Source organism: Streptomyces sp. NPDC007189, assembly GCF_040703635.1.
In the GTDB taxonomy this organism is placed as follows: Bacteria; Actinomycetota; Actinomycetes; order Streptomycetales; family Streptomycetaceae; genus Streptomyces.
Window position 1 is genome coordinate 1 of record NZ_JBEYEY010000005.1, and the last position, 56,800, is coordinate 56,800.

Annotated in this window: 50 protein-coding genes, 1 tRNA gene and 1 rRNA gene (1 of these 52 cut by a window edge); 32 read left to right on the forward strand and 20 right to left on the reverse strand. The window is 71.8% G+C overall.

What is annotated here, in order from left to right; translation table 11 throughout:
- The 3 genes from rrf to AB0950_RS12060 form a co-directional block, all read left to right on the forward strand.
- Window positions 1–95, forward strand: a 5S ribosomal RNA gene (rrf, locus tag AB0950_RS12050); the annotation flags it as partial.
- A gap of 116 nt (window positions 96–211) precedes the next feature.
- Window positions 212–874 carry a DegT/DnrJ/EryC1/StrS family aminotransferase gene (locus tag AB0950_RS12055; RefSeq protein WP_360570650.1) on the forward strand — a complete coding sequence of 221 codons (663 nt, stop codon included), beginning with the start codon at window positions 212–214 and terminating at the stop codon, window positions 872–874.
- Between the two features lie 84 nt (window positions 875–958).
- Window positions 959–1,031 (forward strand) — tRNA-Thr (locus tag AB0950_RS12060).
- Window positions 1,032–1,085: 54 nt separating this feature from the next.
- Here the strand turns inward: AB0950_RS12060 and AB0950_RS12065 are convergent.
- Complete coding sequence (locus AB0950_RS12065) at window positions 1,086–3,842, reverse strand: SpoIIE family protein phosphatase (protein WP_360148497.1); 2,757 nt, start codon at window positions 3,840–3,842, stop codon at window positions 1,086–1,088.
- 408 nt (window positions 3,843–4,250) lie between these two features.
- Here AB0950_RS12065 and AB0950_RS12070 point away from each other — a divergent pair, with 408 nt between their 5' ends.
- From AB0950_RS12070 to AB0950_RS12115, 10 genes are all read left to right on the forward strand, one after another.
- A complete protein-coding gene (locus AB0950_RS12070) occupies window positions 4,251–9,707 on the forward strand; it encodes a HAMP domain-containing protein (protein WP_360148494.1) in 5,457 nt (1,818 codons plus the stop codon).
- Window positions 9,708–10,006: 299 nt separating this feature from the next.
- A complete protein-coding gene (locus AB0950_RS12075; RefSeq protein ID WP_360148491.1) occupies window positions 10,007–10,687 on the forward strand; it encodes a response regulator in 681 nt (226 codons plus the stop codon).
- A gap of 123 nt (window positions 10,688–10,810) precedes the next feature.
- Window positions 10,811–13,573: a DNA translocase FtsK gene (locus AB0950_RS12080; RefSeq protein WP_360570038.1), complete on the forward strand. Its 2,763-nt coding sequence runs from the start codon at window positions 10,811–10,813 to the stop codon at window positions 13,571–13,573.
- Window positions 13,574–13,851: 278 nt separating this feature from the next.
- A complete protein-coding gene (locus tag AB0950_RS12085) occupies window positions 13,852–14,697 on the forward strand; it encodes a RodZ domain-containing protein (protein ID WP_360148485.1) in 846 nt (281 codons plus the stop codon).
- A gap of 86 nt (window positions 14,698–14,783) precedes the next feature.
- Window positions 14,784–16,256 (forward strand): 30S ribosomal protein S12 methylthiotransferase RimO, encoded by a 1,473-nt coding sequence (gene rimO / locus AB0950_RS12090; protein ID WP_360148482.1) that lies wholly within the window; start codon window positions 14,784–14,786, stop codon window positions 16,254–16,256.
- Complete coding sequence (pgsA, locus tag AB0950_RS12095; protein ID WP_360148479.1) at window positions 16,253–17,008, forward strand: CDP-diacylglycerol--glycerol-3-phosphate 3-phosphatidyltransferase; 756 nt, start codon at window positions 16,253–16,255, stop codon at window positions 17,006–17,008. Before rimO ends, pgsA begins: the two co-directional genes overlap by 4 nt.
- The gene (locus tag AB0950_RS12100) at window positions 17,005–17,550 is read left to right on the forward strand and encodes a CinA family protein (protein ID WP_366778444.1); all 546 of its coding nucleotides are present in this window, start codon (window positions 17,005–17,007) and stop codon (window positions 17,548–17,550) included. Before pgsA ends, AB0950_RS12100 begins: the two co-directional genes overlap by 4 nt.
- A gap of 109 nt (window positions 17,551–17,659) precedes the next feature.
- On the forward strand, window positions 17,660–18,034 hold the full coding sequence (locus tag AB0950_RS12105) for a helix-turn-helix transcriptional regulator (RefSeq protein ID WP_330337446.1): 375 nt from the start codon (window positions 17,660–17,662) through the stop codon (window positions 18,032–18,034).
- Window positions 18,035–18,235: 201 nt separating this feature from the next.
- A complete protein-coding gene (locus tag AB0950_RS12110; RefSeq protein ID WP_366778593.1) occupies window positions 18,236–18,706 on the forward strand; it encodes a DNA starvation/stationary phase protection protein in 471 nt (156 codons plus the stop codon).
- 103 nt (window positions 18,707–18,809) lie between these two features.
- Window positions 18,810–19,085, forward strand: a complete 276-nt coding sequence (locus tag AB0950_RS12115) for a hypothetical protein (RefSeq protein WP_360148472.1) — start codon at window positions 18,810–18,812, stop codon at window positions 19,083–19,085.
- Window positions 19,086–19,172: 87 nt separating this feature from the next.
- On the opposite strand, the gene AB0950_RS12120 is transcribed toward AB0950_RS12115, so the two are convergent.
- Complete coding sequence (locus AB0950_RS12120; RefSeq protein WP_366778445.1) at window positions 19,173–20,018, reverse strand: DNA-formamidopyrimidine glycosylase family protein; 846 nt, start codon at window positions 20,016–20,018, stop codon at window positions 19,173–19,175.
- 276 nt (window positions 20,019–20,294) lie between these two features.
- A complete protein-coding gene (locus AB0950_RS12125; RefSeq protein WP_366778446.1) occupies window positions 20,295–25,277 on the reverse strand; it encodes an ATP-dependent helicase in 4,983 nt (1,660 codons plus the stop codon).
- A gap of 395 nt (window positions 25,278–25,672) precedes the next feature.
- Between AB0950_RS12125 and AB0950_RS12130 the strand changes: the two genes are divergently transcribed.
- The 3 genes from AB0950_RS12130 to AB0950_RS12140 are packed head-to-tail and all read left to right on the forward strand — an operon-like array spanning window position 25,673 to window position 27,788.
- Window positions 25,673–26,542, forward strand: coding sequence for an AraC family transcriptional regulator (locus tag AB0950_RS12130; RefSeq protein WP_366778447.1), 870 nt, complete (start codon window positions 25,673–25,675; stop codon window positions 26,540–26,542).
- Window positions 26,543–26,592: 50 nt separating this feature from the next.
- On the forward strand, window positions 26,593–27,483 hold the full coding sequence (locus AB0950_RS12135) for an AzlC family ABC transporter permease (protein WP_366778594.1): 891 nt from the start codon (window positions 26,593–26,595) through the stop codon (window positions 27,481–27,483).
- Window positions 27,480–27,788, forward strand: a complete 309-nt coding sequence (locus AB0950_RS12140; protein WP_361988626.1) for an AzlD domain-containing protein — start codon at window positions 27,480–27,482, stop codon at window positions 27,786–27,788. The genes AB0950_RS12135 and AB0950_RS12140 overlap by 4 nt, the downstream gene beginning before the upstream one ends.
- Before the next feature lie 105 nt (window positions 27,789–27,893).
- Here the strand turns inward: AB0950_RS12140 and AB0950_RS12145 are convergent, their stop codons facing one another.
- Window positions 27,894–28,838, reverse strand: a complete 945-nt coding sequence (locus AB0950_RS12145) for a hypothetical protein (RefSeq protein WP_366778448.1) — start codon at window positions 28,836–28,838, stop codon at window positions 27,894–27,896.
- 80 nt (window positions 28,839–28,918) lie between these two features.
- Between AB0950_RS12145 and AB0950_RS12150 the strand changes: the two genes are divergently transcribed.
- Window positions 28,919–29,113 (forward strand): DUF3046 domain-containing protein, encoded by a 195-nt coding sequence (locus tag AB0950_RS12150; RefSeq protein ID WP_330337439.1) that lies wholly within the window; start codon window positions 28,919–28,921, stop codon window positions 29,111–29,113.
- 246 nt (window positions 29,114–29,359) lie between these two features.
- Entirely contained in the window at window positions 29,360–30,493 is a 1,134-nt protein-coding gene (locus AB0950_RS12155) for an AI-2E family transporter (RefSeq protein ID WP_366778595.1), read from the forward strand.
- A gap of 119 nt (window positions 30,494–30,612) precedes the next feature.
- On the opposite strand, the gene AB0950_RS12160 is transcribed toward AB0950_RS12155, so the two are convergent.
- Window positions 30,613–31,377: a hypothetical protein gene (locus AB0950_RS12160; RefSeq protein ID WP_366778449.1), complete on the reverse strand. Its 765-nt coding sequence runs from the start codon at window positions 31,375–31,377 to the stop codon at window positions 30,613–30,615.
- 311 nt (window positions 31,378–31,688) lie between these two features.
- Between AB0950_RS12160 and recA the strand changes: the two genes are divergently transcribed.
- A complete protein-coding gene (gene recA, locus AB0950_RS12165) occupies window positions 31,689–32,816 on the forward strand; it encodes a recombinase RecA (RefSeq protein ID WP_360148448.1) in 1,128 nt (375 codons plus the stop codon).
- A gap of 3 nt (window positions 32,817–32,819) precedes the next feature.
- The gene (recX, locus tag AB0950_RS12170) at window positions 32,820–33,698 is read left to right on the forward strand and encodes a recombination regulator RecX (protein ID WP_366778450.1); all 879 of its coding nucleotides are present in this window, start codon (window positions 32,820–32,822) and stop codon (window positions 33,696–33,698) included.
- An 86-nt stretch (window positions 33,699–33,784) separates the two neighbouring features.
- Here the strand turns inward: recX and AB0950_RS12175 are convergent, their stop codons facing one another.
- The 8 genes from AB0950_RS12175 to AB0950_RS12210 all read right to left on the reverse strand — a co-directional run bounded on the left by AB0950_RS12175 (window position 33,785) and on the right by AB0950_RS12210 (window position 40,059).
- A complete protein-coding gene (locus tag AB0950_RS12175; protein ID WP_366778451.1) occupies window positions 33,785–34,195 on the reverse strand; it encodes a rhodanese-like domain-containing protein in 411 nt (136 codons plus the stop codon).
- A complete protein-coding gene (locus AB0950_RS12180) occupies window positions 34,192–34,725 on the reverse strand; it encodes a cysteine dioxygenase (RefSeq protein WP_360570056.1) in 534 nt (177 codons plus the stop codon). Before AB0950_RS12180 ends, AB0950_RS12175 begins: the two co-directional genes overlap by 4 nt.
- A gap of 78 nt (window positions 34,726–34,803) precedes the next feature.
- Window positions 34,804–34,890, reverse strand: coding sequence for a putative leader peptide (locus AB0950_RS12185; RefSeq protein WP_351482515.1), 87 nt, complete (start codon window positions 34,888–34,890; stop codon window positions 34,804–34,806).
- A gap of 77 nt (window positions 34,891–34,967) precedes the next feature.
- Window positions 34,968–36,572, reverse strand: a complete 1,605-nt coding sequence (locus AB0950_RS12190; RefSeq protein ID WP_366778452.1) for an FAD-dependent monooxygenase — start codon at window positions 36,570–36,572, stop codon at window positions 34,968–34,970.
- A 177-nt stretch (window positions 36,573–36,749) separates the two neighbouring features.
- A complete protein-coding gene (locus AB0950_RS12195; RefSeq protein ID WP_360148433.1) occupies window positions 36,750–37,640 on the reverse strand; it encodes an amino acid ABC transporter permease in 891 nt (296 codons plus the stop codon).
- Complete coding sequence (locus AB0950_RS12200; RefSeq protein WP_360148430.1) at window positions 37,637–38,302, reverse strand: amino acid ABC transporter permease; 666 nt, start codon at window positions 38,300–38,302, stop codon at window positions 37,637–37,639. Before AB0950_RS12200 ends, AB0950_RS12195 begins: the two co-directional genes overlap by 4 nt.
- Before the next feature lie 74 nt (window positions 38,303–38,376).
- Complete coding sequence (locus tag AB0950_RS12205; protein ID WP_366778453.1) at window positions 38,377–39,213, reverse strand: glutamate ABC transporter substrate-binding protein; 837 nt, start codon at window positions 39,211–39,213, stop codon at window positions 38,377–38,379.
- A 66-nt stretch (window positions 39,214–39,279) separates the two neighbouring features.
- The gene (locus AB0950_RS12210) at window positions 39,280–40,059 is read right to left on the reverse strand and encodes an amino acid ABC transporter ATP-binding protein (protein ID WP_360148424.1); all 780 of its coding nucleotides are present in this window, start codon (window positions 40,057–40,059) and stop codon (window positions 39,280–39,282) included.
- A gap of 288 nt (window positions 40,060–40,347) precedes the next feature.
- Between AB0950_RS12210 and AB0950_RS12215 the strand changes: the two genes are divergently transcribed.
- Both AB0950_RS12215 and AB0950_RS12220 read left to right on the forward strand, forming a co-directional pair.
- The gene (locus tag AB0950_RS12215; protein WP_366778454.1) at window positions 40,348–41,034 is read left to right on the forward strand and encodes a response regulator transcription factor; all 687 of its coding nucleotides are present in this window, start codon (window positions 40,348–40,350) and stop codon (window positions 41,032–41,034) included.
- A gap of 9 nt (window positions 41,035–41,043) precedes the next feature.
- Window positions 41,044–42,447: a HAMP domain-containing sensor histidine kinase gene (locus tag AB0950_RS12220; protein WP_360148418.1), complete on the forward strand. Its 1,404-nt coding sequence runs from the start codon at window positions 41,044–41,046 to the stop codon at window positions 42,445–42,447.
- A 289-nt stretch (window positions 42,448–42,736) separates the two neighbouring features.
- On the opposite strand, the gene AB0950_RS12225 is transcribed toward AB0950_RS12220, so the two are convergent.
- Window positions 42,737–43,735 (reverse strand): TAXI family TRAP transporter solute-binding subunit, encoded by a 999-nt coding sequence (locus tag AB0950_RS12225; protein ID WP_360148415.1) that lies wholly within the window; start codon window positions 43,733–43,735, stop codon window positions 42,737–42,739.
- 131 nt (window positions 43,736–43,866) lie between these two features.
- Between AB0950_RS12225 and AB0950_RS12230 the strand changes: the two genes are divergently transcribed.
- The gene (locus AB0950_RS12230) at window positions 43,867–44,337 is read left to right on the forward strand and encodes a MazG nucleotide pyrophosphohydrolase domain-containing protein (RefSeq protein ID WP_360148412.1); all 471 of its coding nucleotides are present in this window, start codon (window positions 43,867–43,869) and stop codon (window positions 44,335–44,337) included.
- A gap of 34 nt (window positions 44,338–44,371) precedes the next feature.
- Here AB0950_RS12230 and AB0950_RS12235 read toward each other — a convergent pair whose 3' ends face one another.
- On the reverse strand, window positions 44,372–44,815 hold the full coding sequence (locus AB0950_RS12235) for a MarR family transcriptional regulator (protein WP_366778455.1): 444 nt from the start codon (window positions 44,813–44,815) through the stop codon (window positions 44,372–44,374).
- A gap of 48 nt (window positions 44,816–44,863) precedes the next feature.
- Entirely contained in the window at window positions 44,864–45,223 is a 360-nt protein-coding gene (locus tag AB0950_RS12240; protein ID WP_360148406.1) for a DUF6204 family protein, read from the reverse strand.
- A 135-nt stretch (window positions 45,224–45,358) separates the two neighbouring features.
- Between AB0950_RS12240 and AB0950_RS12245 the strand changes: the two genes are divergently transcribed.
- Window positions 45,359–46,108 (forward strand): protein phosphatase 2C domain-containing protein, encoded by a 750-nt coding sequence (locus tag AB0950_RS12245; RefSeq protein ID WP_366778456.1) that lies wholly within the window; start codon window positions 45,359–45,361, stop codon window positions 46,106–46,108.
- A gap of 30 nt (window positions 46,109–46,138) precedes the next feature.
- On the opposite strand, the gene AB0950_RS12250 is transcribed toward AB0950_RS12245, so the two are convergent.
- The gene (locus AB0950_RS12250) at window positions 46,139–46,807 is read right to left on the reverse strand and encodes a protein-L-isoaspartate(D-aspartate) O-methyltransferase (protein WP_366778457.1); all 669 of its coding nucleotides are present in this window, start codon (window positions 46,805–46,807) and stop codon (window positions 46,139–46,141) included.
- A gap of 41 nt (window positions 46,808–46,848) precedes the next feature.
- Between AB0950_RS12250 and AB0950_RS12255 the strand changes: the two genes are divergently transcribed.
- Window positions 46,849–47,121: a hypothetical protein gene (locus tag AB0950_RS12255; RefSeq protein WP_366778458.1), complete on the forward strand. Its 273-nt coding sequence runs from the start codon at window positions 46,849–46,851 to the stop codon at window positions 47,119–47,121.
- A 29-nt stretch (window positions 47,122–47,150) separates the two neighbouring features.
- Here AB0950_RS12255 and AB0950_RS12260 read toward each other — a convergent pair whose 3' ends face one another.
- Window positions 47,151–47,576, reverse strand: coding sequence for an SRPBCC family protein (locus AB0950_RS12260; protein WP_360148394.1), 426 nt, complete (start codon window positions 47,574–47,576; stop codon window positions 47,151–47,153).
- Between the two features lie 111 nt (window positions 47,577–47,687).
- Between AB0950_RS12260 and miaB the strand changes: the two genes are divergently transcribed.
- Both miaB and AB0950_RS12270 read left to right on the forward strand, forming a co-directional pair.
- On the forward strand, window positions 47,688–49,217 hold the full coding sequence (miaB, locus tag AB0950_RS12265; protein WP_360570082.1) for a tRNA (N6-isopentenyl adenosine(37)-C2)-methylthiotransferase MiaB: 1,530 nt from the start codon (window positions 47,688–47,690) through the stop codon (window positions 49,215–49,217).
- A gap of 142 nt (window positions 49,218–49,359) precedes the next feature.
- The gene (locus AB0950_RS12270) at window positions 49,360–50,082 is read left to right on the forward strand and encodes a class III extradiol dioxygenase subunit B-like domain-containing protein (protein ID WP_360148388.1); all 723 of its coding nucleotides are present in this window, start codon (window positions 49,360–49,362) and stop codon (window positions 50,080–50,082) included.
- 161 nt (window positions 50,083–50,243) lie between these two features.
- On the opposite strand, the gene AB0950_RS12275 is transcribed toward AB0950_RS12270, so the two are convergent.
- On the reverse strand, window positions 50,244–50,528 hold the full coding sequence (locus AB0950_RS12275) for an antitoxin (protein WP_360148385.1): 285 nt from the start codon (window positions 50,526–50,528) through the stop codon (window positions 50,244–50,246).
- A 24-nt stretch (window positions 50,529–50,552) separates the two neighbouring features.
- Window positions 50,553–50,846, reverse strand: coding sequence for a hypothetical protein (locus AB0950_RS12280; protein WP_360148382.1), 294 nt, complete (start codon window positions 50,844–50,846; stop codon window positions 50,553–50,555).
- 181 nt (window positions 50,847–51,027) lie between these two features.
- Here AB0950_RS12280 and miaA point away from each other — a divergent pair, with 181 nt between their 5' ends.
- The 5 genes from miaA to AB0950_RS12305 form a co-directional block, all read left to right on the forward strand.
- Window positions 51,028–51,966, forward strand: a complete 939-nt coding sequence (gene miaA, locus AB0950_RS12285; protein ID WP_360148379.1) for a tRNA (adenosine(37)-N6)-dimethylallyltransferase MiaA — start codon at window positions 51,028–51,030, stop codon at window positions 51,964–51,966.
- A 500-nt stretch (window positions 51,967–52,466) separates the two neighbouring features.
- Window positions 52,467–52,916 (forward strand): hypothetical protein, encoded by a 450-nt coding sequence (locus AB0950_RS12290; RefSeq protein ID WP_360148555.1) that lies wholly within the window; start codon window positions 52,467–52,469, stop codon window positions 52,914–52,916.
- Between the two features lie 159 nt (window positions 52,917–53,075).
- Window positions 53,076–53,945: a diaminopimelate epimerase gene (dapF, locus tag AB0950_RS12295; RefSeq protein WP_366778459.1), complete on the forward strand. Its 870-nt coding sequence runs from the start codon at window positions 53,076–53,078 to the stop codon at window positions 53,943–53,945.
- Window positions 53,946–54,228: 283 nt separating this feature from the next.
- Window positions 54,229–56,484 carry an HD domain-containing protein gene (locus AB0950_RS12300; protein WP_360570090.1) on the forward strand — a complete coding sequence of 752 codons (2,256 nt, stop codon included), beginning with the start codon at window positions 54,229–54,231 and terminating at the stop codon, window positions 56,482–56,484.
- A gap of 243 nt (window positions 56,485–56,727) precedes the next feature.
- Window positions 56,728–56,800, forward strand: partial view of a M1 family metallopeptidase gene (locus AB0950_RS12305; protein ID WP_366778460.1) — the start only. It continues 1,688 nt past the right edge of the window; the window shows 73 of its 1,761 coding nt (coding positions 1–73); the start codon lies at window positions 56,728–56,730; its stop codon lies off the right edge, out of view.

Sequence of the window (56,800 nt, forward strand, 5' to 3'; positions counted from 1 at the left end):
AAACGCCCGGTTACATTCCGAACCCGGAAGCTAAGCCTTACAGCGCCGATGGTACTGCAGGGGGGACCCTGTGGGAGAGTAGGACACCGCCGAACAATTCTTCCAAAAAGGTCGGATCCTGAACTTCGGTTCGGGGTCCGGCCTTTTTACCGTTTGCTTAACGTGTCGTTCATGTTGCGCCCCCAGCATCCAGCACATGGGAACTGCTGCAATGCTCAGGGCCGCCGGCGTAGGAGTCGGTGACGAGGTCGTCGTACCTGCCTTCGGGAACGCCGAGGTCGCCGAGGCCGTGACCCTGGCCGGCGCGCTCCCGGTGTTCGCCGACATAGATCCCGTGACCTACTGCCTCGACTCCGGCGCCGTCGAGGCGGCCATAACTCCGCGTACCGCAGCGGTCGTTGTGGTGCACCGCTTCGGACGGCGCGCCGACGTACGGCGGTTGCACGCGCTCGGGCAGCGGCACGGCGTGCTCGTGCTGGAGCAGGGCGAGTCCGAGGCGCCGTACGACGAGATAGCCCAGCGCAGGGAGCGAGCCGCTTACCTCGACGCCAAGCTCAGGGGCGTGCGCACGCCGGACGGCGGTGACGGGCACACCTACCAGCAGTACGTCGTGCGGGTGCCGGGGAACGGCCGGCCGGACCGCGACGCCTTCGCACTGGCCTTGCGGGCCAAGGGAGTCGAGTGCCGGGTGCCGGTCAAGACGCCCGTGCACCGGCTGCCGGAATTCCGTCGGTGCGTGTCCCTGCCGGAGACCGAACTGGCCGCCGACGAGACCCTGACGCTGCCCGTGGACGCCTCGCTCACCAAGCGGGAGATGCAGCGGATCGTGTCCGCGTGCAACGCGCTCGGCGGACTGCTGCAGCCCGCCTTCTGAACGGGTCCCGAACGAATTTGGGAACTCGGGCCGGCTCGGGGTACAGTTTCTCCGTCGCCGCGAGGGAAACCTCGAAAACGACAAGCCCCTATAGCTCAGTCGGCAGAGCGTCTCCATGGTAAGGAGAAGGTCAACGGTTCGATTCCGTTTGGGGGCTCCGAAAGAAGGCCCCACCCGAAAGGGTGGGGCCTTTTTCGTGCCCGCCGCGGCCTCACACCTCCGTGTGGACTTCCGGGACGCGCATGGCCAGGATCGCCATGTCGTCCGACGGGGCGTCCGACGCGAAGCGTTCCACCGCGCGCATGATGCGCGCCGCGACCGCGCCCGCCGTCAGGCCCGTGCAGGTCGTGAGGACGTCGGCGAGACCGTCGTCGCCCAGCATGCGCGTGCCCTCGCGGCGCTCGGTGACGCCGTCCGTGACGCACAGCAGGACGTCACCGGGATCGAGGGTGACGGTCTCCTCGTGCAGTTCCAGGTCCTCGATCACGCCCAGCAGCGGCTGCGGTTCGGCGGCCGCCGTCACCGTGCCGTCCTGGCGCAGGCGCAGCGGGAGCGGATGGCCGGCGCACACCACCTTCAGCTCGGCGCTGCCGTCCTCCTGCGGGCGCATCTCGCCGTAGAGCAGGGTCAGGAAGCGGCTGCGGTCGCCCTCGTCGAGGATTGCGGAGTTCAGGCGCTCCAGGACCGCCGGGCCGCTCAGGCCCTCGCGGGCCAGCAGGCGCAGGGCGTGCCGGGCGAGGCCGGTGACCGCCGCGGCGTTCGGGCCGGTGCCGCAGACGTCGCCGATGGCGAAGCCGTACGCGCCGTCGCCGATGGGGAAGAGGTCGTAGAAGTCGCCGCCGACCTCGTTGCCCTCGCCGGCCGCGCGGTAGATGACCTCCACCTCGACGCCGTCGATCTGCGGCAGGCCCGGCGGGAGCAGGCTGCGCTGGAGGGACTGGCTGATGGCCGTGCGCTCCGAGTACAGGCGGGCGTTGTCCAGGGCGAGCGCGGCCCGGCGCGACAGGTCCTCGGCCAGTTCCAGGATTTCCTGGCGGAAGTGCTCGTCCGTGGGCTTGCCGAGCGTCAGCATGCCGATGACGCGGTTGCGGGCGACGAGCGGCAGGACGACCGTCTCCCCGCCGACCGCGGAGGCCGTGGCGAGGGTCGGGCCGATGCCCGAGGAGATCTGCCGCGTGGGCCCGCCGGACAGCCCGAGGCTGCGCATGGAGCTGCGCAGGGCCGCCTGGTGCGCTACCTCGCCGGGAGCCGTCCAGACGCGCGCGCCGGGCGTCGGTACCGGATCCGGCGGGGGCACCTTCGAGAGCAACGACTTGATGCCGTCGATGAGTTCCTCGTCCTCGTGCAGGACGTACGACAGATACGGCTCCGAGGCCTGGTCGGCGATCGTATAGACGGCGCACCAGGTGGCCAGTGTGGGGACGGTCATCTGGGCCATCAGGGCCAGTGTCTGATCGCGGTCCAGGGTGCCGGCCAGCAGGTCGGAGGCCTCGACCAGGAAGCTCAGGGAACCGCGGCGCAGCCGCTCCAGCTCGCCCAGGCGGGCCGACTCGACGGCCAGCGCGATGCGGTCGGCGGCGAACTGCAGGCGCAGCGCCTCCTCGTTGGTGTACCGGCCCGGGGCCTCGGCCGCGACGCCGAGGGAGCCGGTGAGGCGGCCCTCGACCTTCAGCGGGACGGTGACGACCGAGCGCATGCCGGTGCCGGACAGCAGCGGTACGGCTCCGGGGACGGACGTGAGGTCGTCGTGGACGGCCGGCATGCGCGCGGAGCCGTAGCGCCCCGGGCCGGCCTCGACGGGCACGCGCGCGAAGCGCTGGCGCGCGGAGGGCAGGCCGGTGGAGGCGCGCACCTCCAGCTCGGTCTCGTCGTCCGTGGCCAGCAGCAGGAACGCGGAGTCGCCGTCGAGCATGTCGCGGGCGCGCTCCACGGTGCGCTGGAGGAGGCCGTCGAGGTCGTCCGGGGCGGGGGAGCCGATGAAGACCTCGAAGGGGTCGGTGCTCTGGCCGTCGGAGGACTGGGCCTGGTCGCCGGCCGGGACGCGCGACGGCGTCTGCAGGACGGCGCGCTCGTGGTCGCGGACCAGGAGGCAGACGGTGGAGGGCTCGCCGCCGGTGTCGCGGACCCTGAGGTGCGAGGCGTACACCTGGACGACCCGGCCGTCGGCGCCGCGGATGCCGTAGCTGCCCTCCCAGCGGGAGAGCCGGAGGGCCTCGGCGACGCCGGTGCCGGTGCCGGGGGTGTGCGGCCAGGCCGCCAGTTCGGTGAGGGGCTTGCCGGTGACCTCGGCGGCCGGATAGCCGAACAGTTCTTCGGCGTCCTCGTTCCAGGACGTGATGGCGCCCTTGCGGTCGACCTGGAGGACGGCGACGCGGACCCGGCCGTCGGCCAGCGGGAGCAGGTCGGCGGGGAGGGAGGGTCCGGCGGTCCGGGTGCCGGCCAGGCGTTCGGGGAGGTTGAGCTGGAACCAGACGTTCTTGTGGGTGGGCGTGTAGTCGACGCCCCAGCGGGTGGCGAGGGCCGCGCACAGCTGCAGGCCGCGGCCGCCCTCGCGGTCGGGGCTGCCCATCGAGACGGCGCTGTGCTGGAGTGGCACCTCGCGCTCGGGGTAGCGGTCGGAGACCTCGATGCGCACACCGTCCTCGGTGCGCAGGCACAGCACCTCCGCGTGGGTGCCCGCGTGAACGACCGCGTTGGTCACCAGTTCGCTGGTGAGGACCACGGCGTCGTCGACGATGTCGGCGAAGCCCCAGCCCTGGAGGGTGTCGCGGACGAAGGACCGGGCGGTCGCCACCGACCGCCCGACGGGCTCGAAGGTGGCGGCCGCGCGCGCGGTGATCACAGAACTCCTCGGCCGGTTGTCGACGGACGGGGCGTGGCCGGGCGGCTCCTGCCGCTGCTGCGGCATCAGCTCACCCGTCCCCTGTGGCTCCGGGGACTGTCCCCCAGGGATCACTCCGGTGGTCATGGTCTGCGGCCGCCCCTCCGATGCCCGCTCGTACTGGTGCCACCGCCCAGGCCGGTCGGACCGGTGCGGCTGGACAGCCGCATGCAAGGTTACTTACCTTCGCCGTCCGAGCGGATGCCGGTCGCCGGTGTTTACCCCCCAGGGTGTGCGGACGGTGTGCGAAGCTGCCGAACTGTTATGGCCTGGTTCGGCGAGGGTGAAACACTGGGCAGGCTTCTGACGAAGGTCGGGTCAGCCTGCGTGTGTTCCGTGCACGAGGGCAGCAGCCCCTGGTGTGGCCGGATCTCGTCTGGCAGAAATACGCAGCAGTAACCGGTACGCGGAAGTAACCGGTATGCCGAACAGCGGCACGCCGGGCCGAAGCGGCCGAGCACGGCAGTAACGGTCTACCCCTCCGGGAGGGACACAGTGGAGTCTGGCGCGGCGACGCGTGGCACGAAGACGCGCGCGAAAGGCGGACCGTCCCTGGGCAGGCGCGGCGACACCACCACCGTGGACACGGCTGCCCTGAACCGGCTGCTGGCGGCTCTCGTCTCGATGCGCGACGGGAACTTCCGCAAGCGGCTCACCGTCTCCGGGGACGGTGTGATGTCGGAGATCGCGGCCGTCTTCAACGAGGTGGCCGACCGGAACCTGCATCTCACCGGCGAGCTGTCCCGGGTACGGCGGATGGTGGGCCGTGAGGGCAAGCTCACGGAGCGGCTGGAGACGGGGGCCTGCGAGGGCTCCTGGGCGGCGGCGATCGACGCCTCCAACGCCCTGGTCGACGATCTGGTGTGGCCGGTGTCCGAGGTGGGCCGGGTGCTCACGGCGGTCGCCGAGGGCGATCTGTCGCCCCGGATGGAGCTGCGGACGCAGGCTCCGGACGGCGGCACCGGGCACCCGTTGCGGGGTGAGTTCCTGAAGGTCGGCCGTACCGTCAACAACCTGGTCGACCAGCTGTCGACGTTCACGGACGAGGTCACGCGCGTGGCCAGCGAGGTCGGCACCGAGGGCAAGCTCGGCGGTCAGGCCCGGGTGCGCGGTATGTCCGGTTCGTGGAAGGACCTGACCGAGTCCGTCAACACCATGGCGCGGCAGCTCACCGCCCAGGTGCGCGACATCGCGCTGGTGACGACGGCGGTCGCCCGGGGTGATCTGTCCCGCAAGGTCACCGTGCAGGTCGCCGGCGAGATGCTGGAGCTGAAGAACACCGTCAACACGATGGTGGAGCAGCTGTCGTCGTTCTCCGTCGAGGTGACCCGGGTGGCCCGCGAGGTGGGCACCGAGGGCATCCTGGGCGGTCAGGCGCAGGTGCCGGGCGTGGCCGGGGTGTGGAAGGAGCTGACCGACTCCGTCAACACGATGGCCGGCAACCTGACGGCCCAGGTGCGCGGCATCTCGCAGGTCACGACCGCGGTCGCCAGCGGTGATCTGTCGCAGAAGGTGACGGTTCCGGCGCGCGGCGAGGTGGCGCAGCTCGCCGAGACGATCAACCAGATGACCGAGACGCTGCGGATCTTCGCGGACGAGGTCACGCGCGTGGCGAACGAGGTCGGCGCGGAGGGCCGGCTGGGCGGTCAGGCGAACGTGCCGGGGGCCGCCGGCACCTGGAAGGACCTGACGGACTCCGTCAACACGGTCTTCCGGAACCTGACCACGCAGGTGCGCGACATCGCCACCGTGACGACGGCGGTGGCCAACGGTGATCTGTCGCAGAAGGTCACGGTCGACGTGGCCGGCGAGATGCTGGAGCTGAAGAACACCGTCAACGGGATGGTGGACCAGCTGTCGTCGTTCGGCGCCGAGGTGACGCGGGTCGCGCGGGAGATCGGCGTCGAGGGCGAGCTGGGCGGCCAGGCGCAGGTGCCGGGCGCGGCCGGCGCCTGGAAGGACCTGACGGACTCCGTCAACACCGCGTTCCGCAACCTCACCGGGCAGGTGCGCAACATCGCCCAGGTGACGACGGCGGTGGCCAACGGTGATCTGTCGCAGAAGGTCACGGTCGACGTCTCCGGCGAGATGCTGCAGCTGAAGAACACCGTGAACACGATGGTGGACCAGCTGTCGAGCTTCGCCGACCAGGTCACGCGGATGGCCCGGGACGTGGGTACGGAGGGCCGCCTCGGCGGTCAGGCCCGGGTGGACGGCGTGTCGGGCACCTGGAAGGAACTGACGGACTCCGTCAACTTCATGGCCGGGAACCTGACGTCGCAGGTGCGGCAGATCGCCCAGGTGACGACGGCCGTGGCGCGCGGTGACCTGTCGCAGAAGATCGACGTCGACGCGCGCGGCGAGATCCTCGAGCTGAAGAACACGATCAACACGATGGTCGATCAGCTGTCCGCCTTCGCCGACCAGGTGACCCGGGTCGCCCGTGACGTGGGGACCGAGGGCCGTCTCGGCGGGCAGGCGCAGGTGCCCGGTGTCGCTGGTGTGTGGCGGGACCTGACCGACTCCGTGAACGGCATGGCCGGGAACCTGACGGCCCAGGTGCGCAACATCGCGCAGGTCGCCACCGCCGTGGCCCGCGGTGACCTCTCCCAGAAGATCACCGTGGACGCGCGCGGGGAGATCCTGGAGCTGAAGAACACCCTGAACACGATGGTGGACCAGCTGTCGTCGTTCGCCCAGGAGGTCACGCGTGTGGCCCGTGAGGTGGGTACGGAGGGCATCCTCGGCGGTCAGGCCGAGGTGCAGGGTGTCTCCGGCACCTGGAAGGACCTCACGCAGTCCGTGAACTTCATGGCGAACAACCTGACCATCCAGGTGCGCAACATCGCCGAGGTCACGACCGCGGTCGCCAAGGGCGACCTGTCGAAGAAGATCACTGTTGACGCCAAGGGCGAGATCCTCGAGCTCGTCACGACGGTCAACACGATGGTTGATCAGCTGTCCAGCTTCGCCGAGCAGGTGACCCGGGTGGCCCGTGAGGTGGGCACCGAGGGCATCCTTGGCGGCCAGGCGCACGTGCCGGGCGTCACCGGCATCTGGAAGGACCTCAGCAACAACGTCAACCTGATGGCCAACAACCTGACCATGCAGGTGCGCAACATCTCCCAGGTCGCCTCGGCCGTCGCGAACGGCGACCTGACGCGTCAGGTGACGATCGAGGCGCGCGGTGAGGTCGCGCAGCTCGCCGACACCATCAACATCATGGTGAAGACGCTGAGTTCGTTCGCCGACCAGGTCACCAAGGTGGCCCGCGAGGTGGGCACGGACGGCATCCTGGGCGGTCAGGCGCACGTGCCGGGTGTGGCCGGCACCTGGAAGGACCTGACCGAGTCCGTGAACCAGATGGCGTCCAACCTGACCGGTCAGGTGCGCAACATCGCCATGGTGACCACGGCGATCGCCAAGGGCGACCTGACGAAGAAGATCGACATCGACGCCCGCGGCGAGATCCTGGAGCTGAAGACGACGATCAACACGATGGTCGACCAGCTGTCCAGTTTCGCCGAGGAGGTCACGCGCGTGGCCCGCGAGGTGGGTACCGAGGGACAGCTCGGCGGCCAGGCACGCGTGCGTGACGTCGACGGCACCTGGCGGGACCTGACCGAGTCGGTGAACGAGATGGCCGGGAACCTGACCCGGCAGGTGCGTGCCATCGCGCGCGTGGCGACCGCGGTGACCCGCGGCGACCTGAACCTGAAGATCGACGTCGACGCGTCCGGCGAGATCCAGGAACTGCAGGACTACATCAACAAGATGATCGCCAACCTGCGCGACACCACGATCGCCAACAAGGAGCAGGACTGGCTCAAGGGCAACCTGGCCCGTATCTCCGGCCTCATGCAGGGCCGCCGGGACCTGGAGGACGTGGCCTCGCTGATCATGAGCGAGCTGACGCCGGTGGTGTCCGCGCAGCACGGCGCGTTCTTCGTGGCGATGCCGCTCATGGAGGGCAAGGACGCCGGTGACGGCGAGGACAACTACGAGCTGCGGATGCTCGGCTCGTACGGCTACTCGATGGGCTCCATGCCGACGTCGTTCCGGCCCGGTGAGGGGCTGATCGGCACGGCCGCCGAGGAGAAGCGCACGATCCTGGTGGACAAGGCGCCCAGCGGCTATCTGAAGATCTCCTCCGGCCTCGGCGAGGCCCCGCCGTCGCAGGTGATCGTGCTGCCGGTGCTGTTCGAGGGCAATGTGCTCGGCGTGATCGAGCTGGCCTCCTTCACGCCGTTCACGCAGATCCAGAAGGACTTCCTCAACCAGATCGCCGAGATGATCGCGACCAGCGTCAACACCATCTCGGTCAACACCAAGACCGAGCAGCTGCTGAAGCAGTCGCAGGAGCTGACCGAGCAACTCAGGGAGCGGTCGGAGGAGTTGGAGAACCGGCAGAAGGCGCTGCAGGCCTCCAACGCCGAACTGGAGGAGAAGGCCGAACTGCTGGCCCGGCAGAACCGCGACATCGAGGTGAAGAACACCGAGATCGAGGAGGCCCGGCAGGTCCTGGAGGAGCGTGCCGAGCAGCTCGCGGTGTCGATGCGCTACAAGAGCGAGTTCCTCGCCAACATGTCGCACGAGCTGCGTACGCCGCTCAACTCGCTGCTGATTCTGGCCAAGTTGCTCGCCGACAACGCCGAGGGCAACCTCTCGCCGAAGCAGGTGGAGTTCGCCGAGACCATCCACGGCGCCGGCTCCGACCTGCTGCAGCTGATCAACGACATCCTCGACCTGTCGAAGGTCGAGGCGGGCAAGATGGACGTCTCGCCGACGCGTATCGCGCTCGTCCAGCTCGTGGACTACGTGGAGGCCACGTTCCGGCCGCTGACCGCGGAGAAGGGCCTGGACCTGTCCGTACGGGTCTCCCCGGAGCTGCCCGCGACCCTGCACACCGACGAGCAGCGGCTGCTGCAGGTGCTGCGCAACCTGCTGTCGAACGCGGTGAAGTTCACCGACTCCGGGTCGGTGGAGCTGGTGATCCGGCCGGCCGGCGCGGACGTGCCGGCGGGCATCCGGGAGCAGTTGCTGGAGGCCGGCTCGCTGACCGATCCGGACGCGCCGCTGATCGCGTTCTCGGTGACCGACACCGGCATCGGCATCGCGGCCAGCAAGATGCGGGTGATCTTCGAGGCGTTCAAGCAGGCGGACGGCACGACCAGCCGCAAGTACGGCGGTACCGGCCTGGGTCTGTCCATCTCGCGGGAGATCGCGCAGCTGCTCGGCGGCGAGATCCACGCGCAGAGCGAACCGGGCCGCGGCTCGACGTTCACGCTGTACCTGCCGCTGCACATGAGCGAGCTGCCGCCGCAGGGCTACCAGCAGTCCGTGCCCCCGCTGGGGGCCGGCGAGCTGGTCGCCTCGACGACGGAGCAGTCCTCGGAGCTGTCCGCCGTGGAGATCGAGACGCCGGCCGAGGTGAAGTCGTACCGGGAGACCCAGAACGGCCCCGCGGCCCTCTTCCGGCGCCGGCGCCGGGGCCTGCCGCAGGGCGAGCAGCGGGCCGAGCACTGGTCGGCGCCCGAGCAGGAGAGCGCGCCGCAGTCCGCGCACGGGGTGCGGTTCGCCGGCGAGAAGGTGCTGATCGTCGACGACGACATCCGCAACGTGTTCGCGCTGACCAGCGTCCTGGAGCAGCACGGCCTGTCGGTGCTGTACGCCGAGAACGGCCGTGAGGGCATCGAGGTGCTGGAGCAGCACGACGACGTGGCGGTCGTGCTGATGGACATCATGATGCCGGAGATGGACGGCTACGCGACGACCACGGCGATCCGCAGGATGCCGCAGTTCGCCGGGCTGCCGATCATCGCGCTGACCGCGAAGGCGATGAAGGGCGACCGGGAGAAGGCGATCGAGTCCGGCGCCTCCGACTACGTCACCAAGCCGGTCGACCCGGACCATCTGCTGGCGGTGATGCAGCAGTGGATGGGGGACAAGTGACGAGATCGGCGCAGCGGGAGGTGAACGCCGGGAGAACCCTTGGCGAGGGTCGGGAGTTGCCCCCTTGAGCCGAGGGCGCCGGTACGACTTAAGGTGGCCTGCGAACGTAGGGGAATGCGGGATTCCGGGAACCGACCAGGATCCCGCCGCGTTTCCCCTATGTGCACAGTGACATCGCGGTGACAGGGTGTGGCGACAGGCGGGGTGCGGCTACGATGACCGGCACAAGGACGGGCGGCGAAAGGGAGTCGTCCCCTGGGGCGGCGCCCGGTGTACCGCCGGGGCGAGGAGGGCGGGCCATGGTGCAGAAGGCCAAGATCCTCCTGGTCGATGACCGGCCGGAGAATCTGCTGGCGCTGGAGGCGATCCTCTCTGCGCTCGATCAGACGCTGGTGCGGGCATCGTCCGGGGAGGAAGCGCTCAAGGCACTGCTCACGGACGATTTCGCGGTCATTCTGCTGGACGTCCAGATGCCGGGCATGGACGGTTTCGAGACCGCGGCACACATCAAGCGGCGGGAGCGGACCCGGGACATCCCGATCATCTTCCTCACCGCGATCAACCACGGCCCGCACCACACCTTCCGGGGCTATGCGGCGGGCGCGGTGGACTACATCTCCAAGCCCTTCGACCCGTGGGTGCTGCGCGCGAAGGTCTCGGTCTTCGTCGAGCTGTACATGAAGAACTGCCAGCTTCGCGAGCAGGCGGCCCTGCTGCGGCTGCAGTTGGAGGGCGGCGGCAAGGGCGGGGTCGGCGGCAAGGAGTCCGCGGGGCTGCTGGCCGAGCTGTCCGCGCGGCTCGCGGCCGTCGAGGAGCAGGCCGAGGCGCTGTCCAAGCAGCTGGACGACGACTCGGCGGACGCGGCGGCGGTGGCCACGGCGGCCCATCTGGAGCGCAAACTCACCGGGCTGCGGCGCGCGCTGGACGCCCTGGAGCCGGGCGCCGGCACCGGCGGCCCGCCGATGCCGGCGCAGAACTGACGTACGTCCGGTCGGCGGTGACCGTGAGCGTGCGTCAGTTCCGGTCCCCCGCAAGGGCGACACGAACGGGTGAAGCTGTGGGCACACGTGTCCGCTGTCGTCTCCCCCGGTAACCTCACACCCATGGCCTCACGTCCCTCCGCAGCCAAGAAGCAGCCCGCCAAGAAGGCGGCCGCTCCCTCGAAGGCTCCGGCGAGGAAGGCCGCAGCGAAAAAGGCCCCGGCGAAGAAGGCGCCCGCCAAGAAGGCTCCGGCGAAGAAGGCCGCTCCGCCGAAACCGGTGCCCAGCCCCACCGGGGGCGTGTACCGGCTCGTGCGCGCCCTCTGGCTGGGTCTGGCACACGCCGTCGGCGCCGTCTTCCGCGGCATAGGGCAGGGCGCGAAGAACCTCGACCCCGCCCATCGCAAGGACGGCATCGCGCTGCTGCTGTTCGGCATCGCGCTGATCGTCGCCGCCGGCACCTGGGCGGACCTGAAGGGCCCGGTCGGCGATCTCGTGGAGATCCTGGTCACCGGCGCCTTCGGCCGGCTCGACCTGCTGGTGCCGATCCTGCTCGGGGTGATCGCCGTACGGCTCATCCGGCACCCGGAGCGGCCGGAGGCCAACGGACGGATCGTGATCGGCCTGTCCGCGCTCGTCATCGGCGTGCTCGGGCAGGTCCACATCGCCTGCGGCTCGCCCGCCCGCAGCGACGGCATGCAGGCCATAAGGGACGCCGGCGGCCTCATCGGCTGGGCGGCGGCCACTCCGCTGACGTACACGATGACCGACGTCCTCGCCGTACCCCTGCTGGTGCTGCTGACGATCTTCGGGCTGCTCGTGGTGACCGCCACCCCGGTCAACGCCGTGCCGCAGCGGCTGCGCACCCTCGGCGTACGCCTGGGCGTGCTGCACGACCTCGAGGCGGACGAGTACACCGAGGACGACGAGCGCTACGACGACCAGTGGCGCGAGGCGCTGCCCGCGCGCCCCCGTAAGCGCGCGTCCGCCCCCAAGGCGTACGACCCCGACAGCGCCGAGGCGGAGGCCCTCTCACAGCGCCGCGGCCGCCCCAGGCGCTCCGCGGTGCCCCAGCCGGACCCGCAGCGCCGGATGGACGCCGTGGACGTCGCGGCGGCCGCGGCGGCGGCGCTCGACGGAGCGGTGCTGCACGGCATGCCGCCGTCCCCGCTGGTCGCCGACCTCACCCAGGGCGTCAGCGTGGGCGACCGCGAGGAGACGACCCCGGTACCGACCCCCGCGCCGGGGCCGGCCCCCGCGCCCGAACCGGCTCCCGAGCCCTCGCCGGTCCCGGCCGCGCGCCCCAAGCAGGAGAAGCTCCCGGCCGGCACCGTCCCCGACCTGACCAAGAAGGCCCCCGACCAGCCACGCGACCTGCCCGCGCGCGCGGAGCAGCTCCAGCTCTCCGGGGACGTCACCTACGCGCTGCCGTCGCTGGACCTCCTCACCCGCGGCGGCCCCGGCAAGGCGCGCAGCGCCGCGAACGACGCGGTCGTCGCCTCGCTCACGCAGGTCTTCACCGAGTTCAAGGTCGACGCGCGCGTCACCGGCTTCACCCGCGGCCCGACGGTCACCCGCTACGAGGTCGAACTCGGCCCCGCCGTGAAGGTCGAGCGGATCACCGCGCTGACCAAGAACATCGCGTACGCCGTCGCCAGCCCGGACGTGCGGATCATCAGCCCCATCCCCGGCAAGTCCGCGGTCGGCATCGAGATCCCCAACACCGACCGCGAGATGGTCAACCTCGGCGACGTGCTGCGCCTCGCGGAGTCCGCCGAGGACGACGACCCGATGCTGGTCGCCTTCGGCAAGGACGTCGAGGGCGGGTACGTGATGCACTCGCTGGCGAAGATGCCGCACATGCTGGTCGCCGGCGCCACCGGCTCCGGCAAGTCGTCCTGCATCAACTGCCTGATCACCTCGGTCATGATGCGGGCGACCCCCGAGGACGTCCGGATGATCCTGGTCGACCCCAAGCGCGTCGAGCTGACCGCCTACGAGGGCATCCCGCACCTGATCACGCCGATCATCACCAACCCCAAGCGGGCGGCCGAGGCCCTGCAGTGGGTCGTACGCGAGATGGACCTGCGCTACGACGACCTCGCGGCCTACGGCTTCCGGCACATCGACGACTTCAACCAGGCCGTCCGCGAGGGCAGGGTCAAACCGCCCGAGGGCAGCGAGCGGGAACTGCAGCCGTACCCGTATCTGCTCGTGATCGTGGACGAGCTGGCCGACCTGATGATGGTCGCCCCGCGGGACGTCGAGGACGCGATCGTGCGCATCACCCAGCTCGCGCGCGCGGCCGGCATCCACCTGGTGCTCGCCACCCAGCGCCCGTCGGTCGACGTGGTCACCGGTCTGATCAAGGCCAACGTGCCCTCCCGGCTGGCCTTCGCCACCTCCTCGCTCGCCGACTCCCGGGTCATCCTCGACCAGCCCGGCGCCGAGAAGCTGATCGGCAAGGGCGACGGCCTGTTCCTGCCGATGGGCGCGAACAAGCCGACCCGTATGCAGGGCGCGTTCGTCACCGAGGCCGAGATCGCGGCCGTCGTCCGGCACTGCAAGGAGCAGATGACGCCGGTGTTCCGGGACGACGTCACGGTCGGCAGCAAGCAGAAGAAGGAGATCGACGAGGACATCGGCGACGACCTCGACCTGCTGTGTCAGGCGGCCGAGCTGGTCGTCTCCACCCAGTTCGGGTCGACCTCGATGCTCCAGCGCAAGCTGCGCGTCGGCTTCGCCAAGGCCGGGCGGCTCATGGACCTCATGGAGTCCCGCAACATCGTGGGGCCGAGCGAGGGATCCAAGGCTCGTGACGTTCTTGTGAAGCCTGACGAGCTGGACGGCGTGCTCGCCATGATTCGCGGGGAGTCTGAGGAGTAGGGCGGACGGCCGTCCGGCGGACGCCGGTACGCCGGGTGGCGGACCGCCGTGATCCACCCGTTAGGGATCGGCGAGCAACCGTTTCCCTTCGTCGTACGTCCAGTTGAGCGAAAGGACAGTTGGGGGTCCCACCATGGGGTACCTGCCTGTCCAATCATAGGAATGTCCGGCCGTTCCTATGGTGTACAAAGTCCCACCCGCCCGGTTGCCCCACCCTTTCGCACCCCCCCTAGACTGAGCTTCCAGCACAGGTGGCTACACGCTCGAAAGGCGCCCCCGTGTCCATCGGCAACTCCCCTGAAGACGAGCGTCCGTTCCCAGACGAGTCCGAGGAAGCCCGTGTCTCCGTGGGCCGCGCCCTGCAGCAGGCGCGGATCGCGGCCGGGCTCACCGTGGACGACGTCAGCAGCGCCACTCGTGTCCGTATCGCCGTCATCCACGCCATCGAGGCGGACGACTTCGCCCCGTGCGGCGGCGACGTGTACGCCCGTGGGCACATCCGCACGCTGGCCAAGGCAGTCCACCTCGACCCCGCACCGCTGATCGCCCAGTACGACGCCGAGCACGGCGGCCGTCCCGCGCCCACCCCGGCCGCACCCCTGTTCGAGGCCGAGCGGATCCGGCCGGAGCGGCGGGGGCCGAACTGGACCGCCGCCATGGTCGCCGCGATCGTCGTGGTGATCGGCTTCGTCGGCTTCACCGCCGTCAAGGGCGGCGGCTCCGGAAGCGATGCCAAGTCGCAGGTCGCCCAGGGCGGCGGCACGTCCGCCGCGAGCAAGTCGCCCTCGCCGCGGCCGACGAAGACCAAGCCCGTCACGCCGAGCCCCGCGCCCTCCGACAGCGCCATCGCCGCCGCGCCCCAGGACAAGGTGACCGTCCAGGTCAGCGCGCCGAACGGACGCAGTTGGATCTCCGCCAAGGACCACAACGGCCGGATGCTCTTCGACGGGCTGCTGAACAAGGGCGACTCCAAGACCTTCCAGGACAGCTCCAAGATCAACCTGATCCTGGGCGACGCCGGCGCCATCGAGCTCTACGTCAACGGCAAGAAGATCGACGACAAGTTCCAGCCGGGCCAGGTCGAGCGCCTCACCTACACCAAGGGCGACCCGGTGGCGGGCTGAGCGGTCCTTCGGGGCGGAGCGAGTGTGACGGGGTCGGCCAACCCCGTCGACGTGGGCTGTCAGTGAGACGAAGTAGTCTTGAGCCCATGCCTGAACGCCGTACCGTCGCACTCGTCACCCTTGGCTGCGCCCGTAACGAGGTGGACTCGGAGGAGCTCGCAGGCCGTTTGGAGGCGGACGGCTGGCAGCTCGTCGAGGACGCCGCGGACGCCGACGTCGCCGTGGTGAACACGTGCGGCTTCGTCGAAGCCGCGAAGAAGGACTCCGTCGACGCCCTCCTCGAGGCCAACGACCTCAAGGACCACGGCAGAACCCAGGCCGTCGTGGCGGTGGGCTGCATGGCCGAGCGGTACGGCAAGGAACTGGCCCAGGCGCTGCCCGAGGCCGACGGCGTGCTCGGATTCGACGACTACGCGGACATCTCCGACCGCCTGCAGACCATCCTGTCCGGCGGCGTCCACGCCTCCCACACCCCGCGCGACCGCCGCAAGCTGCTCCCGATCAGCCCGGCCGAGCGCCAGGAATCGGCCGCGGCGGTGGCCCTTCCCGGACACGGCCCGGCCGATCTCCCGGAGGGCGTCGCGCCCGCCTCGGGTCCCCGCGCGCCGCTGCGCCGGCGCCTGGACGGCTCCCCGGTCGCCTCGGTGAAGCTGGCCTCCGGCTGCGACCGGCGCTGCTCCTTCTGCGCCATCCCGTCGTTCCGGGGCTCCTTCATCTCCCGCCGCCCCAGCGACGTGCTGAACGAGACGCGCTGGCTGGCCGAGCAGGGCGTGAAGGAGATCATGCTGGTCTCCGAGAACAACACCTCCTACGGCAAGGACCTGGGCGACATCCGCCTGCTGGAGTCCCTGCTGCCGGAGCTGGCCGAGGTCGACGGCATCGAGCGGGTCCGGGTCAGCTATCTGCAGCCGGCCGAGATGCGCCCGGGCCTGATCGACGTACTCACCTCGACGCCCAAGGTCGCGCCGTACTTCGACCTGTCCTTCCAGCACTCCGCGCCCGACGTGCTGCGCGCCATGCGCCGCTTCGGCGACACCGACCGCTTCCTGGAGTTGCTCGACACCATCCGCTCCAAGGCGCCCGAGGCCGGCGTGCGGTCCAACTTCATCGTCGGCTTCCCCGGCGAGAGCGAGGCGGACCTGGCCGAGCTGGAGCGCTTCCTGAACGGCGCCCGCCTGGACGCCATCGGCGTCTTCGGCTACTCCGACGAGGAGGGCACGGAGGCGGCGACGTACGACAACAAGCTGGACGAGGACGTCGTCGCCGAGCGCCTGGCCCACATCTCCCGGCTCGCCGAGGAACTCGTCTCGCAGCGCGCCGAGGAGCGCGTCGGGGAAACGCTGCGCGTCCTGGTCGAGTCCGTCGACGAGGAAGAGGGCGTGTACGGCCGTGCCGCGCACCAGGCGCCCGAGACCGACGGGCAGGTTCTGCTCACGAGCGGCGAAGGCCTGAGCGTCGGACGTATGGTCGAGGCGAAGGTGGTCGGTACGGAAGGTGTCGACCTGGTGGCCGAGCCGCTGACCGGCTCGCTCGCGTGTAGTGAGGAGGCGGGCAGATGACCGGAGTCCCGGCATCCGCCGCGGGCGGCTCCTCCGGCGCGCAGGGCGCCCGGGGGCCCGCCGCCCCCGCCGACGGCGCACGGTCCGAGGTCTCCGGTTCTGCCCCAGGTCCCGGCGGCGGCAAGCCCGCGCGCGGCGGGAAGATCGCCGCCGCGGCCGTCAACCAGGCGAGCGTCTGGAACGTCGCCAATCTGCTGACCATGCTCCGGCTGCTCCTGGTGCCCGGTTTCGTGGCGCTGATGCTGGCCAACGGTGGCTACGACCCGGCCTGGCGCTCGCTGGCCTGGGCCGCCTTCGCCGTCGCCATGATCACCGACCTGTTCGACGGACATCTGGCGCGCACCTACAACCTGGTCACCGACTTCGGGAAGATCGCCGACCCCATCGCCGACAAGGCCATCATGGGGGCGGCGCTGATCTGTCTTTCGGCCCTGGGCGATCTGCCGTGGTGGGTGACGGGCGTGATCCTCGGCCGGGAACTCGGCATCACCCTGCTGCGTTTTCTGGTCATCCGCTACGGCGTGATCCCGGCCAGCCGCGGGGGCAAGCTCAAGACCCTCACCCAGGGCGTGGCGGTCGGGATGTACGTTCTGGCGCTGACCGGCTGGCTGGCCACCCTGAGGTTCTGGGTGATGGCCGTGGCGGTCGTCCTCACCGTCGCCACCGGTCTCGACTATGTAAGACAGGCCATTGTGCTGCGCAGGCAGGGAATCGCGGAGCGAGCCGCGGCGTTGGAGGAGAAGGAAGCGTGAGTTCGAAGGCCACCGAACTGGTGCGACTACTGACCGTGAGGGGCGAGACCCTCGCCGTCGCCGAGTCGCTCACCGGTGGCCTGGTGGCCGCGGAGATCACATCGGTTCCCGGAGCGTCCAAGGTGTTCCGGGGTTCGGTCACCGCCTACGCCACCGAACTGAAGCATGAGCTGCTGGGCGTCGACGCCACTCTGCTGGCGCAGCGAGGAGCGGTGGATTCGCAGGTCGCGGCCCAGATGGCCACCGGCGTACGGAAGGCTCTGGGCGCCGACTGGGGCATCGCGACCACCGGAGTCGCCGGCCCCGAACCGCAGGACGGCCGGCCGGTCGGGACGGTCTTCGTGGCCGTCGACGGACCCCTCACCTCGCACCCCGGTTCTGCCGGTGGCGGAAAAGTGGAGGCCCTGCGGTTGAACGGCAGCCGTGCGGAAATTCGTATGGAGAGTGTACGGAGCGTACTCGCAGTGCTCCTCGAGCAGCTTGCGGGCGAACAGACTGGGAATGAGCGGGCACAGGATACGGAACGGAACGGGGGGTTTTGATGTTTGCAGCCCTGAGTGAACACGACATCGCTCCCCGCACGGCCGCGGCGCGAGGCGGTACGGTGGGGCGAGAAGGATGCGGCTACGCGGTCCGAGGAGGGAGCCACCGATGATTCTGCTCCGTCGCCTGCTGGGTGACGTGCTGCGTCGGCAGCGCCAACGCCAGGGCCGTACTCTGCGCGAAGTCTCCTCGTCCGCCCGAGTCTCACTCGGCTATCTCTCCGAGGTGGAGCGGGGGCAGAAGGAGGCTTCCTCCGAGCTGCTCGCCGCCATCTGCGACGCGCTGGACGTACGGATGTCGGAACTCATGCGAGAAGTGAGCGACGAGCTGGCGCTCGCCGAGCTGGCCCAGTCCGCCGCGGCCACCGAGCCCGTGGCGACGCCGGTCCGGCCGATGCTGGGATCGGTGTCGGTGACCGGTGTGCCACCGGAACGGGTGACCATCAAGGCGCCCGCGGAGGCTGTGGACGTGGTCGCCGCGTGACGCACGCGCACGCGGCCTAGCGAACCGAGACATATCAGGCCCCGGCTGCCTGTTCCAGGAAGACCTGGAGCAGGCAGCCGGGGCTTTCGCTTACCCGGGTCGACTGTGTGATGTGCGTCGCTTTTGTGTCCGTTTGCCGGGCTTGGGCGGGGCGGTCATGGTGGGAGGGACATGGCGGCGCCCAAGCACCGGAGGAAACGGATGTACGTCGTGAAGAGCCCGTTGGCCGACGCGGACCTGAAGACGGTGGCCGAGGCGCTGCAGGGTGCCCTCGTCGACCTGGTGGACCTCTCCCTGGTCGCCAAGCAGATCCACTGGAACATCGTCGGGCCCCGTTTCCGCTCCGTCCACCTGCAGCTCGACGAGGTCGTCGCCTCCGCGCGCACCCACTCCGACACGGTGGCCGAGCGCGCCTCGGCCCTGGGCGTACCGCCCGACGGGCGCGCCGCCACGGTGGCCGCCGGCAGCGGCATCGGCACCACTCCGGCGGGCTGGATCAAGGACGGCGACGCGGTCCGGGCGATGGTGGACGCGCTCGGCGCGGTGATCACCCGGATGCGGGAGCGCGTGGCCGCGACGGGGGAGCCGGACCCGGTGACCCAGGACATCTTCATCGGGATCACCGCGGACCTGGAGAAGCACCACTGGATGTTCCAGGCGGAGAACGCGTAGGTCCGCGCCGCACGGGCCGGCTGTTGTGCACCGGTGAGCCCGCAGTGCGCCTCCCGCGCCGGGCGGGCGGCGGTCTAGCGTCCGGCAGGAGGTGGTGGCGCGCATGGTGGGGCGCATAGTGCGCTGGACGCTCGGGCTGGGGCTCACGGCCGTGTGGTGGTGGGCGGGGCTGCGGCTCGCGCTGGGGCAGGGCTCGGGTGTGCTGGAAGGGGCCGTCGTGGCCGGCGGGTGGGGGCTGAGCGTGCTCCCGGTGCACTGCATGCCGGAGACCCGGGCGACCGGAGCGCTGCCGACGGGGAGCTGGGTGGCGGCCTGGCGGCCGGGGGGTGCTGCCAGGGCATCGCGGGGCCCTCGTTCGGGGGAAGTTTCCGACCCGTGAGGAACGCGGGAGCCAGGTCGGCGCGATCGCGTTGTTCCAGGGGATGCGGGCTTTCCGGTGTGCGGCTCGGCGTGCGGCTCGGCTCGGTCAGCCGGTGCGGCGCGGATAGCGGTCCCGCCAGCGCTGCGGTGAACCGGGGCCGGGGGCCGGGCCCGTCTGGCAGGTGGGGCACCAGTAGGTGGGGCGTTCCTGGGAGCCGTCGCCCTGGTCGGCCACGCGGACCGGTGTGTGGCAGCGCAGGCAGGGGCGGGGTGCGCGGCCGTAGACGAACAGGTCGTGCCGGTGCAGGCCGGTGGTCTGCCGGACGGGGCGGTCGCGGTTCGCCTCCAGGAGCCTCTTGGCGAGCGCGGGCAGCGTCTCGGCGCGGTCCGCGGGCAGCGCGCCGACCGGGAGCCACGGGGTGACGCCCAGCAGGAAACAGAGCTCGCTCTTGTAGATGTTGCCGATACCGGCGAGGTTGCGCTGGTCGAGCAGGGCTTCGCCGAGCGGGCGGGCGGGGTGGGCGAGGACGTTGGCGAGGGCGCGCTCGGGGTCCCAGTCCGGGCCCAGCAGGTCGGGGCCCAGATGACCGACGACCCGCTCCTCCTCACCGGTGCGCAGCAACTCCAGGACCTGGAGCCGGTAGCCCACGGCCGTGCGGTCGGCGGTGCCGAGGATCGCCCGGATCTGGTGGGCCGGGCCGCCCCGCCAGCGCTCTCCCGTGCCGTACACCTTCCAGGAGCCCTCCATCCGCAGATGCGTGTGGAGGGTCAGGCCGCCCTCGAACCGGGTGAGCAGGTGTTTGCCGCGCGGGATCGTGCTGAGCACGGTACGGCCCGTGAGGTCGACCGTCGCGTACTTCGGCACCCGGAAGTCGCTGCGGGTCAGCGCCTTGCCCGCGAGGGCCTCGTGCAGCCGCCGCGCGGCCTGCCAGACCGTGTCACCTTCGGGCATGCGTCAAGGGTGCCACGGCCGGGTCGCGGTGGTCGGGCGGGACCAGGCTGTCCCTCTCGGGTGAGAGGGGCAGCGCCCGGTGGCGGGAGGCGACGGTGGTCATGGCCTCCCGCCATGGGCTGCCGGGCGACGGTCAGGGTCTGCCAGCCATGGTCTGCCGACGGCGGTCATGGTCTCCCCGCCATGGTTCGGCGGCGGCGGTCATGGTCTCCCCGCCATGGTTCGGCGGCGGCGGTCACGGTCCCCGGCCATGGCTGCCGGTCATGCTCTGCCGGGTCATGGCCTCAGGCGCAGGCCGCGCGGCGTGGCCACGAAGCCCGCGGCTTCCAGAAGGGCGCCTATGGGCGAGGTCAGGGCCTGGACGCCGTTGATCCGCTCGACCGTGACCGTGCCGAGGGAGCCCGCGCGGGCCGCCGCGGCCAGGGCCTCCGCCGCCGTACGCAGCCGGGGGTCGTCCGCGGCCTCCGTGTCCGAGGTGTCGGGCCAGGCCAGCAGGGTCTTGCCGCCGCGCTCCATGTACAGCGTCAGCTCGCCCTCCACCAGGACGACCAGCGAGCCCGCCTTGCGGCCCGGCTTGTGGCCGGCGCCGGTCGGCGGCTCGGGCCAGGACAGGGCCGCGCCGTAGGCGTTGGCGGGGTCGGCCGCGGCGAGGACGACGGCACGGGGGTCGGGCGCGGCCGTGCTCGTACGACCGCTGCCGTACCCGCGTGGCGCCGGTGAGCCGAAGGCATCGGAGCCGCCTCCTCGGGGGCCGCCGTAGCCGGGGGAGGCGAAGGGGTCGGCGAGGTCGCGGGGCGAGACGTACTCGCCGGGCGCGGGTAGGGGGTCCGCCGGCGGCCAGGTGAAGTCGCCGTCGAGGCCGGGGTGGGCGAAACCGCCGCCCGACCCGTCGAAGGGCCCGGGGAGGGGGTGGCCGTGAGGTGTGCTCTCGCCGCCGCCGGCATCGCCCCCGAACGCGGGCGTGGTGAAGCCGTTCCAGGGGCCCGGGAAGCCGTTTCCGGCGGTGGTGCTCTCCCCGCGGTCACGCGCGTTGGACACCGCGCGGAGCCGGTCCACCGCGCCGTCCATCGCGAACTGGGCCGCGCCCAGCCCCTCGACCACATAACCGCGCCGCGCCTGGCCGCTCTCCTCGAAGGCGGACAGCACGCGGTACACCGCCGAGAAGCCGCCCTCGATCCCCTCCGCGGCGACCGCCCCACGGGTCACCACGCCGTGCCGGTCCAGCAGCGTGCGGGCCAGCGCGTGGGCGCGCACGGTGGCGTCCGGCTCGGCCGCGGGGAGCAGCGACCAGCGGCCGGCGACGGTGGGCGGGCCGCTACGGGACGCGCTGCGGGCGGCGGCCGTCAGGGAGCCGTAACGACCGCGCGGGACGGCACGCTTGGCGCGGTGGGCGGTCGACCCCGCCGTACGGCCCGAACCCAGCAGGGACCGCATCGGGGCGAGGGTGTCGTTGGTGAGCCGGCCCGACCAGGCCAGGTCCCAGAGCGCGTCGGCCAGTTGGGGATCGGTGGCCTCGGGGTGGGTGCTGGCCCGGACCTGATCGGCGATCTGGCGGAAGAACAGGCCGTAGCCGCCGGACAGCGCGTCCAGCACGGACTGGTGGAGCGCGGTCAGCTCCAGGGGGTGGGGCGGCGGGAGCAGCAGGGGGGCCGCGTCCGCCAGATACAGCGAGACCCAGCCGTCCTTGCCGGGCAGGTCGCCCGCGCCCGCCCACACCACCTCTCCGGCGGCGGTCAGCTCGTCGAGCATGGCGGGTGTGTAGTTCACCACGCGGGAGGGCAGGACCAGCTTCTCCAGCGCGGACGCCGGCACGGAGGCGCCCTGCAACTGCTCGATGGCGCGCACCAGTCCGTCGGTCCCGCGCAGACCGTGGCCCTTGCCGATGTGCTGCCACTGCGGCAGGAACTGGGCGAGCGCGGCCGGTGGCACGGGTTCCAGCTCATGGCGCAGGGCCGCCAGGGAACGGCGGCGCAGCCGGCGCAGTACGGCCGCGTCGCACCACTCCTGGCCGATGCCCGCCGGGTGGAACTCGCCCTGGACCACCCGGCCGTTCGCGGCCAGCCGCTGCAGCGCGCCCTCGGTGACCGCCACGCCCAGGCCGAAGCGGGCCGCCGCCGTGACCGACGTGAACGGGCCGTGGGTGCGGGCGTACCGTGCGAGGAGATCGCCCAGGGGGTCCTTGACCGGCTCGGTGAAGGCCTCGGGCACGCCGACCGGCAGGGCCGTGCCGAGCGCGTCGCGCAGCCGGCCCGCGTCCTCGACCGCCGCCCAGTGGTCCGCGCCGGCGATCCGGACCTTGATGGCCCGGCGCGCGCCGGCCAGCTCGCGCGCCCACTGCGGATCCGCGCCCCGCGCGACCAACTCCGTGTCGGTCAGCGGGCCGAGCAGCCGGAGCACATCGGCGACGCCCTCCACGTCCTTGACCCTGCGGTCCTCGGTGAGCCACTGCAGCTCGCGCTCCAGCTCGGTCAGCACGTCGGCGTCGAGCAGTTCCCGCAGCTCCGCCTGGCCCAGCAGCTCGGCCAGCAGCCGGGAGTCCAGGGAGAGGGCGGCGGCACGGCGCTCGGCGAGCGGGGAGTCGCCCTCGTACAGGAACTGGGCGACGTACCCGAACAGCAGGGAGCGCGCGAACGGGGACGGCTCCGGGGTGGTGACCTCGACCAGGCGCACCTTGCGGGACTCGATGTCGCCCATCAGCTCCACGAGCCCGGGGACGTCGAAGACGTCCTGGAGGCACTCGCGGACCGCCTCCAGGACGATCGGGAACGAGCCGAACTCGCTCGCCACCTGGAGCAGCTGGGCCGCCCGCTGGCGCTGCTGCCACAGCGGGGTGCGTTTGCCGGGGTTGCGGCGCGGCAGCAGCAGCGCCCGGGCGGCGCACTCGCGGAACCGGGAGGCGAAAAGGGCGGACCCGCCGACCTGGTCGGTGACGATCTGGTCGACCTCGCCCCTGTCGAAGGCGACGTCCGCCGCGCCGACGGGCGCCTGCTCGGTGTCGTACTCGGTGCCGGCCTTCATGGGCTCCTGGTCGAGCAGGTCCAGGCCCATCAGGTCGGCGTCGGGCAGGCGCAGCACGATGCCGTCGTCGGCGTGCATGACCTGCGCGTCCATGCCGTACCGCTCGGACAGGCGGGCGCCGAGCGCGAGGGCCCACGGGGCGTGCACCTGGGCGCCGAAGGGGGAGTGGACGACGACCCGCCAGTCGCCCAGCTCGTCGCGGAAGCGCTCCACGACGATGGTGCGGTCGTCCGGGACATGGCCGCAGGCCTCCCGCTGCTCGTCCAGGTACGACAGCACGTTGTCCGCCGCCCATGCGTCCAGGCCCGCCGCCAGCAGCCGCAGCCGGGCGTCGTCCTTGTGCAGCGAGCCCACCTCGCGCAGGAAAGCGCCCACCGCGCGGCCCAGTTCCAGCGGACGGCCCAGCTGGTCGCCCTTCCAGAAGGGCAGCCGGCCCGGCACGCCGGGTGCGGGGGAGACCAGGACGCGGTCGCGGGTGATGTCCTCGATGCGCCAGGAACTCGTGCCCAGCGTGAAGACGTCGCCCACCCGGGACTCGTAGACCATCTCCTCGTCCAGCTCGCCGACCCGGCCGCCGCCCTTCTTGGGGTCGGAACCGGCGAGGAAGACCCCGAACAGGCCCCGGTCGGGGATCGTGCCGCCGGAGGTGACGGCGAGCCGCTGGGCGCCCGGGCGGCCGGTGATCGTGCCGGCCACGCGGTCCCACACCACGCGCGGGCGCAGCTCCGCGAACGCGTCCGACGGATAGCGGCCCGCGAGCATGTCCAGGACCGCGGTGAACGCCGACTCGGGCAACGACGCGAAGGGGGCCGCGCGGCGGACCATGGCGAGCAGGTCGTCGAACTGCCAGGTGTCCAGCGCCGTCATGGCGACCAGCTGCTGCGCGAGCACGTCCAGCGGGTTCGCGGGCACCCTCAGGGACTCGATCGAGCCCGAGCGCATCCGCTCGGTGACCACCGCCGCCTGGACCAGGTCACCGCGGTACTTGGGGAAGACGACACCGGTGGAGACGGCCCCCACCTGGTGTCCCGCGCGGCCCACGCGCTGCAGCCCGGAGGCGACCGACGGCGGGGACTCAACCTGCACGACCAGGTCGACGGCGCCCATGTCGATGCCCAGCTCCAGGCTGGAGGTGGCGACCACCGCGGGCAGCCGGCCCGCCTTCAGGTCCTCCTCGACCAGGGCGCGCTGCTCCTTGGAGACCGAGCCGTGGTGCGCGCGGGCGATCACCGGGGGCGCGCCCTGGGCGGCGCCCGAGCCGCCCATCAGCTGGGCCGGGGAGTGGTGCTCGTCCAGGGTCTCGCCGGTCGCCCGCTCGTAGGCGATCTCGTTGAGCCGGTTGCACAGCCGCTCGGCGAGGCGGCGGGAGTTGGCGAACACGATCGTGGAGCGGTGGGCCTGCACCAGGTCGGCGATCCGCTCCTCGACATGCGGCCAGATCGACGGCTTCTCGCCGCCCTCGCCGGCGTCGGCCGCCGGGGAGCCGCCCAGCTCGCCCATGTCCTCGACCGGCACCACCACGGACAGGTCGAACTCCTTGCCGGACTCCGGCTGGACGATCTCCACCTTGCGGCGCGGCGAGAGATACCGGGCCACCTCGTCCACCGGGCGGACGGTTGCCGACAGGCCGATCCGGCGGGCCGGCCGCGGCAGCAGTTCGTCGAGCCGCTCCAGGGAGAGCGCCAGATGAGCGCCGCGCTTGGTGCCCGCGACCGCGTGCACCTCGTCCAGGATCACCGTCTCCACGCCCGTGAGCGCGTCACGCGTGGCCGAGGTCAGCATCAGGAACAGCGACTCGGGGGTGGTGATCAGGATGTCCGGCGGGCGGGTGGACAGGGCGCGCCGCTCGGCCGCCGGGGTGTCACCGGAGCGGATGCCGACCCTGACCTCGGGCTCCGGCAGGCCCCGGCGCACGGACTCCTGGCGGATGCCGGTCAGTGGGCTGCGCAGATTGCGCTCGACGTCGACCGCGAGGGCCTTCAGCGGGGACACGTACAGCACCCGGCAGCGCTTCTTCGGGTCGGCTGGGGGCGGGGTCGAGGCCAGCTGGTCCAGGGCGGCGAGGAACGCGGCCAGCGTCTTGCCCGAACCGGTCGGGGCCACCACCAGCACGTCCGAGCCCGCGCCGATGGCCTGCCACGCGCCGGCCTGGGCCGCGGTGGGCGCGGAGAACGCCCCCGTGAACCAGCCGCGGGTCGCGGGGGAGAAGCCGTCGAGGGCTCGATGTGCGGAGCTGACCATGCGTCCATCCTGCACCCGCCCACTGACAATGACGCTGACCTGGGCAAACGCCGTCCGGCAGGGGTGGGCGGGGGCGGCTCGCGGACGGCCGGGCGGAGAATGGGCGCATGACGGGTGCAGCAGGCTGGGATGAGGAGCGGGTCCGCGGGGGCGCGGCTGCGGTCCGGCCGGTGGAGCGCGGGCGGAACCGGCAGGACGCCGATCAACGGGGTGGAGAGCGGGCTGGTGGGGACGCGGCTGCGGTCCGGCCGGTGGCGGGTGGGGGGAACTGGCAGGACGCCGATCAGTGGGGTGGAGAGCGGGCTGGTGGGGACGCGGACCAGGGCCGGCCGGTGGGGCGCGGGCGGAACCGGCAGGACGCCGATCAGCGGGGCGGAGAGCGCGTCGGTGATGGTGTGGCGGGGCGTCGGCCGGTGGAGCGGGCGCGGCACTGGCGGTACGACGACCTGCCGGGCGTGGACCTGCTGCGGGCCCGGTACGTCCGCAAGACCTTCGTCCGGCACACCCACGAGCATTTCGTGATCGCGGCCATCGCCGACGGCGTCGAGGTCTTCCAGCACCGCGGCTCCGACGTGTACGTCCCCGCCGGCTCCCTGGCCCTCGTCAATCCGGACACCCCGCACACCGGCCGCGCCGGTGTCCCGGAGGGCTGGCGGTACGGCGCGGTCTACCCCTCGCCCGAGGTGGTCGCCGCGATCGCGGCGGAGACCACCGGCATCAGGGGAACGCCGGGTTTCGTCAGCCCCGTCCTCGACGACCCCTACACCGTCCGCCTGGTCCACCAGATCCTCCGCGCCGCCGACGAGGGCAACGCGCTGGCCGCCGACACCCTGCTGCGGGTCGCCGTGACCAGGCTGCTGCGGCTGAACGGCGGCCCACTGCCGCAGCGGCCGGTGCGCACGGCGGGAGCCCGTGTCGCGGCACGCGCGCGTGCCGTGCTCGAGGAGTGCATGGCCGAGCCCCCGACCCTGGAACGCCTGGCCGCCGACCTCGGCACCAGCCCCTTCGCGCTGCTGCGCGCGTTCCGCGACACCTACGGCATGCCGCCGCACGCCTGTCTGACCGACGCCCGGGTGCGCCGCGCGCGCCTGATGCTGGATGCGGGGGCGCCCCCGGCCGAGGCGGCCGTGGCCGTCGGCTTCACCGACCAGCCCCATCTCAACCGGCACTTCACCCGGATCGTCGGCGTGCCCCCGGGCGCATACCAGCGGGAGCGCATGGCATCCGGCGAAGGCGGGCGCAAGAACGTACAAGACCCGGACTGAAGGACGCCCGTACCGTCCCGCGTGTGGCACAGCAGACGTTACTCGCGGACATGACAGCCGACGCCGAGGACAAGCCCGACCGGGCCGTCGTACGGGACGCCCTCGGGGTCGGCGTCGCCGTGGGGCTGTCCGGTTTCGCCTTCGGGGTGACCTCGGCCGGCAGCGGGCTCGGACTTCTCCAGACCTGCGCGCTCAGCCTCCTGGTCTTCACCGGCGCCTCCCAGTTCGCCCTGGTCGGAGCGCTGGCCGCCGGCGGCAACCCGTTCACGGCCGCCGCCGGCGCCTTCTTCCTCGGCGTGCGCAACGCCTTCTACGGGCTCCGGCTGTCGCATCTGCTCGCTCTCCCGCGCGCGGTACGGCCGTTCGCCGCCCAGTGGGTGATCGACGAGACCACGGCGGTCACCCTGGCACAGCCGACCCGGCGGGCCCGGCGCATCGGCTTCACCGTCACCGGACTCACCCTGTACGCCCTGTGGAACCTCACCACGCTCCTCGGCGCGCTCGGCGCCAAGGCCATCGGCGACACGCGTGCGTGGGGCCTGGACGCGGCCGGACCCGCCGTGTTCCTGGCGCTGCTCGCGCCCATGCTGCGGACCACGACCGAGCGGGCGGTCGCGGGCCTTGCGGTCCTGCTGGGCCTCGGCCTGCTGCCCGTCCTGCCGGCGGGTGCCCCCGTTCTGGTGGCGGCTCTGGCGGCACCGGTCGCCCTCGTAGTCGAGGGACGCCGCGAGGGGCGTGCCCGACGAGGTGTGTCACCTGCGCCGGACCGGCCGAGTGGATCGGATGGACCGGCTGGACCGGCTGCACGTACTGGATCGGACGAAGCGGATCAGGTTGACCATGTTGACCGGGTCGATGGGATGGACGGGCCGGGTGGACTGGATGGACGGGCTGGACCGGATGGACCGGACGCATCCGCAGAGGGGGAGGAGAGCCGGTGAACACCTGGATCGCGATCGGCCTGACCGCCCTCGGCTGCTACGCCGTCAAGCTCGCCGGGCTGCTGGTTCCCGCGGGCGTCATGGAGCGGCCGTTCGTGCGGCGGCTCGCCGCCCTGCTGCCCGTCGCCCTCCTCGCCGCGCTCACGGCGCAGCAGACGTTCGCCGACGGGCACGCGCTCGTGCTGGACGCACGGATCGCCGGGCTCGGCGCGGCCGCCGTGGCGCTGGTGCTGCGCGCGCCGTTCCTGCTGGTCGTCGCGGCGGCCGTGGTGGTGACGGCGGGCGTACGGGCCCTCGGAGGGTGAGGAGACCTCGGAGCACGCAGTCGGCGCGTCCGGCCGGCCCTCGGGTGAACGTGCGAAGTGATCCGTCCCCGGCCGCGCCCGATCAGCCGCCGACGAGGCACCGGCTCAGCCCACGTACCGGCCGTACGCCCGCAGGGTGCGCAGCGCCTCGACCGTCACCAGGGAGCGTGCCTCCAGCGCGGGGGCCGGTGCCCACTGGCGCCAGCGGATCGGCCAGCCGCCGTCGTCCTGCTGCTCGGCGGCGAGGTGGTCCAAGGAGCGCGCCATCTCATCGTCCGTGAACCACGCGCGCGCGAGCGACTCCGGAGTCCTGGCGAAGTCGTGCGGGAAGTGGTGCTCGCCCGGGGCGTAGCCGGACGCCACCGGAAACGCGTCGAGCCTCTCCGGGTCCAGGGCGGCGAGCCGCTGCTCGCGCACCAGGCGGCCGAGCCCGTCCGCGGCGGCCTCCGCGCGCGAGCGGTCGGGGGCTGAGTCCAGGAAGGCCACGGCGGCCTCCACCTCGTAGGGGTGAGACTTCTCCAGGGACTCCACGGCCTGCCAGCAGAAGTCGGTGGCCCGGAACAGCCAGGCGTGCCAGACCTCGTTGCGGTGCAGCAGTCCGACCACCGGTCCGGTGGCGAGCAGGTCGCTGGGAGGGTCGTCGACGACCGGGACGAACGGCGCCGCGGGATATCCGCGCTGGCTGGGATGGATCGCCGGCAGGGCGCCGTCGGCGGTGGAGATCGCGGTCAGATAGCGGCACACGCGCTCGACCCGCTGCCCGCCGCAGCGCCCGATGGCGTCCAGCACCCGCAGCGCGTGCGCGGTGTGCAGGGGCTGGCTCACGGGGCCGCGCAGATCGGGCTCCAGCGCGTGCCCGTATCCGCCGTCCTCGTTGCGGTAGGCGTCCAGCGCCGCTTCCACCGCGTCCGGGCTGCCGTGCAGGAAGTGGTGCGCGAAGAGGCGCTGCTCCAGCACGCGCGCGTTGAGCCACACGAACTGCTCGGCGCGAAAGAGCGGAGAGCGCGCCGGGGGCGTGGAGGGGAGTGGGGAAGCTCCTGTTTCGGCCATGCGTCAGACCGTAGGGCGGAAAGCGGTCTCGGCAAGTGCTCCCGGCCGGGGCCCACCCCCAGGGGCGGGATACTGGAGTCATGCGGTTGACGGTCTTCTGGCAGCGGATGGCGGAGCACTTCGGTCCCGGGTACGCCGACACCTTCGCGCGTGATCACGTCATGTCGGAGCTGGGCGGGCGCACGGTGCACCAGGCGCTGGAGGCCGGCTGGGACGCGAAGGACGTGTGGCGCGTGGTCTGCGCGGTCATGGACGTGCCGGGCGAGCGGCGCTGAGGCACGGACTTCGCGGACTTCGCTGCCGGAAAAGTCCCCCTTTTTCTTCGTTAAGTGGTCAACTGTACGGTGCTGAACGGCCGCGAAGATCGCAGGTGGGCGCGGGTTGTCGGTGACGTGGGCGAGACTTGGCCCGTGGCATCCATCGACGAGGACAACGAGCCGCCGACCCGGGACGCGGCATCGACCGGCACGACCCGGCCCGAGCGGCCCCCGGCGCCCGGCGCCGTGGTTGCGGCCGCCCGCATGCCGCGCTGGCTGCCGCGCGCCATGGTGCTCGCGCTTGCGCTGATCGCCGCGTTCCAGCTCGGCAGCTGGGCCTTCCACCAGCTGACCGGACTGTTGATCAACGTGTTGATCGCGTTCTTCCTGGCCCTGGCGGTCGAACCCGCGGTGAGCCGGATGTCCGCCCGCGGCATGCGCAGGGGACTCGCCACCTTCCTCGTCTTCCTCGGGCTGACGGTCATCGCCGCTGGATTCGCCACCCTGCTCGGCTCCATGCTGGCCGGCCAGATCATCAAGATGGTCGAGGGTTTCCCGGCCTACCTCGACTCGCTCATCAACTGGATCAACGAGACCTTCCACACGCAACTGCGGCGCGTGGACATCCAGGAGGGCCTGCTCCACTCCGACTGGCTGCGCAAGTACGCGCAGAACAGCGCCGCCGGTGTCCTCGACGTCTCCGCACAGGTGCTCGGCGGGCTTTTCCAGCTGCTGACGGTGGGACTGTTCTCGTTCTACTTCGCCGCCGACGGCCCCCGGCTGCGCCGGGCCCTGTGCTCCGTCCTGCCGCCCGCGCGCCAGGCCGAGGTCCTGCGCGCCTGGGAGATCGCCGTCGACAAGACGGGCGGCTATCTCTACTCGCGCGGCCTGATGGCGCTCATCTCCGGCGTCGCCCACTACATCCTGCTCCAGGCCCTGGGTGTGCCGTACGCGCCGGTGCTCGGTGTCTGGGTCGGCCTGGTCTCGCAGTTCATCCCGACCATCGGCACCTACCTCGCGGGCGCGCTGCCGATGCTGATCGCGTTCACCGTCGAGCCCTGGTACGCGGTGTGGGTGCTGGTCTTCGTCGTGGTCTACCAGCAGTTCGAGAACTACATGCTCCAGCCCAAGTTGACCGCCAAAACCGTCGACATCCATCCCGCCGTCGCCTTCGGCTCGGTCATCGCGGGCACCGCGCTGCTGGGCGCCGTCGGCGCGCTGATCGCCATTCCGGCGGTGGCCACGCTCCAGGCGTTCCTCGGCGCGTATGTGAAGCGGTACGCCGTCACGGACGACCCGCGCGTGCACGGGCACCGCGGCCGGGGTGCCGGCAGTCCCGGGATGCTGGCCCGGATACGCCGGCCACGAGCCGGGCAGCCCGAGCCGGAGGAGTCGTAGGAGCAGGGCGCTCGTCGTCAGCGGATGTCTGCGTCGCCGTAGCGGGGGCGGCCTGAGGACGGACGGCGTGAGCCGGTGACGGGACGGGCGTCGTGGGCCGGCCCACCGCTCCCGCCCTGTCACCGGTACGTCAGCACCGCCCACAGCCCCGCCACGGCGACCGCCGCCGCGTAGCAGCCGACTCCCGCGGCCACGATCCGCAGGCGTGTCCGTTCGTTCCAGGGCGAGCGGGAGAGCAGCCAGGCCAGCGCGGGCAGGACGAGCACGGCGTGCAGGCTCACGCCGTGCAGGGGCTTGAGCGGGGCCGTCGAGTGGTACGCGGCCTCTTGATGGCCGGTCCTGGTCAGCACCACCCCGCGCGCGATCATCGCCGCCCCGGAGGCCAGCGCCACCAGCAGGATCGCGAACCCTGAGCGGACGGCGAGCGGCATGCCGGCCGGGCCCGTCGGCCGGCGCCGGAAGGACGCGACGGCGAAGACCGTGAGCAGGACGACCAGCACACCGCCGCCCACCGCCAGTGCCATGGACACCGTCGTGTCGAAGGGGGTCTCCATGTTCAGGTGCGAGGGCACCCGGCGCCATGCCTGGAGGGTGATCCCGGCGACCTCCACCACGCAGTCGGCCGCGAAGACGAGCAGCAGGACCGAACGCAGCCGCGCGCCGACACGCAGGTACGACGTGACCCAGGCGACCGCGATCAGCGTCAGTCCGAAGGAGACCCCGAACGTGACGGGCTTGCGCCAGGAGACAGGGCCGTCCCACGGGCCGCCGTCGACGGCGAACACCACCAGGTGCACGAGACCGGACAGGACGAGGAGCAGCCCCGTCACATGGCAGAGGCGGTCGGCACGGCAGAGGCGGTCGGCGGTACGCGGATCGGTCATGGGCCAAGGCTCCCGGGGCCGGCCCGTGCGGTCGTCGTCCGGCTGGAGGCACCCGCCGTACGCCGCCGGGAGTAGCGGTGCCCGGCGGTGAAGAACCGGTTCCGCGCGCCGCGTGGTGCGCTTGACACCAAAATCGAACATCCATTCTTATGGAGGCTCAGGCGAGGCTTCCGAAGCGGATTTCGTCCCGTTCTGCGGGGATGAGTCCCATAGTTATCCACAGGCCAGGCCGGCGTCGGGGCGCATTGTCAGTGGCAGGCGTTAGCGTCTTTGACGTGAAGCGATCGACTCAAGCAAACCGGGTGGAACCCATGGCAGGAACCGACCGCGAGAAGGCGCTCGACGCCGCGCTCGCACAGATTGAACGGCAATTCGGCAAGGGCGCGGTCATGCGCATGGGCGAGCGGTCGAGGGAGCCCATCGAGGTCATCCCGACCGGGTCGACCGCACTCGACGTGGCTCTCGGCGTCGGCGGCCTGCCGCGCGGCCGTGTCGTGGAGATCTACGGACCGGAATCCTCCGGTAAGACCACGCTGACCCTGCACGCCGTGGCCAACGCCCAGAAGGCCGGCGGTCAGGTCGCCTTCGTGGACGCGGAGCACGCCCTCGACCCCGAGTACGCGCGCAAGCTGGGCGTCGACATCGACAACCTGATCCTCTCCCAGCCCGACAACGGCGAGCAGGCGCTGGAGATCGTGGACATGCTGGTCCGCTCCGGCGCCCTCGACCTGATCGTCATCGACTCCGTCGCAGCGCTCGTCCCGCGCGCGGAGATCGAGGGCGAGATGGGTGACAGCCACGTCGGTCTGCAGGCCCGTCTGATGAGCCAGGCGCTTCGGAAGATCACCAGCGCGCTCAACCAGTCCAAGACCACGGCGATCTTCATCAACCAGCTCCGCGAGAAGATCGGCGTGATGTTCGGCTCCCCGGAGACCACAACCGGTGGCCGCGCGCTGAAGTTCTACGCCTCGGTGCGCATCGACATCCGCCGCATCGAGACCCTGAAGGACGGCACGGAGGCGGTCGGCAACCGCACCCGCTGCAAGGTCGTCAAGAACAAGGTCGCCCCGCCCTTCAAGCAGGCCGAGTTCGACATCCTCTACGGCCAGGGCATCAGCCGCGAGGGCGGCCTGATCGACATGGGCGTGGAGCACGGCTTCGTCCGCAAGGCCGGCGCCTGGTACACGTACGAGGGCGACCAGCTCGGCCAGGGCAAGGAGAACGCGCGCAACTTCCTCAAGGACAACCCCGATCTGGCCAACGAGATCGAGAAGAAGATCAAGGAGAAGCTGGGCGTCGGTGTCCGGCCGGAGGAGCCCGCCGCCGAGCCGGGCACGGACGCGGCGGTCACCACCGCGGCCGCCGACGACGCCAAGACGGTGCCCGCCCCGGCAGCCGCCAAGGCCACCAAGCCCAAGGCCGCCGCGGCCAAGAGCTGACCCGTGACACGGCGAACCGACTGGGCCGAGTACGAGTACGCCACCCCCGGTGCCCCACGGGGGAGGGGCACCGGGGGCTGTTCGGACCCCACACCGGCCGGTGACGACGGACACCGGGACGGCGGACACCGGGACGACGGCCACGGCGGGCACGACCACGACCACGAGCGCGGCACCCGGGGGCACAGGGACGACGGCGGCTCCCACCCGGGTGACCCGGGCGGCGAGCCGTACGGGGATGGCTCGCCCGGCCGTGGGTCCCACGGCGGCGCGGGCCCGCGGGGCGGCCGGGCCCGCGGCCGGAGACGGCGCGGTTTCGGGGACGCGCCCGGTGAGGACGAAGGCGCCCCTTCCTCGTCGAGGGCCGAGCGGGGGGAGTCTTCAGGGGACCCGGCTGAGCGGGCACGGGCGATCTGCCTGCGCCTGCTCACCGGGACCCCGCGCACCCGCAAGCAGCTCGCGGACGCCCTGCGCAAGCGGGAGATCCCCGAGGACGTGGCCGAGGAGGTGCTGTCGCGGTTCGAGGAGGTCGGGCTGATCGACGACGGCGCGTTCGCGGACGCCTGGGTGGAGTCCCGGCACCACGGCCGGGGGCTCGCACGCCGGGCGCTCGCCCAGGAGCTGCGCACCAAGGGGGTCGACTCGACGCTGATCGACGAGGCCGTCTCCCAGCTCGACTCCGAGCAGGAGGAGGCGACGGCCCGCGAACTCGTGACCCGCAAACTGCGCGCCACCCGTGGCCTCGACCGTGACAAGCGGCTCCGCCGGCTCGCCGGCATGCTCGCCCGCAAGGGCTACCCCGAGGGCATGGCCCTCCGCGTCGTCCGCCGGGCACTGGAGGAAGAGGGCGAGGACACCGAGTTCCTCGAAGGGGACTTCTGACCCTGCGCCGAGGTGCTGGCTGCTCTGCTCCCAGTCACCGGGAGATGGCAGAACCCCCGCGCCCGGCACGGGGGTCCGGACCTCGGTCAGGGCGTGGCCGGCTCCACCGGCAGGCCTTCCGCTCGCCATGCCTGGAAGCCGCCCACCAGGTCGGTCGCCCGGTGCAGGCCCAGTTGGTGCAGGGAGGCGGCGGCGAGGCTGGAGGCGTAACCCTCGTTGCAGATGACCACCACACGCAGGTCGTGGCCGGTGGCCTCGGGGAGACGGTGGCTGCCCTGTGGGTCGAGGCGCCACTCCAGTTCGTTGCGCTCGACGACGAGCGCGCCGGGGATCAGCCCGTCCCGCTCGCGCAGGGCCGCGTACCGGATGTCGACGAGCAGCGCCTCACCCGTCCGCGCCGCCTCGTACGCCTCTCGTGCCTCGATGCGCCGGTAGCCCGCGCGCACCCGATCCAGCAACTCGTCGATGCCGACCGGAGATTGACCGATGCCGCTCACTGCCAGTCCTCCGGGCGTTCGACCTGCTCGAGGTGGAGCACCTGCCCCGTGCGGCTGTAGCGCCGGATACGCGGCAGGGGCGGATAGTAGGCGTGCACGGAGATCGCGTGCTCGTCGCGGGACTCGTTGAGGACCTCGTGGACATGGTGGCGGCCGAAGGCGCGGCCCTGGCCCGCGGCCAGCCGGCGTTCGCGGTCCACGCCCTCGGTGAGTTCGAGGGTCTTCCAGCCGTCGGTCGGCAGCCGGGCGGCGAGCGAGTTCTCCTTGAGCGCGCCGGAGGCGGTGAAGAACGCGCCGACCGAGTCGGCGTGGTCGTGCCAGCCGGTGCCGGTGCCGGGCGGCCAGCCGATCAGCCACGCCTCGCTGCCGCCCGGACCCTCCAGCCGCACCCAGGTGCGGCCCTCCGGATCGAGCGGAAGGGAGGCGATCAGCTCGGCGTCGGCGGCCGCACGCCGTACGAAGTCGAGGAGGTCCGCCTGGGTGGGCGCCGAGCCGACGGCAGGGGACAGGGAAGCAGGGGAGACAGACACGTACACCGTCCTGAAGCCTGAAGAAGGTTCGCGGAACGGGCGCTGCGAGGCGCCCGGAAAGGGAAAAGGGATGCGAATTCAGCAGGACGGGCGACACACGCAGCCCGCGTAGCGGACGAGGTCCATGTGGACCCTCCGCCACAGGCGCACATAGGTGTCGGTCATGGTCCGGAGTACAGCATGCCGGCGTACTCCGGTCAACTCACCGTCACCATGTGGACAGAGGGTGACGACCCCTCGGATCAGCGGGCGCCGGAAGCGACCCGTGCCTCTTCCTTGGCCGTGCCGCCCACCGCCGCCTCCGCCGCCGCGTAGAGATCGGCCGGCCGGACTCCGCTCAGCGCGGTGACCAGATGGCCGTCGGGGCGTACCAGCAGCACGCTGTGCGCCGGTGCGCCCGGGTAGCTCTCGGCGACCAGCAGTTCCGCCGGGCACGGCAGCGCGGTCACGGCCGCAGCGAGGCGGGGCATGACTCCGGCCGAGACCCAGTGCTTGCGGTCCCACACGCCCGTGCCCGGCGCGATCAGGACCACGAGCAGGGCGCCGCGGCCGAGCCGGTCGCGCAGTTGGACGAAGGAACCATCCTCCGCGGTGACCCGTACGTCGGTGACCGGCGCGCCGGGCAGGGTGTCGACGGGGATCTCGCCCTCCAGGTGCCCGGGCGCGAGCGGCGAGGAGGCGTACACCCCCGGCGCACCCAGCGGCCCGCGCCCCAGGTGACCGTCCGTGAGCAGCGCGTCGTGGCCCCGCGCCGCACCCGGCATGATCTGGCGCAGCCCGCCCCCGCCGCGCAGCACCGGCAGCGCCTGGTCGGCGGCGCGCAGCCGGGCGGCGATCACCGCGCGCCGCTCGGTCTGGTAGCTGTCCAGCAGCGCCTCGCGCGGGCCGTGGTGCCAGGCCGAGGCCAGCTTCCAGGCGAGGTTGTCGGCGTCCCTCAGGCCCTCGTCCAGCCCCTGGGTGCCGAGCGCGCCGAGCAGGTGGGCCGCGTCCCCGGCGAGGAAGACCCGGCCGACGCGCCACCGGCGGGCCAGCCGGTGGTGCACCGTGTGGACACCGGTGTCGAGCAGGTCGTACGCCGGTGCGGAGCCGCCGGTCCAGCCCGCGAGGGTCTCGCGGATCCGGGCCACCAGGATCTCGGGCGTGACCAGGTCCTTGCCCGGCGGCAGCAGCCAGTCCAGGCGCCACACCCCGTCCGGGAGGGGGCGGGCGGTCACCTCCCCGGCCGAGGGCCCGGACTGCCGCCACGGCGGCATCCGATGGAGCAACGCGTGACCCTCCCACGGAAGTTCCGTGCGCAGCGCGGCGACCGCGTGCCGCTCCACCGCCGTACGGCCCGGGAAACGGACGTCCAGGAGTTTGCGCACCGTGGAGCGCGGGCCGTCGCAGCCGACCAGGTAAATGCCGCGCCACCAGGTGCCGTTCGGGCCGCGAGTGTGCGCGGTGACGCCGGAACGCTCCTGCTCGATCCCGTCCAGGCGGCTGTCCACGGCCAGCTTGACGAGGGGCTCGTCGGCGACGGCCGCGCGCAGGGCGCCGGTGACGGCGTGCTGGGCGATGTGCAGCGGGGCCGCGGGATCGTCCGCGTCGAAGGCGATCTCGTTCGTCACCTGCTTGCGCCTGACCGACCGCCATCCGGCCCAGCGCACACCGTGCTCGTCGAGCGCCACCCCGGTCAGCCGCTCCAGCAGGGCGGCGGTCTCCTCGCGCAGTACGACGGTGCGCGCCGGGCGGGGTTCGTCCTTGCCGGGGCCCTCGTCCAGGACGACGCACGGCACGTCCTGGCGGGCCAGCGCCAGGGCGAGCGCCAGCCCGACCGGCCCCGCTCCGACGACGATCACCGGGTCCATGACGCGGTGCCCCCTGCCCGTGACGACGCCCTGACGGAGACAAGTGAACAGGAAGGTGGAGCGGGGTGCACGATCACAAAACGTATGCAACCCATTGGCAGAGTTTGCGTCAAGCGAACGGAGGCAGTGGCGATCATGCCACTGCCTCCGAGTCATGCTTTCGGGCCTGAGCCGGCGTCAGGCGGCGGTACCCGCTCCCGCATGGCCCGCGATGTCCACGGCGTCCTCGACGCCGAGCACCGCGCCCGTCGACTTCTTGCGTCGTCGCAGCCGGCCCTCGAGCCAGCTCGCGAACGAGGTCAGCGAGAAGTTGACGGCCACGAAGATCACGGCCACCACCGTGAAGGAGGCGATGGTGTTGGCGCCGTAGTAGCCGCTCATCGTGTTCGCCGATGCGAGCAGTTCGGGGAAGGTGAGGACGGCGCCGCCGAGCGCGGTGTCCTTCACGACGACCACCAGCTGGCTGACGATCGCCGGGAGCATCGCGGTGACCGCCTGCGGCAGCAGGACGATCCGCATCACCTGGCCCTTGCGCAGACCGATCGCCATCGCGGCCTCGGACTGGCCCTTCGGCAGGGCGAGGATGCCCGCGCGGACGATCTCGGCGAGCACCGACGCGTTGTACAGCACCAGGCCGGTGACGACCGCGTACAGCGGACGGTCGTCCGAACTGACGTTGGTGTACTGGCTGTACAGCTCATTGCCGAAGATCATCAGGACGAGCACCGGAATCGCCCGGAAGAACTCGACCACGACCGTCGCCGGTACCCGTACCCACACGTGGTCCGACAGCCGCGCGATGCCGAAGACGGCACCCAGCGGGAGCGCGATGACCATCGCCAGGGCCGCCGCCTTCAAGGTGTTCTGCAGGCCCGGCCAGACGTACGTCGTGTAGGCCTCCGAGCCGAAGAACGGTTTCCACAGCGCCCAGGCCAGCTGGCCCTTGTCGTCGAGGGCCGTGTACACCCACCACACGAGGGCGGCGAGGGCGACCAGGAAGACCACCGTGTACAGGACGTTGCGCCGCTTGGCGCGCGGGCCCTGGGCGTCGTACAGGACCGAGGTCATCGTTTCACCGCCACCTTCTTGCCCACCCAGCCGAGGATCAGACCGGTCGGCAGCGTCAGACAGCAGAACCCGAAGGCGATGACCGCGGAGATCGCGAGCAGTTGGGCCTCGTTCTCCACCATCTTCTTCATCAGCAGCGCCGCCTCCGCCACGCCGATCGCCGCCGCGACCGTCGTGTTCTTGGTCAACGCGATCAGGACGTTGGTCAGCGGGCCGACGGCCGCGCGGAAGGCCTGCGGGAGCACGACCAGACCCAGTACCTGGGTGAAGCTCAGGCCGATGGCCCGGGCCGCCTCGGCCTGGCCGACCGGCACCGTGTTGATGCCGGAGCGGATCGCCTCGCACACGAAGGCCGACGTGTAGACGATCAGACCCAGCACGGCCAGCCGGAAGTTGATCGTGTCGACCTTGTCGGAGCCCAGATCGATGCCGAGCGTGGAGTAGAGGCCGAGCGAGGCGAACAGAACGATCACCGTGAGCGGGATGTTGCGCACGATGTTCACGTAAGTGGTGCCGAAACCGCGCATGAGGGGCACCGGCCCCACCCGCATGCCGGCCAGCAGGGTGCCCCAGACCAGGGAGCCCACGGCCGACAGCAGCGTGAGCTGCACCGTCGTCCAGAAGGCGCCCAGCACGTCGTACTTGTCAAGAAAGTCGAACACGATCTCCCGCGCTTCCGCGTGTAGGGATGCCCGGGTGCGCCGCCCTCACGGACGGCGCACCCGCAGGCGTTTCCTCAGCTCTTGATGTCGCCGATCTTCGGGGCGGGCTCGTTCTTGTAGCCGGCCGGGGCGAGGTTCTTGTCCACGGCCTTCTGCCAGGAACCGTCGGCGACCATGTCCTGGAGCGCCTTGTTGATCTTGGCCTTGAGGTCGCTGCCCTTCTTGACGCCGATGCCGTAGTTCTCGTTGGTCATCTTGAAGCCGCCGAGCTTGAACCTGCCCTTGAACTGGGACTGGGCGGCGTAACCGGCGAGGATGGCGTCGTCCGTGGTCAGGGCGTCGATGGCCTTGTTCTGCAGACCGGTCAGGCAGGCGGAGTACGTCGGGTACTGCTGCAACTGCGCCTTGGGGGCCAGCTTGTCGTGCACGTTCTGCGCCGACGTCGAGCCGGTGACCGAACACAGCTTCTTGTTGTTGAGGTCGGACGGAGACTTGATCGAGTTGTCGTCCGCGCGGAGCAGTACGTCCTGGTGGGCCAGCAGGTAAGGGCCGGCGAAGTCGACCTTCTGCTGGCGCTCGGGGGTGATCGAGTAGGAGGCGGCGATGAAGTCGACGTCACCGCGCTGCAGCATGGTCTCGCGGTCGGCGCTCTTCGACTCCTTCCACTCGATCTGGTCGGCCGAGTAACCGAGCTTCTTGGCGACATAGGTGGCCACGTCGACGTCGAAGCCCGCGTAGCCCTGCGGGGTCTTCTGGCCGATGCCCGGCTGGTCGTACTTGATACCGATGGCGATCTTCTTGCCGCCGCCGGAGGAGCCGTTGTCGTCCTTCTTGCCGCCGCCGCACGCGGTGGCCCCCACGGCGAGGGCGAGTACGGCGGCCGAGGCGGCGGTGACCTTGCGGAGCTTCATGCTGAACTTCCTTAGGAGTGGTGAGGAACGAGGTCCGTGGGCAAAGGCAACCTGTAAGCGGCAGCGTCAGTGGTGCAGGATCTTGGACAGGAAGTCCTTGGCCCGGTCGCTGCGCGGGTTGCTGAAGAACTGGTCGGGCGCGGCCTGTTCGACGATCCGGCCGTCGGCCATGAAGACCACGCGGTTGGCGGCCGACCGCGCGAAGCCCATCTCGTGGGTGACGACGATCATGGTCATGCCGTCGCGGGCGAGCTGCTGCATGACCTCGAGGACCTCGTTGATCATCTCGGGGTCGAGGGCGGAGGTCGGCTCGTCGAAGAGCATGACCTTCGGGTCCATCGCCAGCGCCCGCGCGATGGCCACGCGCTGCTGCTGGCCGCCGGACAGCTGGGCGGGGTACTTGTCGGCCTGTGTGGCCACACCGACCCGGTCGAGCAGGGACCGGGCCTTCTCCTCGGCCTGCTTCTTGTCCGCCTTGCGGACCTTGAGCTGTCCGAGCATGACGTTCTCGAGCACGGTCTTGTGCGCGAAGAGGTTGAAGGACTGGAAGACCATCCCGACGTCCGCCCGCAGCCGGGCCAGCTCCCTGCCCTCCTGCGGCAGGGGCTTGCCGTCGATGGTGATGGTGCCCGAGTCGATCGTCTCCAGGCGGTTGATGGTGCGGCACAGCGTCGACTTCCCGGACCCGGAGGGCCCGATGACCACGACGACCTCGCCGCGGGCGATCGTCAGGTCGATGTCCTGGAGCACGTGCAACGCGCCGAAGTGCTTGTTGACGCTCTTCAGGACGACCAGTTCGTCGGACGTGACCACACTTTCCTCCTTGGTCACCGATACATTGGTCATCGCTCTCGGGCTCCGTCCTCCTCGGTTTCGGAGGACAGTAATGAGCGGCTGTGACCTGCGTCATCACATCTGAGGGAGATCTGAGCATCACGATCCGATAGCAATCGGACACGTGTCGTAGCAGTTGTCCCCCGTGTGCGTATCGGCCGGATAACGGAAGCTGCGGGCAACCGGAACGCTCTTGACTCCGTCCTTCTCCATCGGCGTCACTGCCATGGGCACGCGCGCGTGAGCCGCACGATGCGGGCGAACCCAGACCGTACGACCGCTGAACCGAAGGGGGCCGGGATGAGACTGCTGCTCGTCGAGGACGACAACCATGTCGCAGCGGCCCTGTCCGCCGTCCTCGCCCGGCACGGTTTCGAGGTCACCCACGCGCGCAGCGGCGAGGAGGCACTGCAGGCGCTCGTCCCCGAGAGCGACGGCTTCGGCGTGGTCCTGCTCGACCTGGGGCTGCCCGACCAGGACGGTTACGAGGTCTGCGGCAAGATCCGCAAACGCACCAGCACCCCGGTGATCATGGTCACCGCGCGCTCCGACGTCCGCTCCCGCATCCACGGGCTCAACCTGGGCGCCGACGACTACGTGGTCAAGCCGTACGACACCGGTGAACTGCTCGCCCGGATCCACGCCGTCAGCCGGCGTACGGCGCACGAGGACCCGGCGTCCGGCGGCGACGGCTCCCTGCTCCTCGGCCCGGTCCGCATCGAACTGCCCACGCGCCAGGTCACCGTGGACGGCGCGGTCGTCCAGCTGACCCGCAAGGAGTTCGACCTGCTCGCCCTGCTCGCACAGCGCCCCGGCGTGGTCTTCCGGCGCGAGCAGATCATCAGCGAGGTCTGGCGCACCAGTTGGGAGGGCACCGGCCGCACCCTGGAGGTGCACGTCGCCTCCCTGCGCGCCAAACTGCGCATGCCCGCGCTGATCGAGACCGTACGCGGCGTCGGCTACCGACTCGTCGCCCCGGTCGCCTAGCGGGGCGGGGTGCGCGCACGTCTGCTGCCGCTGCTCATCGTCCTGATGGCGGCGGTCCTGCTCGCCCTCGGGGTCCCGCTCGCCGTCAGCCTGGCCGCCGCCCAGCAGCAGAAGGTCGTCGTCGACCGCATCGACGACACGGCACGCTTCGCGGCGCTCGCCCAGTTCGTGACCGCGGGGCCCAGCGGATCGCGCCGCACCGGCACCGACGACCGCCTGGAGGCGCTGCGCAGCGAACTCACCAGCTACTACGACGTCTACGGCATCCGCGCGGGCGTCTTCTACCGCAACGGCTCCGCCATGGCCAACGCCCCCGACGACTGGTTCGTACCGCGGACGGGGGAGGTGCGGGACGCCTTCGAGGAGGCGCTGCTCAGCCGGCGCAGCCATGACCCCCGACAGGTGTGGCCCTGGCAGCACAGCCGGCTGATCGTGGCCTCGCCGGTGATCCGGGACGGGGACGTCGTGGCGGTCGTGGTCACCGACTCGCCCACCGGGCAGATGCGTTCCCGGACCCTGCGCGGCTGGATGATCATCGGGGCCGGCGAGATCGCGGCGATGCTGCTGGCCGTGGGCGCCGCGTTGCGGCTGACCGGCTGGGTGCTGCGTCCCGTACGGGTCCTGGACGCCACCACCCATGACATCGCCACCGGACGGCTGAAGTCCCGGGTCGCGGTCGCCGGCGGACCGCCGGAACTCAGACGGCTGGCCCGCTCGTTCAACGAGATGGCGGACAACGTCGAGGACGTGCTGGAGCAGCAGCGCGCCTTCGTCGCGGACGCCTCGCACCAGCTGCGCAACCCGCTCTCGGCGCTGCTGCTGCGCATCGAACTGCTGGCACTCGAACTCCCGGAGGACAACGAGGAGATCGCCTCGGTCCGCACCGAGGGCAAGCGCCTCGCGCAGGTCCTGGACGACCTGCTCGACCTGGCGCTGGCCGAGCACGCCGACGCGGACCTGAAGGTGACCGACATCGGCGCGCTCGCCGAGGAGCGGGTCGCCGCCTGGTCGCCGGCCGCCGAGGCCAAGGGCGTCCGGCTGACCGGGGACTGCCCGCCCACGACCGCCTGGGCGGACCCGATCACCCTGTCCAGCGCCCTGGACGCGGTGATCGACAACGCCGTGAAGTTCACCCCCGAGGGCGGCACGGTGGAGGTCACCGTCGCCGCCGACGGCGACACCTCCATGGTCGTCGTCACCGACACCGGGCCCGGCCTCACCGACGAGGAACTCGCCCGCGTGGGCGACCGCTTCTGGCGCAGCGGCCGCCACCAGAACATCAAGGGCTCGGGCCTGGGCCTGTCCATCGTGCGCACACTGCTCACGGCGGGCGGCGGCTCGATCGACTACGCCCGCCACGAGCCGCAGGGGCTGCGGGTGACGGTGAGGGTGCCGAGGGGCGGGGAGAGCTGAGGCGGGAGGCCCGGGGGCCCGAAGGCTCGGGGGTTGGGGGCCGGGGCCCGGATTCATGGGGCACGGGCTGCTGGGCGTGACCCGCCTGCGGCTCCGCGGCGCAGGGTCGGCGGCGGGGGCATGGCAGGGGCCGGCCGTCCGTACGTGGCGGGACTCGCCGCCGGGAGGCCAGGCCGTGTCGGGACGCCGGGATGCCGGGTCCCCGGGACGCCGGGCCGTACCGGAGGTCCAGGCCGCTTCAGGGCCGTCCGCCCGTACCGGGAGCGAGCGGCGCGAGGGCCGTCGCCTCTTAGGGCTTCACCTCGCGGTAATAGCGGCGGGCGCCCTCCTGGAGGGGGAGGGGGTCGGTGTAGATGGCGGTGCGCAGGTCGACCAGCTGGGCGGAGTGGACGTGGGCGCCGATGCCGTCGCGGCTCTTGATCACCGTGCGGGTCACCCATTCGGTGAGCCGGGGGTCCACGTCCGCGCGGGTCATCAGCAGGTTGGACACCGCGAGCGTCGGCACCTCGGTGCCCTGTTGCACGGCCGGATAGGCGGACTCGGGGATGTTGGTGGCCCGGTAGTAGCGCGACTCCTGGCCCTGGCCGTGCAGCCGCGTGACGACATCGCCCTCGATCGGCACGAACGTGAACTCGGCCTTGCGGGCCAGCCCGAGGAGCCCCTTGGTCGGCAGGCCGCCCGACCAGAAGAAGGCGTCGATCCGGCCCCGCTCCAGCCGGTCGGGCCCGGTGTCGATGCCGTCCGAGAACGGCGTGATGTCCTTGCGCGGGTCGATGCCGGAGGCCCTGAGCACCCGGTCCGCGATCAGCCGCACCCCGGAGTCGGGCAGCCCTATCGCCACCCGCTTGTGCCGCAGGTCCGCGACGTTCCTGATGCCCGAGTCGCTGCGCACGATGAGGTGCACGTAGTCGTCGTAGAGCCGGGCCACTCCGCGCAGCCGCCCGGCGCCGCTGCCGTGCGCCAGCTCGTACGCCTCCACCGCGTCGGCCGCCGCGATGGTGAAGTCGGCCCTGCCGGTCGCCACCCGCTGCACGTTCTCCTGCGAACCGGCGCTGTTCAGCAGCTTCACCTTCAGATCGGGCATGTCCTTGGCGAACTCGGCGCGCAGCCGCTCGCCGTACTCCTGGTAGACCCCGCGGGGCGTGCCCGTGCTGAAGACGATCGTCCCGCTCGGCGGCTTCTCGCCCAGCGGCAGCAGCCACCACAGCAGGAGGCCGAGCACCACGGCGCCGGCGGCCGCGGCCGGCAGCGCCCGGCGCCTGCCGAGACGGGGGAAGACCTTGGACATGCGGCGATCCTGCCAGGCCGGGCGCGACCCTGACCAGGGCCGAGGACAGGTGGGGCGGCGCGGAGACCTCCCGGGCGGGGCCCGGGAGGAGGACGTCGGGCACTGTCAGTGGCCGCCGTTACAGTCGTCGCATGAGCACTTCGCCCGCCGACCTCGTCCGAGAGTTCCACCACGCCTTCGGCCTGGACGCCCGCAGTACGCCGACGGAGGTGGACCCCGAACTGGCCGCGCACCGCGGGGAACTGCTCGCCGAGGAGGCCGCGGAGGTCGCCGAGGTGGCCGTCGACGGCCCGCTGGACAGACTCGCGCACGAACTGGCGGACGTGGTCTACGTGGCGTACGGCACGGCGCTGGTGCACGGCATCGACCTCGATCAGGTGATCGCCGAGATCCACCGCGCCAACATGAGCAAGCTCGGCCCGGACGGTCAGGTCGCCCGCCGGGCCGACGGCAAGGTCCTCAAGGGCGAGCACTACCGCGCGCCGGACGTGTCGGCCGTACTGCGCCGCCAGGGCTGGATACCGGCGGCACAGAACGGTTCTCCCCGGACGAGCGACCAGCAGCGGACGAGCGCCGCGAACGAGAAGCAGACGAGCGCCTAGCCGGACGAGTCTCGCCGGAAACGCGTGCCGAGGGTCAGCCGCCGGTCAGGCCGGTGCCGCCCAGGCGGGTGAGCAGGGACGACAGCTGGGCGATGGTCTCGCCGCTCCACACGGGGCCGGTGAAGATCTCCGAGGCGGTCTCCTCGGCCGTGGCGACCATCTCCCGCAGTCGCCGCCGGCCCGTCGCGGTCAGCGACGCGTAGGCCACGCGCGCGTCCCGTGCGTCCGGCTCGCGGGTCACCAGTCCGATCCGCTCCAACGGCGCCAGCCCGCGCGTGACCCCGGAGGCCGTCATGCCCAGTGCCTCGGCGAGGTCGACGCGGCGCATCCGTCCGCCGGGCGCCTGCCACAGCCGCAGCAGCAGGGTGAAGTCGGCGAGGCTGACGCCGTGCAGCCCGCTCAGCCGGGAGTCGAAGCGCCGTACGAGCGCCGCCTGGGCCCGTACCAGCCGCAGCGCCGCGTCCAGGGTGTCACTCACCGCCCAGGCACCCCCGCACTCGCTTGCCATGTCCTTGAGTAGTCAAGTTTATGCGCCGTTCGAACGGGCCGCGCGCCGCTGCCGCTTGCCCATCGGGGCCTGGGAGAGGTCCTCGGCGGTGCAGCGGAGGTGCTTGAAGCCGTAGCCGCGCTCGGTCAGCCAGGCCTTCGCCGCCGCCTCGGCCCGCTCGGTCGCCTCCAAGGCGTCCTCCTCTTCCTCCCCGGTGTCGGAGAAGCGGAAGACGAACGCCGGCCGGGCGGCGATGTCGTAGGTGAGGGTGCCCTCGGGCGTGAACGCGGCGCGCAGCGCGTCGTGCTCGGCGGCGTCGGCCAGCAGCGCCGCCCGCTGGGCGTCGGTGAGGCCGTCGAAGGCGCCGCGGACGGTGATCCGGAAGGTGCGAGTGGTCATCCCGCGACCCTAGACACGGCGGGCCCGCCGCATCCACCGGGTTTCCGGAGGCTGATCGTGCCTACCCTGGACCCGTACACCGGCGGCGACCGGAGCCGGACGGCGGCTGCCGGCTCTCACAGGGCGGTGCGTTGCATGCGGTACGTGGCGGTGAGTGCGCTGAGCCATCCCGGGCTGCTGCGCGAACGCAACGAGGACAGCCTGGTGGCCGGGCCGTGGACGCTGTGCGCCACGGTGACGGAGAGCCCGCAGACCTTTGTCTTCCCGCTCGGCACGCCCCTGGTCGTCGCCGTCGCCGACGGCCTCGGCGGGCATCCCGGCGGCGACGTGGCCAGCGCTCTGGTCGCCCGCCGGATCGCGTCCCTCGGCCCCGCCCTGAGCAGCGATGACACCCTGCGCGACGCCTTGAGCGCCTGCAACCGCTCCGTGTACGAGGCCGCCGGAGGCGACGAGCCGGGCGAACTCGCCGCCATGGGCACGACGGTCGCCGGGCTCGTCGTGCAGCCGGACTCGCTGCTGGTGTTCAACGTGGGCGACAGCCGGGTCTTCGCGGCGTCCGGCGACGGGCTGCGCCAGGTGAGCGTCGACGACAGTCCGCCGCTCGAGCCCGGGCAGCGCACCACGTCCATCGTCACCCAGTGCCTGGGCGGCAGCCCCTCGTACCGCCCCGTCCGCCCCCATGTGACCACCGAGTCCCTCTCGCCGGGCGCCCGCTATCTCGTCTGCACCGACGGTCTGACCGATCCGGTGCCGACGGACGTCCTCGACGAGGTGATGCGCGAGCACGACGACGGCCGGGCGGCCTTCGAGCTGTGGAAGGCCGCCATCGAGGCGGGCGGCCCGGACAACATCACGCTGGCGGTCGTACGCGTCTCGGACGAGTGAGCCTGGCGTAGCGCGGCAGACTCCTGCGCGTCACTCCCTCTCGTCCGTAGGGAAGCCGTACCGCCCCCGCAGCCGGACGAAGCAGGCCGCGGTCAGCACCCGCAGCCGCGTCAGCCCGGAGGCGGTGCGCGCGAAGCACACGACCTGCTCGTGCCCGCCCGGCCCGACCGGCTGCACCAGGCGGCCACCCGGCCGCACCTGCGCGGCCAGCGGCGCGGGCACCTCGGGGAACGCGGCCGACACGAGCACGGCATCGTACGGCGCCCGGTCCGGCACACCGCCGCTGCCGTCGCCGACCCGCAGGTCCACGTTCCGCACACCGTGACGCGTAAGGTTCTCGCGCGCCCGGCGGGCCATGCCCGGCCGCATCTCGACGCTGACCACGTCGGCGGCCAGCCGGGCGAGCAGCGCGGTCTGGAAACCGAGGCCCGTACCGACCTCCAGGACGTGCTCCGACCCGCTCAGCGAGAGGGCCTCGATCATGAGGGCGGACAGCGAGGGCTGCGTGGTGACCTGCCCCTCGCCGATCGGGACGGGCACGTCCTGGTAGGCGGCGGCCCGCTCACCGGCCGGGACGAACTCCGCCCGGGGCGTCGCCCGTACGGCTTCGAGCAGCCGCTCGTCCGCGACCCCGGCGGCCACCAGGGCCCGCACGAGATCGTCCGGTGCTCCGGGTACGGCGTGCACGGACCGGCTCACCCCCTCGCGCCCTCCACGGCGCGGACGCCTACCGTGGAGGCATGAGCGAGATCGTCGTCTACGAACTCGACAACCCGGCGGCCACGCGCTCCGCCGCGGAACGGACCGGCGTGGAACGGCGCGTCCGCAGGGTGCACGCGGCGCCGGCCGTCCCCGGGTCGCGCACGACCGCGGGGCCGCGGACCCTGTGCGGCAAGGACACCTTCGCCATGGAGACGGCCGCAGCGCCCTCCGAAGGCGCGGGAGCCCCCTGGTATCCCGAGGAACACGCCTCGCTCGTCTGCCCGGACTGCGCCGCCGTGATGGAGATCTGACGGGCGCTTCGGCTACCGTGTCCGGCCGCTCACCCGCGCTCCACGTACTCCTTGAAGTGCTCCAGGTCGCTGCGGACGAGCCGCTGGATCGCGTTGGTCTGGGCGAACCCCTTCGGGCCGCCGAAGGTGTCCCGGACGGTCTCGGGGTCGTACTCGACCCGCGCCTGGATGCGGGTGTGGTCCCGGTCGATCGGCTGGACCGAGAAGGAACCCGTCAGCTCCGGGGCGCTCGTGGTGAGCCACTCCATCACGTGCTCCCCGCGGTCGGTCACCTCGGCCTCGACCTCACGGGAACGGCCGCCCGCCTCGACCTCCAGATGTGCTCTGCCCCCCGCCTCCGTACGGGCGCCCCGCACCCCTTGCACGAAGCGCGGGTAGTTCTCCAACCGGTGCAGGGAGTCCCAGGCCGCGTCGATCGGGACGTCGACGTCGACGTGCAGTTCGAGGGTGCTCATGGCGTACCTCCATGTGCAGCGCATGACGCATGGCCTTCTGCTACCAGTGTGCGCCCGGCGAGGCCGAGGAGGCGGGACGAGGGCTCTTCCGACAGCGCCTACCCTTGACGCATGACCAGCAGCAGCGACCGGAGCCCCGCAGTGGACGTGCACGCACCCAAGAGCTACGAGATCCGCACCTATGGGTGCCAGATGAACGTCCACGATTCCGAGCGATTGGCCGGCCTGCTGGAAGACGCCGGATACGTCCGGGCCCCCGAGGGGTCGGACGGGGACGCCGACGTGGTCGTGTTCAACACCTGCGCCGTGCGGGAGAACGCCGACAACCGGCTGTACGGCAACCTCGGCCGGCTCGCGCCGAAGAAGGCCTCGCGGCCCGGCATGCAGATCGCGGTCGGCGGCTGCCTCGCGCAGAAGGACCGCGACACCATCGTGAAGAAGGCGCCCTGGGTGGACGTCGTCTTCGGCACGCACAACATCGGCAAGCTGCCCGTCCTGCTGGAGCGCGCCCGCGTGCAGGAGGAGGCGCAGGTCGAGATCGCCGAGTCGCTGGAGGCGTTCCCCTCCACCCTGCCGACGCGGCGCGAGAGCGCCTACGCGGCCTGGGTGTCGATCTCCGTCGGGTGCAACAACACCTGCACCTTCTGCATCGTCCCGGCACTGCGCGGCAAGGAGAAGGACCGCCGCCCCGGCGACATCCTCGCCGAGGTCGAGGCGCTGGTCGCCGAGGGCGTCTCCGAGATCACGCTGCTCGGCCAGAACGTCAACGCCTACGGCTCCGACATCGGCGACCGCGAGGCCTTCAGCAAGCTGCTGCGCGCCTGCGGCACCATCGAGGGCCTGGAGCGGGTCCGCTTCACCTCCCCGCACCCGCGCGACTTCACCGACGACGTGATCGCCGCCATGGCCGAGACGCCGAACGTGATGCCGCAGCTCCACATGCCGCTGCAGTCCGGCTCGGACACCGTGCTGAAGGCGATGCGCCGCTCCTACCGGCAGGAGCGCTACCTCGGGATCATCGAGAAGGTCCGGGCCGCCATCCCGCACGCCGCGATCACCACCGACATCATCGTGGGCTTCCCCGGCGAGACCGAGGAGGACTTCGAGCAGACCCTGCACGTGGTCCGCGAGGCCCGGTTCGCGCAGGCCTTCACCTTCCAGTACTCCAAGCGGCCCGGCACCCCGGCCGCGACCATGGACGACCAGATCCCCAAGGAGGTCGTCCAGGCGCGCTACGAACGGCTCGTCGCCCTCCAGGAGGAGATCTCCTGGGAGGAGAACAAGAAGCAGGTCGGCCGCACGCTGGAGCTGATGGTCGCCGAGGGCGAGGGCCGCAAGGACGGCGCCACGCACCGCCTCTCCGGCCGCGCCCCCGACAACCGCCTGGTCCACTTCACCAAGCCGGAGCAGCAGGTGCGCCCCGGTGACGTGGTCACGGTCGAGGTGACGTACGCCGCCCCGCACCACCTCCTCGCCGAGGGGTCCGTCCTGTCCGTGCGCCGCACGCGCGCGGGCGACGCCTGGGAGAAGCGCAACTCCGCCGAGGCCGCCAAGCCGGCCGGCGTCATGCTGGGCCTGCCGAGGGTCGGCGCGCCGGAGCCGCTGCCGGTCGCGACGGGCAGCGGCTGCGGCTGCGACTGACCGCCTTCGGCCACCCGGCGGCAGACCGCGACAGGGCGCGCCGGCGAGGGTGACGAGGACGTGCTCACGTCCTCGGCCTGACCGGCGTGCCCGTCGAGGACCGACTCGGCCGGCGGCCGTCGTACGGCGTACCCTGCCGATCATGCTTGTCGCCGCCGCAGTCTGTCCCTGCCCTCCGCTGCTCGTGCCCGAGGTGGCCGCGGGCGCCGCTCCCGAGATGGACGCCGCGCGCTCGGCGTGCTCCGACGCGCTCGGCGTGCTCGCGGCCGCCCGCCCGGACCTCCTGGTGGTCGTCGGGTCCGCCGGGGAGAGCGGACGCGGAACGTTCCCGCAGGGCACTCCGGGGTCCTTCCGCGGATTCGGGGTCGACGTGCGGGTACGGCTGGGCCCCGCCGGGGACACCGCCCGAGAGCCCTCCGAGCGCGAGCTGCCGCCGTCGCTGGCCGTCGGCGCGTGGCTGCTGGAGCGGACCGGCTGGGCGGATGCCCCCATCGAAGGACTCGGGGTCGAAGAATCGCTGGCGCCCGAGCGGTGCGCCGAAGCCGGCCGGCAGATCGGCGCCCGGGCGGAGCGGGTGGCGCTGCTGGTGATGGGAGACGCCAGCGCATGCCGCACAGTCAAGGCGCCGGGCTACCTCGACGAGCGGGCGGCGCCCTTCGACGCGGCGGTCGCGCGGGCGCTGGGCACGGCGGACGTCCCGGCCCTCCAGGCGCTCGACCCCGTTCTGGCGCACGAACTGAAGGCCTCCGGCCGGGCCCCCTGGCAGATCCTGGCCGGCGCCGCGCAGGACAGGAACCTCACCGGCTCCCTGCTGTACGAGGACGCGCCGTACGGCGTGGGGTATGTGGTGGCTGCCTGGTCCTAGGGGCTGGGGACCATCGGGGCCGGATCGCGCTGCCCACGCGCGCGTGTCCGGGCCGGGGCGCAGTCGTACGTGCGGGACGGAACGGCGGACGGCCGGGAGCCGGTGTGCTCCGCGGCCGTCCGCCGTTCCGCATGCCCTTGGTGTGCATGCCGTTGCGAGACTCAGGAAGCCGGTGGCGGGCCCTCAGGCGGCGTGGGGGTCGTCGGCCGGTCGGTGGCCTGCGCCGGGCCGGGACCTTCCTTGTGCGCGAGGCGGTCGACCGCCTCCTTGGCCTTCCCGGTACCCGCGTGGATCCTGTCGCTGTACTTGCCCTTGGTCCGCTCGTCCACGACCTTCGCGGCCTTGTCGATGCCGTGCTGGACCTTGTCCCCGTGCTGTCGCGCGAGGTCCGACACCTTGTCCCTGGCCGGGCCGAGCCTGGCCTTCATGTTGTCCATCAGACCCATGGTCCACCTTCCCTCGCGGGGCAGTTACCTCCGGGCGCCCTCGCCGGACTCGTTGTCGGCGGCCTCCTCGGCGGACTGCTGCTTGGGGATGCCGGAACCGTCGGACGCGTCGTCCGCGGCGGTGTCGCAGCACGCCGCCGCGTCCTCGCTCGCGTCCCCGGCCGAACCCTTCGCCTCCGCCGTGCCGGCCGCCTCGGCCTGAGCCGACTCCGCTCCCTCCGCCTCGGCCCCGTCCGGCTCCGCGCCGGTCTGCGCCTCGGCGGCCGACGCCTCCGGAGTCGTCTTCGACCTGCCGAGGAGTCGTGCAAAAACGCCCATATCCACTCCATACGGTACTCGTGCGGGCGAATTCCCGCGTCACCCGGTGCGTACGGTTGCGCCGCCCGGGTCACCGCCTCCGGTGATCCGAATGGCGGTATCCGCACGGGCAACGACCAGGGACCCGACCCGTCACGTAACTCGTTCGAGGCACCCCCCGGAGGTTTGCGAGACTGGTGCGGTGAGCAGTGCACCCTCCACCCCCCGCGTCATCGCCGTCGTCGGCCCCACCGCGGCCGGAAAGTCCGATCTCGGCGTCTTCCTCGCCCAGCAGCTCGGCGGGGAGGTCGTCAACGCGGACTCCATGCAGCTGTACCGAGGGATGGACATCGGCACCGCCAAGCTGACGCCCGAGGAACGCGACGGCGTCCCGCACCATCTGCTGGACATCTGGGACGTCACCGTCACCGCCTCCGTCGCCGAGTACCAGAAGCTGGCCCGCGCCCGGATCGACGCACTGCTCGCCGAGGGCCGCTGGCCGATCCTGGTCGGCGGCTCCGGCCTGTACGTTCGCGGGGCCGTCGACAACCTGGAGTTCCCGGGCACCGACCCCGCGGTCCGGGCCCGTCTGGAGGAGGAGCTGGCGCTGCGCGGCTCGGGCGCGCTGCACGCCCGGCTGGCCGCCGCCGACCCGGAGGCCGCCCGCGCGATCCTGCCGAGCAACGGCCGCCGTATCGTCCGGGCGCTGGAAGTGATCGAGATCACCGGCCGGCCCTTCACCGCGAACCTGCCGGGCCACGACTCCGTGTACGACACCGTCCAGATCGGGGTCGACGTGGCCCGTCCGGAACTGGATGAGCGCATCGCGCGCCGCGTCGACCGGATGTGGGAGGTCGGTCTCGTGGACGAGGTGCGCGCACTCGAGGCGCAGGGGTTGCGCGAGGGGCGCACGGCGTCGCGTGCGCTGGGTTACCAGCAGGTGCTGGCGGCGCTCGCCGGGGAGTGCACGGAAGCGGAAGCGCGGGCCGAGACCGTGCGTGCGACCAAGCGCTTCGCGCGCCGTCAGGATTCGTGGTTCAGGCGCGATCCCCGGGTGCACTGGCTGAGCGGGGCCGTGGCGGACCGCCGGGAACTTCCGCACCAGGCACTGGCGTTGGTCGAACGACCGGTTACAGCCTGATCACGTCATGGCATCGGGATGCGCCGCCGGTCATCGCTGCCTTCGGCGCCGTGCCATCATCGAGCTTCGATCGACCAAGTGGAGCCTAGTTGGGAGGGCGCGTGGCGATGGAGGCCGGCCCTCGCGACACCGCACACAGTGCCGAGCACGTCACCACCGCCGGTGACGAACCGGACCCGCGCGGCGGCCGTCCGGCCGACGACTGCCTGGCCGAGGACCGTCTGGCCGAAGACGGCCGGAACCTGGTCAAAGACGGCCGGAACCTGGCCGAAGACACTCGGAACCTGGCCGAAGAGCGGCGAAACGGAGAGCGGCTGGGCGGGGACCGGCTGTCCGGAGGCCGCCTGCACACGGAGCGTGTCGGCCTGGCCGACGGGCATCCCGCCGAGGGCCGCCGCGCGGAGGCCCGCGTGATCGAGCAGCGGCCGGCCGAGGACCGGCTGAGCGAGGAGCCCCTGGGAGACGCCCGGCTGAGCGACGAGCCCGTGGCTGACGCCCGGCTGGGCGAGGAGCCCCTCGGTGAAGCCCGGCTGACCGACGACGGCCCCGACGAGGTGCCGGACGGAGTGACCGACGACGGGCCCGAGCCGGAGGAGATGTACTCCGGCGGTCCGAAGGTCGAGGTGGAGCTGCGTCCGCAGCGCAGGCTGCGCCTGTGGCAGCTCGCGCCCATCGTGGGACTGTCCGCCGTCGGCTCCCTGATGTTCGCCTTCCCGCTCGCCTTCGACTTCGGCGACAGCGGCGCCGTCATCGCCATGCTCGGCCTGCTGATCTGCTCCTGCGCCGCCGGCTGGGGCATGATGGCCGCCCGCCGCGTGGGCTACACCTGGCCCGGCCTGCCCGCCCGGGGCTCCGGTCGCCGCCCCGACTGGCGGGTCGTCCTCGGGTACGTGCTCCTGGTGGCCGTGGTGGTCGTCCTCGCGGTGTGGCGCGTGGCAAGGCTCCGCTAGAACACGAGCCCCGAAGCGGCGCGGCCCCGGAGCGGCGCGGCCCTGAAGGGGCGCGGGGAACTGCGCGATCAACCCCCACCGGGCCGCGGCTTCCCACCACCCCGACCACCCCGCCTCCCATCGGCCCAGCCCAGCGCAGCGACCCCGTACGATCGAGGAATGAGCACAGCGATCCCCTTTCTCAAGGGTCACGGCACCGAGAACGACTTCGTGATCGTCCCGGACCCGGAGAACGCCCTCGACCTGAGCCCGGCCGCCGTCGCCGCCCTGTGCGACCGCCGGGCCGGCATCGGCGGGGACGGGGTGCTGCACGTGGTGCGCTCCACCGCGCACCCGGAGGCCCGGGCGATGGCGGCCGAGGCCGAGTGGTTCATGGACTACCGCAACGGCGACGGCTCGGTCGCCGAGATGTGCGGCAACGGCGTCCGTGTGTTCGCGCGCTACCTCCAGCACGCCGGTCATGTGGGCGAAGGCGACCTCGCGATCGCCACGCGCGCGGGCGTGAAGACCGTCCACATCGCCAAGGACGGCGACATCACCGTCGGTATGGGCCGCGCCCGGCTGCCGGAGGGCGAGGTCACGGTGAGCGTCGGCGCGCACAGCTGGCCCGCGCGGAACGTGAACATGGGCAACCCGCACGCGGTCGCCTTCGTGGACGACCTGGCGCAGGCCGGCACCCTCTACAGCCCGCCGCCGGTGAGCCCGGCGTCCGCCTACCCGGACGGGGTCAACGTCGAGTTCGTCGTCGACCGCGGCCCCCGCCACGTCGCCATGCGCGTGCACGAGCGCGGCTCCGGCGAGACCCGTTCGTGCGGCACGGGCGCGTGCGCGGTCGCCGTGGCCACGGCCCGCCGCGACGGCGCCGACCCCGCGGTGACCGGCACCCCCGTCACGTACACCGTCGACCTGCCCGGCGGCCGTCTGACCATCACCGAACGGCCCGACGGCGAGATCGAGATGACCGGACCCGCCGTGATCGTCGCCGAGGGCGAGATCGACGGAGATTGGCTGGAAAGCGCCCTGCGCTGATCCGGCGCGACCAGCCGGAAAGACGCCCTCAGCTCCCCGATCAGCGGTTTCCGTTGACCGGGGGTGAGGGGAACCACGGCTGACCCCACGACGGTTGGCGCAAATCCTAAACATCGATGTCTTCGCTCGAATGGGTGATCCGTTTCACGCTCGGCGAGAGGCGGTCGGTCGCACGTGGTGGGCTCGATAGCATCAAGCACCGGCACGGACGGGGGAACGTCGCCATCCCTGAGCCGCGTACGCCCTGGGGCCCCGTCCGCCGGTCCACGAGCCGGAGGTGCCCATGAGTGCGGAGGCCACGAACCCCGCGAGTCCTGGCCCGGTAGCGCCCACGGCGTCCGCGGCGGCCACCGCCCCCGCGGTGCCCAGGGCGGACCGCAGGAAATCCCGGGCCCGGATCGACCTGCGCAGGCTCGGCCGGGCCGCGTTGCTCGGCCCCGCCGTCCGCGGCAAGCTGCCCGACGCGATCAGCCACGTCGTGGAGGCACACCGCGCCCACCACCCCGACGCCGACCTCGACCCGCTGCGCCGCGCCTACGTCCTCGCGGAGTCCTCGCACCGCGGCCAGATGCGCAAGAGCGGCGAGCCGTACATCACCCACCCGCTCGCGGTGACCCTGATCCTCGCCGAACTCGGCGCCGAGACCACGACCTTGACCGCCTCCCTGCTCCACGACACCGTGGAGGACACCGATGTGACGCTCGATCAGGTGCGGGAACAGTTCGGCGAGGAGGTCCGTTATCTCGTCGACGGGGTCACGAAACTGGAGAAGGTCGACTACGGCGCCGCCGCCGAGCCGGAGACCTTCCGCAAGATGCTCGTCGCCACCGGCAGCGACGTGCGGGTGATGTCGATCAAACTCGCCGACCGCCTGCACAACATGCGCACCCTCGGCGTGATGCGCCCCGAGAAACAGGCGCGGATCGCCAAGGTCACCCGCGACGTCCTCATCCCGCTCGCCGAACGCCTCGGCGTGCAGGCCCTGAAGACCGAGATGGAGGATCTGGTCTTCGCCATCCTCCACCCCGAGGAGTACGAGCACACCCGCGAACTGATCGCCGAGAACGCCGCCCGCCGCGACGACCCGCTCGCGGAGGTCGCCGACGAGATGCGCGGGGTGCTGCGCGAGGCCGGCCTCCAGGCCGAAGTCCTCATCCGCCCCCGCCACTTCGTCTCCGTCCACCGCGTCGCCCGCAAACGCGGGCGGCTGCGCGGCACCGACTTCGGCCGCCTGCTGGTGCTGGTGAACGAGGACGCCGACTGCTACGGCGTCCTCGGCGAACTGCACACCTGTATGACGCCGGTCGTCTCGGAGTTCAAGGACTTCATCGCCGTACCGAAGTTCAACCTGTACCAGTCGCTGCACACCGCCGTCGCCCGCCCCGACGGGCAGGTCGTCGAAGTCCTCATCCGCACCCACCAGATGCACAAGGTCGCCGAGGCCGGCGTCGTCGCCCTCGGCAACCCGTACGCCGCGGCCTCCGACGCCTCCGCCTCCGATGCCCCGACCGACGGCGAGCGTGCCGACCCCACCCGCCCCGGCTGGCTCTCCCGCCTCCTCGACTGGCAGCAGGCCGCACCCGACCCCGACACCTTCTGGTCCACCCTGCGCGAGGACCTCGCCCAGGACCGCGAGATCACCGTCTTCCGCCCCGACGGCGGCACCCTCGGCCTGCCCGAGGGCGCCACCTGTGTGGACGCCGCCTACGCCCAGTACGGCGAGGACGCGCACGCCTGCATCGGCGCCCGCGTCAACGGCCGCCTGGCCACCCTCAGCACCGTCCTGAAGGACGGCGACACCGTCCAGCTCCTCATGGGCCAGGACCCCGCCTCCGAGCCCTCCCGCGAATGGCTGGAGCACGCCCACACCCCGGCGGCCCGCATCGCCATCCAGCGCTGGCTGGCCACGCACCCCGGCGGCGGCGCCGGGACGGAGGAGGCGTCCGACCCCCGCACCGAACCGGGCGAGGACACCGCCGCGCAACGCCCCGCGACCGGCGTGCGCGCTGATGCCGCGCAACGCCCTCTGACCAGTGCGCGCGCCGGCGCCGCTCCGGCGCCGGGGGCCGACCCCGCCCGCCTCCGGCGCCCCGACGTCCTCGTGGACCGGCCGGACACCTCCGTACGGCTCGCGGGGTGCTGTACGCCCGTGCCGCCGGACGAGATCACCGGGTTCGCGGTACGCGGGGGAGTGGTGACCGTGCACCGGGTGGAGTGTGCCGCGGTGGCGCACATGAAGAGCAAGGGGCGCGCGGAGATCGGCGTGCGCTGGGGGGACACCACAGAGTGCCGGGTCACCCTGGTCGCTGAATCGTTCGGCCGCCCCCATCTGCTCGCCGACCTCACCGAGGCGATCTCCTCGGCGGGCGCCGACATCGTCTCGGCGACCGTGGAACCGCCCAGCCAGCAGCGGGTCCGGCACACCTACACCCTCCAGCTCCCCGACGCGGCCCACCTCCCGTCCGTGATGCGCGCCATGCGCGACGTCCCGGGCGTGTACGACGTGGCCCGCGCCCAGCATCAGACGCAGGGGGACTGAGGACCACCGGCGGGGGCGGGGGGCTTGCCCGGTGCTGCCTCCGGGATGCTGGGGCCGCCGGTATGGAGGGAAGGGCGCCGGTTGATTGATCGCAAGCCCGGGAGTGTTGATCCGAGGCGCGCTGGGCGCTTGACCTGAAGGCCCGCCGGACTTGGATCAGAAGGCCCTTCGGACGAAACCCGTTCGGGTGGGCCGGACGCGAGTCGTCGTCGTGGCGCGGAAGCGCACTGGTAGCGGTGGTCCATGCCGCTCAACCCCCGCGTCGACCCGCACGCCCGCTCCCACACCCGCACCGTCCAGCCAGGCCCCGCCGAGC

Coding starts and splice junctions, on each gene's coding strand:
- pgsA (WP_360148479.1), top strand. CDS start 16,253: ATGACCGGAGTCCCGGCATCCGCCGCGGGCGGCTCCTCCGGCGCGCAG.
- AB0950_RS12120 (WP_366778445.1), bottom strand. CDS start 20,018: ATGCCCGAAGGTGACACGGTCTGGCAGGCCGCGCGGCGGCTGCACGAG.
- dapF (WP_366778459.1), top strand. CDS start 53,076: ATGAGCACAGCGATCCCCTTTCTCAAGGGTCACGGCACCGAGAACGAC.
- AB0950_RS12080 (WP_360570038.1), top strand. CDS start 10,811: ATGGCCTCACGTCCCTCCGCAGCCAAGAAGCAGCCCGCCAAGAAGGCG.
- AB0950_RS12190 (WP_366778452.1), bottom strand. CDS start 36,572: ATGGACCCGGTGATCGTCGTCGGAGCGGGGCCGGTCGGGCTGGCGCTC.
- AB0950_RS12155 (WP_366778595.1), top strand. CDS start 29,360: ATGCCGCGCTGGCTGCCGCGCGCCATGGTGCTCGCGCTTGCGCTGATC.
- AB0950_RS12260 (WP_360148394.1), bottom strand. CDS start 47,576: ATGAGCACCCTCGAACTGCACGTCGACGTCGACGTCCCGATCGACGCG.
- AB0950_RS12055 (WP_360570650.1), top strand. CDS start 212: ATGCTCAGGGCCGCCGGCGTAGGAGTCGGTGACGAGGTCGTCGTACCT.
- AB0950_RS12195 (WP_360148433.1), bottom strand. CDS start 37,640: ATGACCTCGGTCCTGTACGACGCCCAGGGCCCGCGCGCCAAGCGGCGC.
- AB0950_RS12115 (WP_360148472.1), top strand. CDS start 18,810: ATGGTGGGGCGCATAGTGCGCTGGACGCTCGGGCTGGGGCTCACGGCC.
- AB0950_RS12150 (WP_330337439.1), top strand. CDS start 28,919: ATGCGGTTGACGGTCTTCTGGCAGCGGATGGCGGAGCACTTCGGTCCC.
- AB0950_RS12230 (WP_360148412.1), top strand. CDS start 43,867: ATGAGCACTTCGCCCGCCGACCTCGTCCGAGAGTTCCACCACGCCTTC.
- AB0950_RS12240 (WP_360148406.1), bottom strand. CDS start 45,223: ATGACCACTCGCACCTTCCGGATCACCGTCCGCGGCGCCTTCGACGGC.
- AB0950_RS12225 (WP_360148415.1), bottom strand. CDS start 43,735: ATGTCCAAGGTCTTCCCCCGTCTCGGCAGGCGCCGGGCGCTGCCGGCC.
- AB0950_RS12125 (WP_366778446.1), bottom strand. CDS start 25,277: ATGGTCAGCTCCGCACATCGAGCCCTCGACGGCTTCTCCCCCGCGACC.
- AB0950_RS12280 (WP_360148382.1), bottom strand. CDS start 50,846: ATGGGCGTTTTTGCACGACTCCTCGGCAGGTCGAAGACGACTCCGGAG.
- AB0950_RS12075 (WP_360148491.1), top strand. CDS start 10,007: ATGGTGCAGAAGGCCAAGATCCTCCTGGTCGATGACCGGCCGGAGAAT.
- AB0950_RS12255 (WP_366778458.1), top strand. CDS start 46,849: ATGAGCGAGATCGTCGTCTACGAACTCGACAACCCGGCGGCCACGCGC.
- AB0950_RS12215 (WP_366778454.1), top strand. CDS start 40,348: ATGAGACTGCTGCTCGTCGAGGACGACAACCATGTCGCAGCGGCCCTG.
- AB0950_RS12300 (WP_360570090.1), top strand. CDS start 54,229: ATGAGTGCGGAGGCCACGAACCCCGCGAGTCCTGGCCCGGTAGCGCCC.
- AB0950_RS12185 (WP_351482515.1), bottom strand. CDS start 34,890: ATGACCGACACCTATGTGCGCCTGTGGCGGAGGGTCCACATGGACCTC.
- AB0950_RS12210 (WP_360148424.1), bottom strand. CDS start 40,059: ATGACCAATGTATCGGTGACCAAGGAGGAAAGTGTGGTCACGTCCGAC.
- AB0950_RS12270 (WP_360148388.1), top strand. CDS start 49,360: ATGCTTGTCGCCGCCGCAGTCTGTCCCTGCCCTCCGCTGCTCGTGCCC.
- AB0950_RS12245 (WP_366778456.1), top strand. CDS start 45,359: ATGCGGTACGTGGCGGTGAGTGCGCTGAGCCATCCCGGGCTGCTGCGC.
- AB0950_RS12160 (WP_366778449.1), bottom strand. CDS start 31,377: ATGACCGATCCGCGTACCGCCGACCGCCTCTGCCGTGCCGACCGCCTC.
- AB0950_RS12110 (WP_366778593.1), top strand. CDS start 18,236: ATGTACGTCGTGAAGAGCCCGTTGGCCGACGCGGACCTGAAGACGGTG.
- AB0950_RS12135 (WP_366778594.1), top strand. CDS start 26,593: ATGACAGCCGACGCCGAGGACAAGCCCGACCGGGCCGTCGTACGGGAC.
- recA (WP_360148448.1), top strand. CDS start 31,689: ATGGCAGGAACCGACCGCGAGAAGGCGCTCGACGCCGCGCTCGCACAG.
- AB0950_RS12275 (WP_360148385.1), bottom strand. CDS start 50,528: ATGGGTCTGATGGACAACATGAAGGCCAGGCTCGGCCCGGCCAGGGAC.
- AB0950_RS12105 (WP_330337446.1), top strand. CDS start 17,660: ATGATTCTGCTCCGTCGCCTGCTGGGTGACGTGCTGCGTCGGCAGCGC.
- miaB (WP_360570082.1), top strand. CDS start 47,688: ATGACCAGCAGCAGCGACCGGAGCCCCGCAGTGGACGTGCACGCACCC.
- AB0950_RS12205 (WP_366778453.1), bottom strand. CDS start 39,213: ATGAAGCTCCGCAAGGTCACCGCCGCCTCGGCCGCCGTACTCGCCCTC.
- AB0950_RS12145 (WP_366778448.1), bottom strand. CDS start 28,838: ATGGCCGAAACAGGAGCTTCCCCACTCCCCTCCACGCCCCCGGCGCGC.
- AB0950_RS12065 (WP_360148497.1), bottom strand. CDS start 3,842: ATGACCACCGGAGTGATCCCTGGGGGACAGTCCCCGGAGCCACAGGGG.
- rimO (WP_360148482.1), top strand. CDS start 14,784: ATGCCTGAACGCCGTACCGTCGCACTCGTCACCCTTGGCTGCGCCCGT.